The organism is Planotetraspora mira (genome assembly GCF_016863275.1).
Lineage (GTDB): Bacteria > Actinomycetota > Actinomycetes > Streptosporangiales > Streptosporangiaceae > Planotetraspora > Planotetraspora mira.
Genome location: NZ_BOOO01000013.1, coordinates 55808 through 111062 on the forward strand (window position 1 = coordinate 55808; position 55255 = coordinate 111062).

Sequence of the window (55255 nt, forward strand, 5' to 3'; positions counted from 1 at the left end):
ATTCTCGGCGTGTCGGCTCACGTCCCCTCTCCGGAAAAGGCGGCCGGCCAGCTCGTCAGCGGCATGGGAAGCGGCGGTGTGAAGGTCACCAACGTGAAGTCGGTCCAGCCGGGACCGCTGGGCGGCGCGGCCAACTGCGGCGACGCCACCATCGAGAACATCCCGACCGGTGTGTGCACCTGGGCCGACGGCAACACCATGGGGATGATCGTCATCTACTTCAAGTCCGGCGATCAGACCGGGACCGAGCTCGTGAAGCTTCGCAGTGAGATCGAGCAGCGCGACTGACTCCACCTTTCTTGAATCCCCCTCCGGCGGCGTCGGGCGTCAACAGCGCCAGCTGATCTCCTGATCGGGCTGGTAGCGGCACGCGGCGCCGGTGGAGACGGTGGCGCGGAGATGGGCAGCGAGCTCGGGGTGGAGCCGGTCGAGCTTCCGCAGGACGTCGCGGATCCGGGCGGTGACCGTTTTGCGGGCCCGCTCGGCCTCGTCGCCGAGCCGGCGGTCACGCCCGCCGAGCCCGGCGGCGGAGCGCAGTTCCGCGAGCAGCGCCTCCCGCTCCCTGTCGAAGTCCGCCGCCCTCCGGTCGTCGCCGAGCCCGGCCGCGCGGTCGATCTCCTCGTCGAGCTGGGCGAGGCGGCGCCGGTACCGGGCCTTGGCCTCCTCGTCGAGGATCGGGTCGCCGCCCATCCGCCGGGCCGCGACGACGAGCGGGCCGCCTTCGGGGTCGAGGAGCTCCACGGCGGACACGTCCGTCCCCGGACGGCTCAGCAGGCGGTGGAGATCGCGCAGACCCTTGGCGTCGGGCAGGTGGACGGTGCGGCCGGCGAATCCGAGTGACCAGACCTCGCCGTCCCGCAGGAACGTGTCGCCCCGGGCGGGCACGTGGACGGCCTCGGGCGGGCGCGGATGCACCTGCAGCCGCTGAACGCTCTCGGCGATGTGTGTCATGCCGATCTGAGCCGCTTCGGTCTCGACGTCGTCGAGAAGTCTTCCGGCAGCCTCCGCGTCCCCGGTCCTGTTCCGCGCGAGCAACGTCTCGGCAAGATGGACTCTCGCCTCGATCGACCAGGGGCGCGCCTGCAGGCGGTCGGCGGAGTGCCACGCGGCGGTGAACCCGTCGATCGCGTCGTCCCAGCGCTCCTGGGCCGCGTCGACGAGAGCCAGCCACAAGACCATCGGGCCGCCGATGTCCCATCCGTGCATGGCCACCGCCCAGGTGCCGATGTGCGGCTCGAGGTCGGCCCGTGCCTTCTCGCACAGCTCGGGGTCACGCGAGGCCGCGGCGACCATGGCCTGGAAACGCAGCCACAGGGGCTGCACCGAGCGCTCGCGCGGCTCGCCCTTGGCGGTGGCCTCGGCCAGGTAGCGCCGTGCCGGCTCGACGTCTCCCCTGCGCAGCTCGGTCATGGCCTGAAGAAGGCCGGGGCAGGGGTGCCGGCTCCTGAGGAGGACGCGGTGCACGTCCTCCAGATCCTCGAACCTGCCCTGGAGCAGCCGCACCGCCCAGCGATGATGATCGAGCATGTAGGCGAAGTGGTCGTGCCCGAGGCGTCCGTTGACCTCGACGACCTCGTTCAGGTGGCTCTCCGCCTCGTCGAAGCGGCCCAGGAGCGCGGAGACGATGCTGAGGTCGGAAGACGTGGCCAGGCCGAGGCGGGGAGTGTCGTCACGCCGGCCCAACTCGATGTACGCGTCGAACTGGTCGAGGTAACGGGGATCGCCCTGCTCCAGCAGGGCCACCCAGCGCAGGGCGGCGGCGTAGCTCTCCATCTCCACGTCGGCGGTGCGGCGGGCCAGGGTCAGGATCTCGTCGGTGAGCGCCACCCTCTCCGGCGCGGTGCCGGGACCCCAGATGCTGTCGTGCCGGGCCCACAGGCCGAAGACCAGGGCCTCGTCGTCATCGTCGCGTCTGGCCAGCACGGCGACCTGGACGGCCAGGTCCTGGGCGACGCGGTCGAGGGGCAACGCCTCGGGCGAATCCCGGCGGACGAGCCTGCGGTGTGCCTCTCTCAGCAGGCCGGCGCCCATCTGGCCGATGTGGTCGCGGCCGCAGGTTCCGTGGACGGACAACGCCACCCGGGCCAGCAACTCGGGGTCGTCCGCCTCCTGCGCCACAGCGGCGGCCTCTTCGAAGGCGTGCCACCCGACGTCGCTGTCACCCCAGTGATAGAGCTCGCGGCCGAAGTCGATCGCGATCATGACCCGCCGGCGCGGGCTGCCGTCCACGGCCAGATCGAGCGCCCTGCGGTAGTGGCCGGCCGCCTCCTCCGTCGCCAGACGCCGTACGGCATGGTGGGCCGCGCCGACCAGCAGTTCCACCGTGCGGGCCGTTCCGACGTGCTCGCCGGCGAGGTATGCGTGACGGGCGAGATCGGCGGGGACCGTCCGGACGGCGAGGTCCGGCGTCCGGTCGACGGCCCGGATGACCGCGGCGTGCCGGCGGGGTGCCTCGTCCTCGTCGAGAGACTCATAGAGCGTCTCGCGGACCAGGTCGTGCGCGAACGCGAACTTCGCTCCGCCTTTCGCCACGACGAGCCGGGCCGTCACCGCCTGGTCGAGCAGCCGGTCCACGTGCGCGACCGGTGCCGCGGCCGTGGCGGCCAGCACCTGGCGATGGAAGTCGCGCCCGAGCACCGCGGCCGTGGTGAGCAGTTCCACGACCGGCCGGGGGAGCAGGGAAAGCCGGCGCAACAGGGTGTCGCGGACACCGGGGGCGATCGCGGTGACCGACCCGCCGCTGCGCCACAACCGTGCCGTCTGCTCCACGAAGAAGGGGTTGCCCCCGGTGCGCCTGTGCACCTCCGCGACCAGATCGGGGGCCGGTTCGTGGCCGGCGGTGCGGGCCATCAGCGCCCCGACCCCGTCGCGGTCGAGTCCCGTCAGCGTGATCGTCGTCGCCCTCGACGCCAGCGGCAGCAGGAACGGCCGAAGCGGGTGGTCGGCGTGTTCCACCTCGACGTCCCGATAGGTGCCCACGAGCAGCAGTCGCTCGAACCAGGTGTGCTGGGCCGCGAACTCGAGCAGCTTCAGCGACGCGGCGTCCGCCCAGTGCAGGTCGTCGAGGACGACCACGACGGGGCGGCTCTGCGAGATCGACACCAGGGCGCTCGTCACCGCGTCGTACAGATGGAATCCGTCGACGACGTCGGAGTTCGGCGACTCGCCGAGCAGGGCGGCCAGACCGCCCCGCGCGGCGTCCTCGGCCGCCGACCACTCGCCGGGCGTGACGCTCCGCCGTACACCCCGCAGGACCTGCACCCACGGCCAGTAGCCCGGCGCGTTGTCGGAATCCCAGCACGATCCGCCGAGGACCAGGGCGCCCAGCCGTCTGGCCGCGTCGGCCGCGTCGGTGACGAGCGTCGTCTTGCCGATGCCCGCCTCGCCGGTGACCAGGACCAGGCCGCCGTGGCTCTCCGCGGCCCGGCCGATCTCGGCGCGCAGCATCGCGGCGGGATGGTCCCTGCCGATGAGCCCGCGAGTCACGTCGTCAATCCGCATCTCTATAGGAAGGTAGCCGTCCGTCCCGTCCGTGGTCCGGCGCTCACGGCGTTCGCCGGTGACGACGTGGATGTTCGGCGGTGGGCGAGTTCTCGGATTCCAGGAGTTGCCGTGGGGTTCCGGTGAAACCGGTCGACGATGACCGCAGCGGTGAGGTTCTCGATCGCACCGGTCCTGGCTTCTCCTCGGCGACGCTCATGGGGGTCCTTTCTCCCGAATGCTTAACGTGGAGCAAGTAATTCGGCACGCACGATGACGCCCGCCGGAAATGCCATATTAAGATTTCTGTCGTTTCTTCGCGCAGGCCGATCTTCGTGCTCGGCGGGCACGCCGACGCATCGCCCGCGCGCAGGCTAATCGGAAAGCAACATATCCGCGAATATATGCCGCTTAATAGCGACAAATGCCGTCAGTTGGTGGACGTCTTCACGTTCCGTGTGGCCACCTGAACAGCGAGCATCCCCTGCGCCGCGCCGGGCAGATCGTCGCTCGGAAAGTGGGCCTCCGGGCGGTGCCGTACGGCCTGCAGGCCGCACGGCACCGATCATTCGGGAGGACGGGATCTAGGCGGGATGGTGGAGGAACACACGCTCCTGGACGACGGGATAGCCGGCGCGTGCGAACGCGGCAGCCATCGGAACGTTGCCGACGTCGGTGTCCGCCCCGATCTCGGCGGCTCCGGCGTCCGCCAGGATGTGGGTGGCCTCGACGAGCAGGTCGTACCCGTAGCCGTGGCCACGCTGTCCGGGGACGACGCCGACGTACCCGATGATCGGGCGCGTGTGGTTCCTGCCGGGGACGGCGAGGCCGGCCAGGTCTCCCTCCCGGGTGTAGGCCAGGCGCCACCATTCGCGCGGCGACGGCATCCAATGCAGGAACTCCAGCTCGTCCCTTGCCGAGGCGTCGACGCCTCCACGCGCCATCTCGGCCCGGGCGTGCGCGTCGAGCGTGCTGTGATGCGTGCGGCGGATGACATCGAGGATCACCTCGTCGTCGGGTTCCGGCCGGAACTCCAGCCGACCCGGCCGCCGGGGAAGACCCGCGTCCGGAGTCCACAGGTAATTGAGACGCTCGACCAGTGGCTCCATGCCGGCCTGCTCCGCCGCCGAGATCCGGACCTCGGCCTCCGCGCGGACCGCGGGGTCGTCCCGCCATCGCGGCGGCAGGACGAGGCAGTATTCGGCGGTGAACGGAGCGGCTCGGAGCAGCGCCGCGCCGATCTCGACGTCGGATCCGAAGTCGAACCAGTCGAGGGCCGCGGGTCGCCGGTCGTCCGGGCCGCCCCACCAGGCGGCCCTGCCGACGACCTCGCCGTCGCGCAGCGCCACCCAGGTCCACTCGGGGCGGTACTGCGCGGCCGCGGCGACCTCCAGATAGTCGCGGCCGGCCCACGCCATTCCGACGGACGCCGGGGCGGACAGGGAAAGGAAAAGGTGTTCTTCGCCCGCGGTGAGCGGGCGGATGACCAGATCGGTCATGGGGAGCAGTCCTCCAGGAAGATGGGCGCTCCCCGGTCAGACCCGCGTGAACGCCCGAGCGGGAAGGGAGCGCATGAACGGTCGCGTCGACATGGCTCTCACCTCCTTGGTGCTCGAGGGCGTGATCCCACCCAAACACATGCGCACGCGCCTGCTCAACTCATTTGTGATCGGAAAAGCGATCGCCTCTCCGCCTGGGATCGCCGGCAGACCTGATGTACCGTACGGCCCGGCCTTCGCGCCATCGCGGAGGCCGGCGCGCGGAAAACGGCGTGAACTCCTGCCCGGACATGTCGAGAAGCCGCCGGCGGCTCCGACTTTCTCGTAGAAGGGCGTCCGCCGCGGGCGCCTGACGACGATCACAAGGAGTCGGTGATGAGGAACATCTTCCTTTTCATGATGACGAGTCTCGACGGCTACTACGCCGGTCCGAACGGGGAGATCGACTGGCACAACGTCGACGAGGAGTTCAACCAGTTCGCGGCCGACCAGTTGGCGGAGGTCGACACGCTCCTGTTCGGCCGGGTCACCTATCAGGGCATGGCGTCGTGGTGGCCGACGCCCATGGCGAAGGAGTCCGACCCCGTCATCGCCGAGCGGATGAACGGCATCGCCAAGCTCGTCGTCTCGACGACCCTGGACTCGGCGGACTGGGCGAACACCCGGCTCATCAAGGACGACGTGGAGGGCGAGATCGCGCGGCTGAAGCGGCGGCCCGGCAAGGACATCGCGATCTTCGGCAGCTCCGAGTTGACGGTGAGCCTCCTGCGGTCGGGGCTCGTCGACGAGTTGCGGATCATGGTGGCCCCCGTGGTGCTCGGAGGCGGCAGATCCCTCTTCGCGACGGTGGAGGACAGGGTCGGCGTGGAACTGCTGAAGACGAGGTCGTTCCGTTCCGGCAACGTCCTGCTCCACTACCGGCCCGACGGGCGCCGGGCCGTCTGATCCGCCGGTCGGACGGTGATCCGGCTACCGCCCGAGCCGGGTCCTGACCACGAGGGTGTGCAGCACCTCATGCGCCGAGCCCACATCGGGGAGCGCGGACGCGTCCCTGGCTCCCTCCAGGTCGGCGGTGAGGCGCTCCACGTCGCGGCCGAGCCGTACGAGATCGGGGGCGTCGCCGGGCAGTGCGCCGTGCTCCGCGGACCTCTTCGCCTCGACCAGGTCCGGCAGGTAGGGCGGTGTCCAGCGCCCGGCGTCGCCGTACAGGCGGGTCAGGTCGGCGACGACCTCCCCGGTGCGCATCAGGTGGGCGCCGGTGAGCAGCGTCCTGAAGGTGTAAAGCAGAGGCTTGAGCTCACCGGACTTCTCGAACAGCCGCCACTGCGTCCGGGCGAAGCCCAGGTAGTGGTGCGCGTGGTGGCGGGTGACGCACGCGGGGGCGGCCGCGACGAGTTCCTCGTGGACCGGCGACGTGGCGACGACGAGCGGTGAGAGCAGTTGCTCCAGGACGTAGCCGTTGCGGCCCAGCAACATGCGGCAGAACTTGGCCAGGTCATGCGTGACGAGGTCGACCTCCACGCCGTCCCGGTCCCACATGCGGGTGACGGTCTCCTCGCCGTGGCGGAGCCCGACGACCTCCTCGACCGGCAGCACGTGGACGCCGCGCAGGTCGAGGTCGGAGTCGTCGGAGGGGAAGCCGTACAGGTGGGCCCCGCTGACGGTGGCGAAGGCCAGTGGGTGGGTCTGCTCGCGCGGAATCTCGGCGAGCCACGACGGCAGAGTGGCGGTCATCGTGCCTCGGAGACGCGTGCGGGGAGGGGGGTCACAGAGCGCCGCTCTCGATCGCTTCCTTGAGGCCTTCCTGGGTCTCCTCGTGGGAGGAGACGCCGTTCGTCACCGTGAAGTCGATGAGCAGGACGCTCGCCTCGAAGGTGAGGTGCTCGGTGACGCGGGTCCCGCCGTCGCCGAGGTCCTCGAAGACGATCTTCTGGTGGGTGACCACGTTGGGCAGCGACCAGCTGTCGGTCTCGTAGAAGAAGCCGTCGGGGTGGATCCGCTGTTGTGCGTGGGTCTTGCTCGTGACCGGGATCCCGGCGACGACGGGGATGTCCTCGATGGCCGTGAAGTCGATGTAGTGCGTGCCGGCCTCGGTCCAGTCCTTGTGGGTGACCACGCGCTTCAGGAACGAGTGCAGGCCGAGGTGATTGTTGACGTTCGAGTACGCCGCGAAGACGTGCTCGATGGGCGCGTCGATGTCGATGGAGATGTCACGTTTCACCTGGCTCCGCCCCGTCAACGGCAGGGGTGCGGTCGCGCACTCGTAGAACTTGTAGAAGTCCCACGCGGCCTGCCATTCGGCGGCGAGCTGGGCGTCGGTCTCGAAGGTCTCGGCGTGGACGGGATTCGAGAACGCGCCGAGCGCGACTGCGGCCGTGAACAGCTGGATCACGAGAAGTCGAAGGAGCTTCTTCACGGAACCTCACCGAGTTATGACGAAAGTGGCGAATGCCCTTATATCGCACTTGATCAACGTTTATGAAGATGTTTTCGGTGGAGCGCCGTGAGACGCACACTGTTCGGCTCAGTTCTGAGGGAGTTAGGCAACAGAATCGAAACGATAGGTTCACATGCCGGAATCCGTGCCATATCGTAGAGGTGGGAGCGCTCCCATAGATTGGAGTGAAGCCGTGACCCCCCACCCGCGCACCGCCGAGTGCCTGTTGCCCGCCGTCGGCGCGAGCGTGTCCCAGGCCCGCGCGCTGGTGCGCCGGGAGCTGGACCGCTGGGGGATCCCGTCCCTGATCGACGACTGCACGCTCATCGTCAGCGAGCTCGTGACCAATGCCGTACGGCACGGCGGCAGCGCCCTCGCCCTCAGGCTCGTCGGTGGCCGCGGCTGGGTGTACGGCGAGATATACGACCCAGGCGACGGCGTGCCCCGCCCGCGCGAGGCGGGCGCCGACGCCACGGACGGCCGGGGACTGCTGATCGTGGCGACGCTGGCCGGTGACTGGGGGGTCGCTCACCCCTCGCGCGGCGGCAAGACCGTCTGGTTCGTGGCCGGAGAGGGAGCCCCTGCCTGCCGGGCGTCCACGGCGCCCGTCGGGGCCGATTCCCTCACCTCGGTGTGCTGACTCACGGGTCAGGTCGAGCGGACATGCGTGGAATGTGACGGTTTGATCACCCACTGCCGCGAAGGTGTGATTCTTGAGATCATCGCCGGATGATCCCCTTATCGATCGCGGTGGCGACCGAGCCGCATCCTTACCCGCTGATCCGCGGAGGCGGCCTTTTCCTGATCTTCGTGGGGCTCGGGTTCCTGCTCGGATGGACCTTCCCGAAGGTGTGGATTCCCTTCGCCATCGGCGGCGGGGCCGTCGGACTCACCGCCAGCGGCCTGAGCGCGCTGCTGCCCTCGCTCGGAACGCCGTCGTTCATCCAGATCGCCGCCCTCGTCTTCTCCTTCCTCGTCGAACTGGGGCTGATCGCCCTCGTCCTCAACAGGTACAAGAACGCCGACCAGCGGACGCAGATCCTCATGATCCTGCTCGTGGTGGGCCTGCATTTCATCATCATGGGCGTCGCCCACGGCCCGCTGATGGCGCTCCTGGGAGTCGTGAGCGTCGCCAACGCCCTGCTGGGCCTGCGGACCAGGGCGTTGCCGATCTGGACCTTCGGCGTGGCGGACGGCCTGCTCAAGTTCGGCTTCGGACTGGTGATGCTGCTCCTGTATCCGGCCCTCACCTACACCTGACCGGGACCGGGGCCGCGGGGATCTCGGCTCCGGGTGGCGGGAACCCGCCAGGCTAAGGTCGGAGACAGCGAAGAACACGACCGGCAGGCACCTGGGGGGAGCGCCGATGGCGACGATGAAGGCGATTCGGCAGCATGAGTTCGGCGGGCCCGAGGTCCTCCGGTATGAGGACGTGCCCCGTCCCGAACCCATCGGCACCGAGATCCGCGTGAGAGTCCAGGCCACCAGCGTGAATCCGGTGGACTTCAAGACCAGGTCAGGGAAGGGCCCGCTGCGCACTCCGCCGTTCACGGTCGGCTGGGACGTGGCCGGCGTCGTCGACGCGCTCGGCGGCGGCGTCACGCGGTTCGCCGTGGGCGACGAGGTGCTGGGCATGCCGTGGTTCCCACGCGAGGCCGCCGCCTACGCCGAGTACGTCACCGCGCCGTCCCGCCAGTTCGTGCGCAAGCCGGCCTCGATGAGCGTCGCCGAGGCCGCGGCGCTGCCGTTGGCCGGGCTCACCGCCTGGCAGGCGCTCGTCGACACCGCCGGTCTCGAAGACGGGCAGCGGGTTCTGATCCACGCGGCGGCCGGCGGCGTGGGACACCTCGCCGTGCAGATCGCCAAGGCGCGCGGCGCCCACGTCATCGGAACCGCGAGCCCGCGCAACCACGAGACCCTCACGGAGTTGGGCGCCGACGAGCTCATCGACTACCGCACGACCCGTTTCGAGGACGCCGTGAGCGACGTGGACGTCGTCTTCGACCTGATCGGCGGTGAGACCGGGCTCAGGTCGCTGGGAGTGCTGAGGCCGGGCGGGCTGCTCATCGAGGTGCCCTCCGGTGCGAGCGCCGAGGTGCTGGCCGCCGCGGAGAAGGACGGCGTCCGTGCCACCGGCTTCCTCGTCGAACCCGACCCGGCCGGCCTCGCGGGTCTCGTCGGGCTCTACGAAAGCGGCCGGTTGAAGGTGCTCGTCAGCAAGCGGTTCCCGCTTTCCGAGGCCGCCGCCGCGCATGAGGCCGCCGAGCACGACCACTCGATGGGCAAGATCGTCATCACCGTCTGACGTATCCGCGGCAGAGAGAGGGCCCGCCCCCCAGACAGGGGAGGCGGGCCCTTCCGTTCGTCGCCGGTCAGCCGCCCATCTTGCTGATGTCGAACACCTTGCCGATCGGCGGTGCCTTCAGCGTGGCCTTCTTGTCGTAGTCGAGGAAGTCGAGGTGCTGCGAGTCGTCGGTGGGGCTGCTGATGCGGAGGAGGTAGGGCTCGCCCTCCGTCGCCACGTAGGCCTTGCTCCCGTCAGCACCCTGCAGGGTGATGGCCGGGATGCCGTTGATCTCCGTGGGAACGGTCACCGTGGTGTTGGATGTGTCCGAGAAGATCGCATCGAACATCTTGTCGAACTGCACCAGTCCGACGAGATCGTCGAAGCCCTTTTGTGCTGCGGACATCTTGAGGTAGTTCCCGCCCAGCATCTTCGCGGCGTCCTTGCCCACCGTCGACGTGTAGAACGCCTTGTCGCCCTTGACATAGGCGGCCTTGCCGATCACCGTCAGATCTATGCTCTGGCCGCCGAAGGCGATGTGGCCGGTGCCACCCTTCCCGCGCACCATGGTGGTGTCGAGCTCCATGGCGTCGCCGTCTTCGGTGAAGGTGCCGCGGAGGTGGACGGAGTCGGCGGAGACCGACGCCTCGCGCGCCTGCTTGAAGATCTCGGCGGCGGAAAGCGCCGCCAGGCCGGTGCTCGACGGGGAGGGGGCCGGGGTCGCGCCGGTCGCCGGGCTCGTGCTGACCGCGGCCGGAGTCGTGCTGGTGGCGGAAGCCGCTGAGTCGGCTTCCTGACATCCGGAGAGCAGGCCGATGGCCAGCACACCGGAGGCCGCCGCCAGGAGAGAGTGGCGACGGGGGCGCGTCCTGCTCATCGGGTCATGAGAGAACGCGCGATATAGATCTATAGCCATGTCCACTTTGACGTCTATGTGCGTTTCTGGTTGGCCGCCTGTATGAGACCGTGTCAAAAGCGTCATCATTCTGTGAAAACCTCATTGAGCAGCCCTGATTCGTTCGCCCTCCGCAGGGAGGATCTTCATCTGGTGTTCAGGTGCGGGACGGATGAGATGGATGAGGCGGTCGCGGTCGGCACCACCGGCGCCCTCGTGACGGGCGGGAACACCGGCCACACCTGGGGCGGCTCGGAGCGCGGGCCGCGGCCGGAGGTACGGCGGGGCCGGCGCTATGCTCGCCGCGTGGAGCTCCAGGACGGCGCGGTGGACGCGCAGGCGAACGATCCGCACGACCCGCCCGCGCCGGAGTACGAGGTGTGGCGGACCACCGCCGCCGACCCCGCCTTCAGCGAATGGCTGCGCTCGGCGAGCGAGCCGGACTGGACCGCCGTGGTCACCCACCCGTTCGCGGCCGCGATCATCAGGGGCGAGGCGGACATGCGCCGCTACCTCGTCCAGGACTTCCAGTTCGTCGACGCCTTCACGGCGTTGCTCGGCGCCGCGGTCGCCGGTGCCGACCGCTTCGAGTCGCGGGTGCCGTTCGGCCGGTTCCTCGGGCAGATCGTCACCGACACCGAGAGAAGCTACTTCCACCGCGCGCTGGCAGCCCTCGGCGTCGACGCGGACGATGTCACCTCGCCGGAGCTGGAGCCGGTCACCGTGCGTTTCCGGGCGCTCATGGACGAGGCCCGGGTGAGCCAGGAGTACCCGGTGGTCCTCGCCGTGTTGTGCCTGGCGGAGTGGATCTATCTCGGCTGGGCGAGCCGAGCGGCCGAGCCGTTGCCGGAGGAGTTCCTCTACCGCGAGTGGATCGATCTCCACAGCGGGCCGGACTTCGAGGCATGGGTGGGGTTCCTCCGCGGAGAGCTCGACCGGCTCGGCCCCTCCCTCGGGGAGGAAGGCCAGGCCCGGGTGCTCGGGTTCTTCCGGGAGGCGGCCAGGTTGGAGCGGGGCTTCTTCGACATGGCCCAGGGCTGAGAGCCCGCGTCAGGCCGGCGCAGAGCTCGGCCAGGCGGCGCTGAGCCCGCGTCAGGCGGCGCTGAGCTCGGCCAGGCGGCGCAACGACCGCTTGAGGAAGACGGCGCCGACCGGTTTGGCGAGGTTCCAGCCGAACCGTCCCGCCGAGCCGAAGGGCAACTCCAGGTCCTCCTCCCAGAGGATCGTGCTGCCCCCGCCCAGACGGGGCAGGACGCGGAAGAACCCCGTGCCCCGCAGCGGCCAGCCGGTGTGGCGGACCGAGACCCCGTGGGGCGGATCCCAGTCGGTGATCTCCATCGTGTCCAGGAAGCCGATCGGCCCGACTCCGGTGAAGGCGGCCAGGGCGCTGCCCGCGCTGTGACCGTCGCCGGCGACGACCCGCGCGCTGGTCAGCGACATCCACTCGTGGTGGCGGTCCCAGTCGGTCAACACGTTGAAGACCCGCTCGGGGCTCGCCTCCGCGTCGACGGTCACCGCAAGATGCGCCATGTCTGTCCCTTCGTGCCGCCTGCCCGGTCCGGATGCCGCGGCCGCGTTTCCGGTGGACGCGGACGCCGTCGCCGGGAGGGCCGCTGTTAGCGTTGGCAGCCGTCGCACCGAAACGTCTCCGGAGGGACGCAGCACGATGTCGGCCGGTTCCACTCTTCCTTCTTCCCTGTCCCGCGTGCTGTCGCGGCCCGTCGCCCCCGGCGATCTGTCCGGCATCAGGCACGTGGTGTTCGTCATGCAGGAGAACAGGTCGTTCGACCACTACTTCGGGCACCTGCGCGGCGTGCGCGGGTACGGCGACCGCAACGCGGTGCCGGGCCGGACGCTGAGGCCGGTCTTCGAGCAGGACGGGGTGCTGCCCTTCTCCGTCCGTGAGGCGGCCAGGCTCGCGGGAGCCGACCCCATGCTGCTCGACTCCCACGACCACAGTTGGCTCGGCACCCACAACGCGTGGGCGATGGGCTGGAACGACGCGTGGACGCCCAACAAGGGGCCCTCGTCCCTGTCCTATTACGACCGCGGCGATCTGCCCTTCTATTACGAGCTCGCGGACACCTTCACGATCTGTGACGCCTACCACAGCTCGGCGCTGACCTCCACGACGCCCAACCGCAACTACCACGTCTCGGGCCACACCGGCTTCGAGCCCGGCACGGGGCAGCGGGCTGTCGACAACGACGCGTGCGAGGAGGACGGGCACGCCGGATACTCGTGGATCACCGTGCCCGAACTGCTGACCCAGGCCGGGCACTCCTGGCAGGTCTACCAGGAGTGGGACAACTACCAGTGCAACAACCTGGAGTTCTTCGCCACGTTCAAGACCGTGATGGCCAAGCTCGGCCAGACCAGCATGCACTCCTTCTACCAGGCGGTCCGCGCGGCCGGCGATCCCACGCCGCTGCTCGCCGAGTTGGAGGAGCGGGTGGCCGGGCTCGACCCCGCCGACCGGGAGCTGTACGACCGGGCGCTGCGCCGTACCCGGACGGGCGGGCTGGGGGAGTGGTTCTCCGCCGACGTGGCCGCCGGGCGCCTTCCCGCCGTTTCCTACGTGGTGACCTCCCTCGCCGACTCCGAACATCCGGAAGGGTCGTCGGCCGTCGAGAGCGGCAAGGTCATCTACCAGGTCCTGGACGCGCTCGCCTCGCATCCCGACGTGTGGGCGAGCACGGCGGTCTTCATCACCTACGACGAGAACGACGGCTTCTTCGACCACGTCCCGCCGCCCGTGCCGCCTGACGGAACGCCGGGGGAGTTCGTCAACGGACGGCCCATCGGCCTCGGCATGCGGGTCCCGATGATCGTGGTGTCGCCCTGGAGCGTGGGCGGTCACGTCTGCTCCGAGACGTTCGACCACAGCTCGACCGTGCGATTCCTGGAGACCTGGCTGGGCATCAAGGCGCCCGACATCAGCCCGTGGCGCCGCCAGGTCGTGGGTGACCTGACCTCGGCCTTCGACTTCGCCGCCCCTTCCGTGCCGGTCGTCGCCTCCGGCACGTCGCCGAGCCTCGCCCCCGGTACGTCGCCGAGCCTCGGCGGCGGCACCGCGCCGGCTCGGGAGGAGACCGCCGCCGGCCGGTGGTACCCCGTGGCGCCCGCCGAGCAGCGGATGCCCGTCCAGGAACCCGGGACCAAGCCCGCGCGGGCCCTGCCGTACCAGCCGGACGCCCACGCCAGGGCACGCGGGCGCGCCGTGGAGATCACCATGGCCAACCGCGGTGTGGCGAGCGCCCACCTCGCGCTCTACGGCTACATGGGCGAGCTCGTCCGGCCGCAGCACTTCGACGTCGTCGACGACCTGCGGGAGGCGGTCTACTTCCCGACCGACTCCTACGACCTCCTCCTGACCGGCCCGAACGGCTTCCGCAGGCACTTCCGCGGCGGGCTGGGCGACCGGGTCGAGGTCACGACGGAGATCGATCCCGCCTCGCGGAGCGTGCTCATCGACGTCGTCAACACCGCCGGCTCTCCCGCCGACGTCAGCGTCACCCCCCTCGCCTACGGCGGGGAGCCGCGGGTCCTGCGCCTGCCCTCCGGAGGCGCGGTCCAAGTCGAGTGGCCGGCCGCGACCGGGTGGTACGACCTCGCGGTGACCGTCGAGGGAGACGCCGGCTGGCTGCGCCGTCTCATGGGCCACATCGAGAACGGCAGGCCCAGCGTCACCGGCTGAGCCGCGAGGCCGGTTCACCGGGAGGACACCGGGTAGGGGGCCCGGTAGGCAGGTGACCGCGATGCCGGCGACTCTCGCGCTGGCGGGGGACACGATGCTCGGGCGCGGCGTGGCCGAACGCGTCGCCCAGTCGGTGGATCCCGCTCATTTCTTCTCGGCGGATCTCCTCGAGGTGCTCGGGGAGGCGGACTTCCTCCTGCTCAACCTCGAGTGTTGCGTCTCCGGCCGGGGCCGGAGGTGGGACGCCCCGGGCAAGCCGTTCCACTTCCGCGCGCCTCCCCAGGCCGCCGAACTGCTCGCCCGGCTGGGCGTGGGATGTGTGACGCTGGCCAACAACCACGCGCTCGACTACGGCGAGGACGCGCTGCTCGACACGCGTGAATGGCTGAGCCGGTCCGGAATCCGCTGTGTGGGGGCGGGAGCAGACCAGGAGGAGGCCAGGCGGCCGGAGGTCGTCACGGTGGGCGGCCTTCGGGTCGGGGTGCTCGGCGTGAGCGACCACCCGGCCGACTTCGCGGCCACGGCCGTACGGCCGGGCGTCTCCTACGCCGACCTGATGACCGGCGTGCCGCCGTGGCTGGTCGCGGACGTCCAGGAGTTACGTGCGCGAACCGACGTCGTGGTCGTGACGCCGCACTGGGGGCCGAACATGACCGGCCAGCCGAGGGCGTACGTCCGTTCAGCCGCCCGGACCCTCGTCTCGTCGGGGGCGGGGCTCGTCGCCGGGCACTCGGCGCACGTGTTCCACGGCGTCGACCCGCCCGTCCTCTACGACCTCGGCGACTTCATCGACGACTACATCGTGGACGCCCGGCTCCGCAACGACCTGGGCCTGATCTTCCTCGTCACGATGGACGAACACGGGCCCCTCCGGCTGTACGGCGTCCCGATCGAGTTGCGGCACTGCCGTACGCGGCTCGCGCACGACGACGAATGGCGGTGGATCCGCGACCGGTTCACCGCGGCCTGCGCCGGGCTCGGCGCCCCCGGTCCCGGCAGCCCTGTCACCGAGGAGGACGGCCGGCTCGTGGTCGAGATGAGATGAGCCGCACCGCCGCCCCCGGAACAGGCGCGTGATCAGGCGTGGATGAGCGGGGTGTCGACGAGATGCTCGGCCAGGAACCAGGCCTGCAGCTCACCTGTACGGATGACATCGGAGACCAGCAGGTCGTTGGTCCCGTCGTCGCCCTTCTGGTCAGCGGTCGCTGCGGCGTCGTGCGCGGCGACGAGGATCATCTCGTGCGCCTCCAGCAGGCGCGACAACATGGCCGGAACCTCTTCCACGCCGTCCGGCGGCCGCTTGATCACGGTGATCTCCGCGACGTGCCGGGGGTCGCCCACGGCGACGCCTCCGAGGGTCTGGACCCGCTCGGCGAGCTTGTCGACCAGTTCGAGCTGTTCCTCGGCGTGTTTGTCGAGGAGCAGGTGGAGTTGGTAGAAGGTCGGGCCGCGCATCAGCCAGTGGCACTTCTTGTAGAGGCTGTAGAGGATCTGGGTGTCGGCCAGGATCTGGTTGAGCCGCTGGCACGAGTGCATCCGGGTCTCCATGGCGAGACCGACGGGGAACTGCCGCACGGTCCCGAACTCCTGGATCTCCATACCCTTCTGATGCAGCCAGGGCTGGCTGCCGCCACCGGAACGGGCTTTGGCGGAAGGTTTGACACTCAAGGTCGTTCTCCTCCCTTTCAGGGCTTCTTTTCAAAGTGTTCCGGCTGTCACGTATGAGGAGTCTCGTGCGATATCCCGAAATTTCCTCTTATTGGGTAAAGACGTGGCGGTGAACCGGGACCGCGGATCCCGCGTACCTCGAAGGTGATGAGAATTTCACGCCCAAGGGCGCGCGCCGTCCGACGCGCCACCCCCGCCCTGCTGATCGTCCCCGCCCTGCTGCTGGCCGTCGCCTGTACGGCGGAGCAGGCCCCCCCGGCCGCGGAGCAGGCGCCTCCGCCCACGGTGGAGTTGCTCGCCGCCGAGGCCGGATGCACCCCGAAGATCCAGATCGACGCCAAGGAGTTGCGCCAGGGTTACTGCACGACCTCCATCGGCCAGTTCTTCATCACGACGTTCGCGACCCAGAAGGGGAAGGACGACTGGATGGACCAGGCCCCCGAGTACAGCCCCCACCTGGTCGGGAACCTGTGGACCGCGCTGGCCCCCCGGCCCGTGCTCGACAAACTTCGGCAGCAGATCGGCGGGGACCTCCACCTGATGGACCACCGGAAGAGTCCCACTCCGGCGGGGTGACGACCGGGTACGCTCGACATCCCCGAGACCGGCGGAGCCGCGGCGAGGAGGTCGAACGTGGGACACAGGTCAGGACACGGAGCCGGACGCCCGTCCAGGGTCGCGTGCGTGTTCGCGGCGGCCGTCGCCCTCGTCCTCGTCGCCTCGGGATGCGGCGGGCAGGAGAAGCAGACGCTGACGGTGTTCGCGGCGGCGTCGCTGAGCGGTCCCTTCACCACGCTCGGCCGTGCCTTCGAGGCCTCACATCCCGGGGAGTCCGTGCGGTTCGGCTTCGGGGACAGCCAGGCGCTGGCCCAGCGGATCGCCCAGGGCACGACCGCAGACGTGTTCGCGGCCTCGGGCGAGCCGGCGATGCGACGGTCGGGAGCACCGACATCGAGGGTGTTCGCCCGCGACGGGTCCGGCGACTACCTGATCGGGGCGGCGCCCGAGACCGCACACCTGGTCCTCGCGCGCGAGTTCATCGATCTCGTCCTGTCCGACGAGGGCCGCCGTGCCCTGGCGGGTGCGGGCCTCACGCCTGTCTAGACCCCGCGGGGATCCGAGACGCCGACCCGCCGGGCCCGTCCTCGCCGGCCCGCCGGATCTCCGCCACGATCCGGTCGAGAGCGGCCAGGTCGCCCGGTTCGAGCGACAGCAGGGGAGCCGGCGGCTCGCCGAGGATCCGTTCGGCCAGCGCGGCGGCCTCCGCACCCGCGGCGGTGATCGTCACGATCTTCGCCCGCCGGTCGCCGGGATGCGTCGTCCGTTCCACCATCCCGCGCCGCTCCAGGTCGGCGACCACCACACTGGTGTACGGGGCGTCGGTGGCCAGTCGCTCGGCCAGGTCGCGCAGGGTCAGCGGGCCGGTGAGGAGGCGGCGCAGCGCCTTGGCCCGGATGAAGCTCATGCCGAGGGCCTCGCAGACCTCCTTGCGCCGGTCGTGAGCGTCCAGGACCAGCGATCGGATGCCCTGCCAGGCTCTCGCCGCCGTCTCCTCGTGCCCGTTCATGAGATGGTCACCGCCTCCATGGTCTTGAGACGCTCAGCCGTACGGGCCGCTGTGCCTCTCGCCCAGCGGCCGGTGGTCAGGAGGGCGAAGCCCAGGATGAGCGCGCCGTACCCCGCAATGATCCACCAACCCAGGTGGGCGGCCGGCATGAAACCCGCGCCCTGGCCGGCCGTGGCCACGACGGATCCGGCGATCGCCACGCCCAGGGACTGACCGACCTGACGGCTGGTCGAGGCGACGGCGGCGGCCACCCCGGCCTGCTCGAGAGGCATCCCCGACACGGCGGTGTTGGTGATCGGCGGGTTCAGCATGCCGAACCCGAGGCCGAACACCGCGTAGACGGCCAGCAGCAGGGGCAGCGGCGTGTCGAGCGCGACCTGCGCGAGCAGGAGTCCCGTCGCGGTGATGAAGACGCCGGAGATCAGGAGGGACGGTCTCGGCCCGCGGGTTCCCACGAGCCGGCCGGACAGGGGCCCGAAGACCATCGCCATCAGGGCGATCGGCAGCGTGCAGAGCCCCGCGTCGAGGGCGGAGAGCCCGCGATGGCTCTGCAGGTAGAGCGTGTTGAGGAACAGGAAGGAGCCGAGGCCGGCGAAGCCGCACACCGCGATGGCCGCCGCACCGGAGAAGGGTGCGCTCCGGAAGAACCGCACGTCGATGAGTGGTTCCTCCCTGCGGTACTCGTAGACGATCAGGCTCACGAGGGCGGCGACGGTGACGGCGAAGCAGCCGAGGATCAGCGGGGAGGTCCAGCCCGCACCCGGGCCTTCGATGATCCCGTAGGTCAGCGAGGCCAGCAGCGCGATCACGAGCACCTGCCCGACGGGGTCGATCCTGCGTGCCTTCTTCGCCTTGGACTCGGGGACGAACTTCCACGTCAGCAGCACCGCGACGACGCCGATCGGCACGTTGATCCAGAAAATGGCCCGCCAGCCGACGGTGTCGGTGAGCAGGCCGCCGATGACGGGCCCGAGCGCCATGCTGATCCCGACCACGCCGCCCCACACGCCGATCGCCTGCGCCCGCTCACGGCGGTCGGTGAAGGTGTTGGTGATGATCGACATCGCGACGGGGTTGAGCATCGAGCCGCCCACCGCCTGGACGACGCGGAAGGCGACGAGCCAGGTGAGGCTTGGCGCGATGCTGCACAACAACGACCCGACGGTGAAGGCGACCAGGCCGGCCTGGAACGTCCGCCGGCGGCCGATCCTGTCCGCCGTCGATCCCGACAACATGAGAAGGCTCGCGAGCGTCAGCGTGTACGCGTCGATCGTCCACTGCAGACCGGAGACGGGGGCGCGTAACTCATGGCCGAGCGACGGCAGCGCCACGTTCACGATCGTGTTGTCGAGAGCGACGATGAGCAGGCTCATGCAGCAGATCAGCAGGACGAGAATCCGCCTTCGGCGGGACATTCGGTGACCTTTCATTAGTTGTACTAACACAACATTACAGGCCGCTCCGATGTGCTTGCCGGAGGGGTGAACAGAATGGAATTCTGCTCGCATGCATGCGACGGCTAACGGGATCGAGATCTGCTACGAGACCTTCGGCGAGCCCGGAGGGAGGCCACTGCTCCTGGTCATGGGGCTCGGGATGCAGATGATCGGCTGGGATGAGGACTTCATCGGTCTGCTGGTCGACAACGGCCATCACGTCGTCAGGTTCGACAACCGCGACGTGGGCCTGTCGTCGCACATGCCGGAGGCGCCCGATCTCATGGCGGCACTCGGCGGAGACACCTCAGGCGCAGGTTATCTGCTGGCGGACATGGCCGATGACGCGGCCGGGCTGCTGGACGTCCTCGGCTGGGCGAGTGCGCACGTGGTCGGCGCCTCCATGGGCGGCATGATCGCCCAGTCCCTCGCCATTCGGCACCCGGGCCGCGTCCGGACGCTGACGTCCATCATGTCGACGACCGGCCCGGGAGTCGGGCAGCCGACCGAGGCGGCCATGGCGGCGCTCCTGACGCCGCCGTCCCCCAACCGTGAGGCCGCCGCGGAACGCGCCCTCGCGTCCTGGCGCGTGATCGGCTCACCGGGATACGCGATGGACACCGAGCGCGTCGCCCGGGTGGCGCGGGAGAGCTACGACCGGGCGTACGACCCCCAGGGCGTGGCCCGCCAGCTCACGGCGATCCTCGCCTCCCCCGACCGGGCCGAAGGCCTGCGCGGCCTCACGATCCCCGCGCTGGTGATCCACGGCGAGGACGATCCGCTGGTGACGCCGCCCGGCGGAGCCGCCACCGCCGACGCGATCCCGGGCGCCAAGCTGCTGACCTTCCCGGGGATGGGCCACGACATGCCGCGGGAGTTGTGGCCGGTGTTCGTCGAGGCCATCACCGAGCTGACGGGCAGGTCGTGACGGGCGGATCGTGACGGGCGGATCGTGACGGGCGGGGAGGCCGTCGGGTGACGGCCTCCCGGGGATTGCGCCCGCGTTCACACTTCGAGCTTGTCCTCGATCGTGCGGAGCTGGTGCCGGGCCATCGCGAGGTTGGCTCGGCTGCGGTCCAGGGCCAGGTAGAGGAACAGGCCCTTGCCGCCGCGGCCCGCGAGCGGGCGGATGATGTGGTACTGACCGCCCAGTGTGATGAGGATGTCCTCGATGGTGTCCTGGAGCTGGAGGGCGTCCATGGCCCGCAGTTTCGCCTTGACGACCTCGGTGTTGGCCGCCGCCGCGACCTGGAGGTCGAGGTCCTTGGAACCGCCGAGGGTGCCGAGCGCCATGCCGCTCCCGTAGTCGACGACCGCCGCGCCGACCGCTCCGTCGACGGCCATCATCTCTTTGAGTGAAATGTCCATGTTCGCCATGCGCTTTTTCTCCTGTTCGGATTATTCGGGTAATTCGTGGATTCATTCGCGTTCGACGATGGCGGCGAGTTTTTCCGCCGTTTTACGGCCCTCCCTCCGGAGCAGGCCGAGATTGGCCCCCGGGCCCGTGAGAACGGTGAGGACGAGCTTGGCTCCCGCGGCGTAGCACGCGGCGTGCCCCTCCGTGCCGGACACCAGGGTCTCTTCGAGCCGCCCGACCTTGGCGAGCTCGGTCATCCGGCGGCTGAGTGACAGCAGCGCCGACGTGAGCGCCGCCGTCTGCTCGGTCTCCGTGGGCAGGTCCGTCGTCACGAGCATGCCGTCCACGGTGCAGGTGAGCGCTCCGGTGATCTCCGGCGCGCGACTCCTGAGCAGGACGATCTCCTCGTGTATGTCGCGGCGCAGATCCATCGGGACACCCTTTCCGGCCCGCTTGAGCCACGAGCGCGTGATCACTACAGCGCCTCCAGGGCGTCACGCAGTCTGATGAGCAGGTTCACATCGGTCGCGTCCGCCTCCGGTGGGCGCGGCAGGGACGGCGCGTTCCCGGCGGACTTGGCGGGGGTCCGCTTCGGCAGGGCCGGCTCGGTCGTCTCCGCCTGTGTGGCGAGAAGCCCCGCCGCGGCGAGTTCCCGTACGGCGAGCAGGGTCGAGTAGGCCGGACGCCCGAGACGGCGGGCCAGGTCGGCCGCGGTGGCCGTGGCGTCCGCGGCGAGCACCAGCTCCCACTGCGGCGCGGTGAGGAGCACATGCCCGCCGTTGAGGCGCCCCACGGGGACGACGGGCCGGCCGTCGAGCTCGTCGGACGGCCAGGCCCGCTCGAGCCGGGCCCTCCTCCGGTCGCACTCGCGGAACAGGCCGGAGACGTCGAAATACCAGTGCGGGCCGAGCCAGTGGGTGTCCCCCTCCTTGAACCTGGACCTGGACGTCCCCGACCTGAGCAGGAAGAACGACGCGTCCAGGGTCGCTCCCAGGACGCAGAACTCCAGCTCGCCGCGACTGACCACGCCCTTGCGGACCAGGAGGTCGCCGCCGTCGGCCTCGGGGCCCGAGGCCTGCCGTACACCGCGCACCCCGCCGGCGCTGATGCGGCCGGAGGCGGTGAGCAGTTCCTCGACTCCCGGCGTGGCCGCGCACTCGACGTACGACACACGCCCGCGGGTGAGGTAGACGGTGCCGTCCTTGCCCACGCGGAGGGAGCCGGTGGCCTTGTCGTCCGCGAGGCCGGTCAGGACGGCGTCAAGAGTGGGAGGGGCCATGACTCACTTGGCCATCAGCTGGTCCGCGATGGTGCCCAGCCGCCGCCGCGCGAGGGCGAGGTTCGAGCGCTCGAGATCCAGCCGGAGGCAGATCAGGAGCGGGCCGTCGAACACCATCTCTATCGGCCTGATGAGATGGTGGCTCGTCTCCGTGGTGATGATCATGTCGCCTATCCGCACGGTGCCCTCCGGAGAGGCCAGCGCGATCCCCTCGAGGGCCGCCCGGAAGGTCTCGGTCAGCCCGGCCGCCGATCTCGCGGAGTCGGGCAGTCCTTCCGCGAGGATCGCCATGCCGCTGATGGGTTCCACCAGGATCGCGTCGAGTGCGCCGGGAATCGACATCACCTCCGAAAGGCAGTCCTCGATCCCGATCACGTCGACTCCTCGCCGTGTAGCCCGATGCAGCGCGGCCCACATTAGAGAAGCCGGCGGGCGTCACTCCGGTGCCGTGGGGGAGTCATAAAGAGATGAGATAAACGATTAGTCACCAGGAATAAGGATTGTCCTCCTAGGTGAGAAACATAGATTTTTCGTGAGGTTTATTCATTTTCCGGGTTTGCGACATCAGGGGAATGCCCTGACAAATCGCCGGGTTCCATGGTCGATGGTTCCGGGCCCCTGTCGCCGTCCTCGTCAGGCGCGGAGGCGTCAGCGGGTGCGCCCGGCCTTCCGGTGTCCGGTCATGTACGGCCGTGCCCCGCGGCCGACGGGGTCCTGCTGAGTCCGAGGGCGAGGGCGGGACACATCTCGGCGGCCCGTAGAGCGTCCCGCAGGTGCCCCGGGGGAACGGCGGCATCGGTGAGCACCGGATAACCGAAGAGGTCCAACTGGACGAGGTCGGGGACGATGTGACCGCAAAGGCCGTGGCCCGCGCAGCGAGACCAGTCGACGGTCAGCCGCAGGCCCGTTTCCTGGACCTCCTCGCCGGGCACCGGCAGCAGTCCGCGGACGGGCCGCCCGCACCCGCGTCCCGCCACATGTGCTGTGACGTCGTCGGAGAAGACCTCGAGAGCCGAGAGCAGGAACCTGGTCGCGCCGTCTGGATGGTGGCAGGCCCCTCTTCCGCGGACGACGGCGCTGGCCTGTTCGACCGCCGAGAGCGCGTCGGCCCCCTGTCTGCCCGCCGCCAGTGAGGAGAAGGAACGGGCGATGGCCGGCAGTCCGAGCCTGCAGGGCCCGCACTGGCCCGCGGATTCGGCTCCGAGATAGTCGGCGACCCGGGCGACCTCGCCCAGCGGGCACGTCCCCTCCTCCAACGGCACGATGATGCCGGCGCCCAGCGCGGCGCCGGCCGCGGTCATGGACGCCCGTGACACCGTGACCGTGCCGGCCGCGCCCGGGGAGAGCCACGCGCCGTGGTAGCCGCCGACCATCACGCCCTGGCCCGCGGAGACGCCGCACCGGCGGAGGACCTCCGAAAGCGGCACGCCGGTCGGGGTCTCCACCACGACCCGCCCATGGCCCGGGGAGGTCACCGTGAGCAGGACGGTGCCCGGCTCGTCTCCGGTTCCGGCCGTTCGGTAGCCCTCAGGCCCGAGTTCGGACAGAACGGCCAACTGGGCGAAGGTCTCCGCATTGGACAACAATGTCGGCAGGCCGTCCACGCCGCTTTCCGCGGCCCGGACCTTACGGCCGGGCGGGATGGGCGTCTCGCCGTTCACCCCGCGGACCAGGGCCCCGCCCTCTCCGGTGATGAACCGCTCCGGGAGACGGACGACCCTGACCGAACCGGACAGGTTCGCCTCCTTGATCGCGGTTCGGAGGGAGCGTTCGGGGACTCCGCCGTCCGTGACACCTACGACGATCTCGCGCGCGCTCAAGGCGCGTGCCGTGAGCACGGCCCCGTCCAGGACGAGGTGCGGTACCCGGGCGATGAGCGCCTTGTCCTTGGCGCTGGCCGGTTCACCCTCCGTCGCGTTGACGAGCACGACGGGCCGGGTTCCCCGGCGCTCGGCCGCCTGGCCGACCGCTGTGAGCTTGCGCGCGAAGGGGAAGGCTGCGCCGCCGCGGCCGCGCAGGTCCACCTCCCCGGCCAGCGCGACGAGGTCACGCAGGGAGAGCCGGGACGGCGGCCTGTGGATGCGGCGGTGTGCGGCCAGGTCCAGTCGCTGCAGGCGGTCGAGGCCGTGGAACAGCCGGGCCGCGCCGATGGTGAGGAAATCCGGGGCGCGGCTCATTTGCGGCCACCCGTCCACGACGCCGCCTCGGCCTTGAGTTCGGCCCAGAACTGCTCGTCGGGAATGCTCTGAGTCTCGGTGCCCGCAGGCCGGTCGCCCCCGCGGCCCGGTGCCTGTGGTCGCCGGCGTGTAGTCCTGCGCCGTTGCGCCCAGGACATGAACCTCGCGAGGGCCGCGACGGCGACCAGCCCCAAACAGGCCGCATAGCTGAGCGTCACCCAGTCCTTCGCCGCCCTGCCGGCGTTCAGCCCGTGCAGGATGGCGATCGGCCAGCAGAGATACGCGGTGATGTGGATGACCCGCCATGTCCAGGGGCGGCCCTTGCCGATGAATCTGCCGCGTGCCACTCCGGTGGCGAAAACGAAGATCATCATGTCGCTCGCGATCGTACCGAGTCCGATCCAGACGGCGCGTGCCTGCCCGCCGCCGAACGGCACGGCGACGTCCAGTGCCGACGCGTGGCCCTGAAGAATCTTGAGAAGCACGTGCGCGACCAGGAAACTCACCGACATCACGGCCGTGGCCCGGTGTGCTGCCTGGGCGAGGACGCGGAGCCGGATCGGCACGAAGCGCTCGGAGGCCGCCAGCCCCGCCACCACCGCCGCGCTGAGGGCGACCAGTGCGAAGACGCCGGAATAGAACTCGAGGAACGCGCGCATGCGGATCACGAAGGCGGCGCCGCGCTCAGTGGATCCGGCGGCCACGACTGCGCCCAGCGCGGCGCAGAGCAGCAAGACGCGCAATGTCTTCCCGCCGCGCCGTGTGCGGGTGATCTGCCTGGCCAGTTCGCGATGTTGCGCCATGTACGTCCTCAGTGCGTATCAGTCGACCGGGGGGACGGCGAGGCGGAAGGCGTCCTCGAGGCCGGTGAAGGGGAGACGCGGGGGATCCCGAAGTTGAGCAGGGGATTGCCCACGCTCACCTGAAGGCCGGAACGATCGGCCCAGACGCGGTCCCCCGCGGCGTGCAGGGTCCACCCGCCGATCTGGATGCCCTCCAGCGGCAGTGGGCCGGCGCCGTCGAAGAGCGCGAAGTCCACCGCCGGAGGGCCGGACGCCGGCACGGAATCGCCGCAGGGCCGGTCGGTGCCCGTACGCCCCAGATAGGAGCCCTCCTGCACGAGGGCGCCCTCAGCGACGCCGGCGACGTCGGCCATCTGGTAGTACTCGGAGGCCAGACCACTGGCGTGGATCAGCAGCAGCATGCTCTGCCCCTCCGTCCGTGTGCAGAAGCGGTACACGCGGCCCGCGGCGGGAGCGAGGACGCGGCCGTCGCCACCGCTGAACTGGAGTGTGTCGACTCCGGTGGCCGGCCGCATCGTCCACGACTGACCCGTGCCCCAGGGAAGCGTCATCCCGGTGGCCACTCCATGCCCGGCCGACGCGGCCTGGGAGTATCGCTCCAGGAAAGGCCGCTCGTCCGCCGGTATCACCGTTGCGGGCGCCTGCCGTACCAAGGCGACGAAGCCCTCCGCGCCGGCCAGTGCGACCCGCCAGGTCGCCCCGGATCTCCGGGCGAGGAACAACGACGGCTCGGGCGCGGCGGCCATGCCCGCGGGCGGGGGGATGGCCGAGGTTCCGAACGCCCAGCCCTTGGCGTCGTCGATCCGGGTGAAGTGCACATCGGGCTGGGGGAGGTCCCGGACGCCGAAGGCCCTGCGCGCCGCCTCGCCTTGCTCCTTCAACACGGTCGCCCGCACCTGGGCGAGGGGCGTCGTCGCCGTCGTGTCCGTCCGGGTGGCCTTCGCAGTGGGCCGCGGCGTGGGGTGGCTCGCCGCCTTGCTCGCACTCGGCACCTTCGGCACGCGGTGCTGCGCCGTCCTGGCGATGATCTCCTGCTGGAGGATCGCGCACAGCGCCAGAGCGACCACCACGGCGGTGAGACCGCCGATCCCTGCGATTCGGTTGGCCGTCGGCAGAATCGAACGGTATCCGGATGAGGATTTCCGCATCAACGCGCCTGGCCGCCACAGACTCGCGTGGTGAGGGTCTCCATCGGGAGGAGCACCGTTGCCACATGCCGCGTCACCGTTCGTGATCGCGCACGCGCTGCATTCGGGAGTGACGACGTCTCACGTACATGACCAGTCACTGTCGAGGTCCTGCTTATGGCGATAAAGGGGATATTGATCAGGTCAGAGTACGCCAATCCATCGCGGCGGCAGGGTGAAAGCAGGGTCGTCCGATCGACGGGCGGGGTCGAGGTGGCGGTGCGGCTTGTACAGAATGGGGGGCATGGAGCGGATCCTGGTCAGCGCGTGCCTGCTCGGCAGCCGGGTGCGGTTCGACGGCGGCGCGAAGACCAGCGACGACGAACTGCTCGCCGCCTGGAGGGCGGAGGGGCGGCTCGTGCCGTTCTGCCCGGAGGTCGAGGGCGGGCTGCCCGTTCCCCGACCGCCCGCCGAGATCGAGGGCGGCGTGGGCGGCGCCGCCGTGCTGGCCGGGGCGGCCCGGATCCTGACACCGGGCGGCGACGACGTGACGAACGCCTTCCTGTCCGGCGCGCAGCAGGCACTGGCGGTCGCGCAGTCGTTCGGCGTCCGCATGGCGATCCTCAAGGAGGGCAGCCCGTCGTGCGGCCCCCTCCGGATCCACGACGGCACCTTCCGCGGAAGGGTGACCCCGGGCCAGGGTGTGACCGCGGCGCTCCTGGAGCTGAACGGCATCCGCGTCTTCGGCGAGGACCGCCTCCCCGACGCCGCCCTCCACCTGGCCGATCTGCTCAGGGAGACAGCGGATCGGGAGCGGTGAGCAGGTCGGAAGGCGTGATGATGGCCTTCTCGTCGGGCTTGAACACCAGGACGTTGTCGACGTAGGACCGCACCGCGGCGTCGAGTCCCACGTCCTTGCCCGCGGCCTCGGACATGTACCAGCGGTGGTCGAGCACCTCGTGGAAGAGCTGGGCGGGCTCCAGCTTGCGCCGCAGTTCGGCGGGGATGGCACCGACCACGGGCTGGAAGACCTCGGCCAGCCACCGATGGGCGACGATGGCCTCGTCCTCGTGCCGCAGGCCGTTCGAGACACGGAACGAGTCGAGATCGTTGAGCAGCCTTCTGGCCTGGTTCTCCTCGACGTCCAGGCCGGTCAGCCTGAGCAGGCGCCGCTGGTGGTGCCCGGCGTCCACGACCTTGGGCCGCACGATCAGCCGCGACGTGCCGGCCTTGCGACGGATCATCATCTCGGCGACGTCGAAGCCGAGCGAGTTGAGCCGGCGGATCCGCTGGTCGACGCGGTGCCAGTCGACCTCCTCGATGATCTCGTCCTGGGTCAGCTCGTTCCAGAGCCGCTCGTAGCGCTCGACGAGCTGCTCGGAGAACGCCAGCGGATCGATCGTGGGATGCAGGAGCCCGCCGGCCTCCAGGTCGAGCATCTCGCCGAAGATGTTGACGTGCGCGACCTCGATGTCGTGCGACCGCTGGCCCTCGGTGAGCGTGGGGTGGAGCTCGCCGGTCTCGGCGTCGACCAGATAGGCGGCGAACGCCCCCGCGTCCCTCCGGAACAGGGCGTTGGACAGCGAGCAGTCCCCCCAGTAGAACCCGTTCAGGTGGAGCCGTACGAGCAGGACGGCGAGCGCGTCGAGCAGGCGGGTCAGCGTGTCCGGCCGGATCGAGCCCGACAACACGGCCCGGTAGGGGAGCGAGAACTGCAGGTGCCGGGTGACCAGGGCGGAGTCGAGCTCGGAGCCGTCCTGCGCGGTCCTGCCCGTCACCACGGCGACGGGCTCGACCGCGGGGGTGTCGAGACGGGCCAGGTCCCACAGCAGCTTGTACTCCCGCTTGGCGTACCGGGCGCTGATCTCCTTGATCGCGTAGACCCGGCCGGCGAGCCGCGCGAAGCGGACGACGTGGCGGGAGATGCCGCGCGGCAGCGACACCAGATGGTGGGCCGGCCAGTCTTCGAGTGGGAGGTCCCACGGCAGCCGGATCAGCTCGGGATCGCTGGGCGCGCCGATCATCTGGAGGGGCACTACTGCTCCTTTTTCGGGGTCTTCATCACCAGTGTCCCGGATAGAGTCGGGCGGTATGACACTGCTGGACGACTTTCTCGACTGGTACCTGGCCGAGCATCCGATCAGCGCGACGCTTCTCGGCGCAGACGGCCACGACCGCACTCTGGGCGACTTCACCGAGGCGGGGTTCACGGCCAGGGAGCGCGCCGAGGAGGGCTGGCTCCGGCGGCTGGCGGACTACGCCCCCTCCTCCCTCGACGACGAGATCGACCGTGACCTCGTGCTCTCGCACCTGCGCGGCGTCGTCGCGGAGGCCCGCTGGCCGGAGTGGCGGCGCGATCCGGCGCCGTACCTCGGGGCGATCTTCGGTTCGATGTTCGCGCCGTTCCAGCAGCGGCTCAAGCCGGAGGCCGACCTCGTCGACGCGGCCGTAGCGCGGCTCGCCGACGTCCCCGCCGTCCTGGCCGCCTGCCGGGAGAACCTCGATCCCGGCCTCGCGTCCGAGCTGCTCGTCCGGCGTGGTCTAGATCAGGCTCGTACGGCACGGCCGTTCCTGACCTCGACCCTTCCGGCGGGGGTGGCGGACGAGGGCCTGCGGGCCCGGCTGATCCGGGCCGCCGAGCCCGCGGCCGAGGCGTTCGACGAGCTCGTCACGTTCCTGGAGGGCTTCAAGGCCGGCGGGACCTGGCGGATGGGCGAGGAGCTGTACTCGACCCTGCTGCGGGAGCGGGAACTGCTCGGGTACGGCGCCTCGGAGTTGCACGAGAAGGGCCTCAAGGCCTGGGACGAGCTGGACGTGCGGATGCGCGAGGTCGCCAGGCGGCTGGGCGCCACCGAGTGGCGGGCCGCCATGGAGTCGCTCATGGACGACCACCCGCCGACGCTGGAGGCGATGCGCGCCGAGTACGAGGCCGAGACGTTCCGCGCACGCGACTTCGCCCGCGACCGCGGCCTGGTCACCTTCCCGGAGGGCGAGGACTGCCGGGTCCTGCCGTCCCCGGAGTTCCAGCGCCCCCTGATCGCGGTGGCCAACTACCTCGCCCCGCCGCCGCTCTCGACGTCGCGGGCAGGCGTCTTCTTCGTTCCGTTCACGCCGGACGGCTACACCGACGAGCAGGTACGGCAGCGCCTCAGGACCAACTCCCGGGCCCAGATGCCGTCGATCGCCGTCCACGAGGCGTATCCCGGTCACCACTGGCACCTCGCGTGGATGGCCGGCAGCCCGAGGAAGGCGCGCAAGATCTTCCGCACGCCGTACTTCGTGGAGGGCTGGGCGCTCTACGTCGAGAAGGTGATGCACGAGCAGGGGTACTTCGACACGCCCCAGACCGAGCTCGCGCACCTGGACTGCCGGATCTTCCGCGCCGCGCGGATCGTCGTGGACACGGCCCTGCACTGCGGCGACATGACGATCCCGCAGGCCGAGGAGTTCATGGCCACCAAGGCGTCGCTCTCGCCCGGCACGGCGGCGGCGGAGGTCGGCCGGTACTGCGCGTGGCCGACCCAGGCTCCCTCGTACCTGACGGGCGCTCTGGAGATCGAGCGGATCAGGGACGACTACCGGGGCGACCTGCGGTCGTTCCACGACGCGATCGCGGGGTCGGGCGGTCTTCCGCTCGGGCTGGCCAGGAAGGCGGTCATCCCGGCGTAGCGGCCGCGCATGATCACGGGCGGTGTCGGCGCAGGTAGGGCGCGGTTTCGCCGAACCTGTGCATGATCACGGCTTGCGTTCGCGCAGGTCGGGCGAGGTTTCACCGAACCTGTGCATGATCACGGCCGACGTCCGCGCAGGTCGGGTGTGGTCTCACCGAACCTGTGCATGATCACGGCGAAGGGGGGGTGGGGGGTGGGGTGAAGGCTCGGATGATGACGTCGGCGAGTTGTTCCTCGGTCAGGACGGTGGGCGTGCCGATGCCGAGGGCGCGGACGTACACCTCGCAGAGCCACTCGAGCAGGCGTGTGGCCTCGAAGGCCTTCTCCAGGCCGGCTCCGATCGTGACGCCGCCGTGGTTGGCCATCAGCGCCGCCTGCTTGCCCGTGAGCGCCTCCTGGACCTTCGCGGCGAGTTCGGGCGTGCCGTACGTCGCGTACTCGGCCACGCGGACGCTGCCGCCCAGCAGCAGGGAGTTGTAGTGGATCGGGGGCAACTCCGTCATGGTGGTCGCCACCACGGCACCGAAGACCGAATGGGTGTGCACGACCGCGGTCGTCCCCGTCGCGGCGTAGACGGCCAGGTGCATGGGGGTCTCCGAGGACGGAGGCAGGTCGCCCTCCACCACGGTGCCGTCGAGCCGGATGATCGGGCAGTCCTCGGGGCGCAGACGGTCGAGCGCGACGCCGGAGGGCGTGACCGTCACGAGGTCGCCGTCCCTGGCGCTGAGGTTGCCCGATGTGCCGATGACCAGGCCGAGCTCCGCGGCCCGCCTGCCGTAGTCGCACAGCTGACGACGAAGCTCCTCCATGCCGGCGAATCTAGACGATCGCCCGAAATAACGGCAACCTGGTCTATACCAGTCCGCTACCAGGGCATCTGTCGTTACCTACTCTTATTGGGTCATAGGACCTTTGTTTAACTTCTGTTTAACCTGCACAAACGGCTATATAGTCTGTGAATGTCGGCGCGGATTCATCCCAGTCGGGTTACGGGTTGGTCTAGACCGACGACAACATCTTGACGCTGCCGTGGGCTGGCCGTACGTTCCAGCAAACGTTTAGGAAACTTTCCTAATTGACCCCGCCACGGGAGAGTTGATGACTAGTACCCCCCGCGAGATCACGCGCCGGCAGATGATGCGGCGCGTGGGCCTCACCGCCCTCGTCGCCGTTCCCGCCGCCGGCCTGCTCAGCTCCTGCGCCACCTCCGGCGAAACGGCCGCCCCGTCCACGGCTCCGAGTGCCGCCGCGACATCGGCCACCAACCCGTTCGGCGTCAAGGCCGACGCGCCCCTCGAGGTCGTGATCTTCAAGGGTGGTTACAGCGACGAGTACGCGACCCAGTCGCACGAGCCGCTGTACAAGGCCGAGTTCCCGAAGGCGACGATCAAGCACCAGGGCATCCAGACGATCAGCCAGACCCTGACCCCGCGTTTCGCGAGCGGCGACGTCCCCGACGTCGTGAACAACTCCGGCACGGACAACCTGGACGCCGGTGCGCTGATCGGTGCGGGCCAGTTGCTCGACCTCACCCCGCTGTTCGAGGCGCCGTCGATCGACGACCCGAGCAAGAAGGTCAAGGACACCCTCGTCCCCGGCACCATCGAGTCGGGCTTCGGCGGCGACCCGGCCAAGCCGTACACGCTGAACTACGTCTACACCGCCTACGGCCTGTGGTACGACGCGAAGCTGTTCGAGAAGAACGGCTGGACCGCGCCGAAGACGTTCGAGGAGTTCAAGGCCTTCGCCGAGGCCGCCAAGGCCAAGAACATCGTCCCGTTCGCGTACGCCGGCAAGAACGCCTCGTACTACGCGTACTGGATGATCCTGATCTCGGCCGCCAAGATCGGCGGCAACGAGGTCCTGGTCAACATCGACAACCTCGCCGACAACGCCTGGAACCACGACGCGGTCAAGCAGGCCGCCGCCGCGTGGGCCGAGATCGGCAAGTACATGGACAAGTCCTACGAGGGCCTGATCCACACCGAGGTCCAGACCCAGCAGAACCAGGGCAAGATCGCCCTCTACCCGTCGGGCTCCTGGCTGGAGTCGGAGCAGTCCAAGGACACCCCCGCCGGCTTCGAGTACGCCATCGCGCCGACCCCGTCGGTGACGGCGGCCGACCAGCTGCCCTACGAGGCGATCCGCGCCGCCGCCGGTGAGGGCTACGTCGTGCCGTCCAAGGGCAAGAACGCGACCGGTGGTCTCGAGTACCTGCGTGTGATGTTGTCCAAGCCGGCGGCCAAGGCCTTCACCGAGAAGACCAAGAGCCTCACGGTCGTCGTCGGCGCCACCGAGGGCCTCACGCTCTCGCCCGGCCTCACGAGCGTCGTCGCCGCCCAGAACGCGGCCGGCCAGAACGTGGTCACCTACTCGCTGTTCGAGACCTGGTACAAGGAGCTCGAGACCGAGCTCCGCAAGCAGACGAACGCGCTCATGTTCGGCCGGATCAGCGCCGACGAGTTCGCCTCCAAGATGCAGGCGGCCGCGGACAAGACCAAGGCCGACTCCTCCATCTCCAAGCAGTCCCGGAGCGTGTGATCCGATGCGGCATGGCAAGTTGTCACCGGTCCTGCTGCGGAAGTACGGCTTCATCGCCTCCTTCCTCGCGGTGCCGTTGATCCTCTACGTGGTCTTCGTGATCTGGCAGTACATCCAGGCGTTCCAGATCTCGTTCACGAACTCCAGAGGAATCTCGCCCAACTTCGACTACGTCGGCTTCGACAACTTCACCCGGTTGTTCGACGACGAGGTCTTCTGGGCGGCTGTGCGGCACCATGTGGTGCTCCTGCTTGCCATGCCGCTGATCACCGTCGCGATAGCCCTGTTCTTCTCCTTCATGCTCAACCTGGGCGGCGGGCAGAAGAACGGGAAGATGACCGGCGTCCCCGGCTCGGCCTTCTACAAGATCGTGTTCTTCTTCCCGCAGGTCCTGGCGGTCGCCATCGTCGGCGTGTTGTTCCAGGCGATCCTGCGGCCGGACAAGTCCGGCGTCATCAACAGCGCCCTCCATGCCGTCGGAGTCGATCCGGTCGGATGGCTGATCAGTCCCAGCCTGGCGCTGTGGACGATCATCGGGGTCATGGTCTGGCAGGCCGTCGGCTTCTACGTCGTGCTCTTCTCGGCCGGCATGTCGTCGATCCCCAGGGACGTCTTCGAGGCGGCCGCGCTGGACGGGGCCGGGCGGTTCGTACTGTTCTTCCGGATCACCCTTCCGCTGTTGTGGGACACCCTCCAGGTCGGCTGGGTCTATCTCGGCATCGCCGCCTTCGACGGGTTCGCGCTGGTCCAGGTGCTGTCGGTGGACCGTGGCGGCCCCGACAACGCGACGACCGTGCTGCCCCTCGAGATCTGGCGCACCGCCTTCACCTACTCCAAATACGGCGTCGCGTCCGCCATGGGTGTCGCGCTGTTCTTCATGACGCTGACGTTCGCGGTGCTCACCCTCCGGGTGACCCGGCGCGAGAGGATCGAGTTCTAGCGTGGCGACCGATGTGATGCCCGTGGCCTCCGCCGAGGCCTCGACCAGCCGCAAGCAGGGGCGTGGGCGCTCGGTCAACGTCTTCGGCGGGCTCTCCCATGTGGCCCTGCTGATCTGGGCGATCCTGGTGATCTTCCCGATCGTGTGGACCTTCCTCGCGTCCTTCAAGACCAACACCGAACTCTTCGGCGACACCCCGCTGGCGTTGCCCCACCAGTTCCACTGGGACGCCTGGGGCCGTGCGTGGGCGAAGGCCCACATCGGGCTCTACCTGGTGAACACCATCAAGGTCGTGGCGATCTCCACGTTCCTCACGATGTTGTTCGGCTCGATGGCGGCCTACGTGCTCGCCCGGTACACCTTCTTCGGCAACAAGGCCATCTACCTGCTGTTCGTCTCCGGCCTTTCGTTCCCGGTGTTCCTCGCTCTCGCCCCGCTGTGGCTGACGATGAAGAACCTCGGGTTGCTCGGCACGCACACCGGCGTGGTCCTCGTGTACGTGGCCTACTCGCTGCCGTTCACGGTGTTCTTCCTCACGGCCTTCTTCAGAACCCTGCCGACCTCGGTCGGGGAGGCGGCGATGATGGACGGCTGCTCGCACACCCGCACGTTCTTCCAGATCATGATGCCGATGGCCAAGCCCGGCCTGGTCAGCATCACGATCTTCAACGTGATCGGGCAGTGGAACCAGTACCTGCTGCCGATCGTCCTGCTGCCGGGCGACGCCCAGGACAAGTGGCTGATCACCCAGGGAATCGCCAACATCTCGACCAACGCGGGGTACGAGGCCGACTGGGCCGGGCTGTTCGCCGCGCTGAGCATGGCGATCATCCCCGTCCTGATCGTCTACATCATCTTCCAGCGTCAGATCCAGTCGGGCCTGACCACGGGAGCGCTCAAGTAGCCCCCGGTGTGGCGTGGTTCCGCCTTCTGGTGATTCGTGATGTCCTGGGGGCATGTACGAGGCTTCCGAATGGGCCCGCAACGGGGACACCATCCACCGCACCGTGGTCGCACCCGACTTCCGTACGGCCATCGCGATCGTGAACGACATCGCCGAGCAGGCCGAGGCCCTGAACCACCATCCCGACATCGACATCCGCTGGCGGACCCTGCATCTGGCCCTCACCACGCACGACGCGGGCGGCCTCACCGACCTCGACTACAAGCTGGCGGCCCGGATCGACGGCATCGTCGCCGACCACCAGGCCTAGGCGGGCCCGCCCCGTTGTCAGCCGAAGACCGCCGGGGGCGGGACCGGCGCGAGGACCGCGTCGCCGTCGTGGATGGGACGAGCCCCCGCGACGAACTTCGACAGGTCCTCGCCCCACATGCACCGGGCCTGGGTGAGGCCGCCTGCCGTCCTCCTCGTCAGGGGGCCGACCGGCAACTCCGCGGTGGAGGCGGCGATCACCAGGTTGCCGAAGCGCCGGCCCCGCAGGATGCCCGGCTCGCCGAGCAGCGCGACATGCCGGAAGACCCCGGCGACCGTGGAGACCACCCGCTTGGCGAAGGCCAGTCCGCTCCCGTCGGCCACGTTGATCACCAGCGTTCCGGCAGGCCGCAGGATCCGGGAGACCTCCGCCATGTACTCGGTCGTGGCGAGCTCCACCGGCATCGTCGCGCCCGAGAACGCGTCGAGCACGAACAGGTCCGCGGAGCCGTCGGAAAGCCCTGTGACGGCCGTACGGCCGTCGAGCATCCGGACCTTCAGCCGGGGCACGGACTTCAGCCTGAGCTGGTCACGGACCAGCTGGACGAGCTTCTCGTCGGGCTCCACCACGATGTGCCGCGAGCCCGGCCGGGACGCGGAGACGTAGCGGGGGAAGGTGCAGGCGCCGCCGCCGACGTGGACGGCGTCGACCGGCCCGTCCGGCAGGCAGTCGACGACCGTGGCCATCAGTTGGACGTAGGAGAACTCGAGATAGGAAGGGTCGCTGAGATCGACGTAGGATTGGGGCACCCCGCCGACGCTGAGCATCCATCCGTCCGGGCGGTCGAGATCGCGTAAGAGCTCCACCTCGCCGAAGGTCACCGGATACCGGCCCGGAAGCGGCTGCTTCTCCCTCGCCACCTCGATCTCCTTCAGCGTGATGTAAGGCACTCGTCCCCCCGCGAGAGGCCCGGACTGCATGTCAAACCGTACGCGAACACGAGCGCTGCTCGTTCTCTTCACCATCGCGGGCGCCATCGTGGTCACCGGGGTGCTCGGACTGTTCACGTCCGGCCGACCGGCGCCGGCCGCAGCGCCGACGACGGCGACGCCGACGGTCACACCGCAGCCGGAGGGTACTCCGGAGCGGACGGCCGCGATCTATCTGCGGGCGTGGGAGGCGGCGGACTACGGCAGGATGCGGGAGCTGACCGACGACCCGCCCGCCGACTTCGCCACCCAGCACGCACGGTTCGAAGAGGCTCTGGCGGCGGAGTCACTGCGGCTGACGGCGGGCCAGACCGTCATGACCGGGGAGGACACCGCGGAGGTGCCCATCACCGAGGCCCGCGAGCTCCCGGGCTACGGCCCGTGGTCCTATCGCTCGACGTTGCGGCTCGGGATCAGGGACCAGACCTGGAAGGTCCTGTGGGCGCCCGCCGTCATGCACCCCGACCTCGCACCGGGGGGCGGGCTCCGCAGGTCCTCCGACGCCACCGGCGTCACGGCCGGACGGCTCGTCACCCAAGAGGGGCGCGACTTCCCCGCGGACAGCGACGCCGAGGCGTACCTCGAGCGGCTGACGACGGCGATCCCCGTACCGCAGGGGGGCACGCCCGTGGGCTGGCGGGTCGAGGTGGACAACCCAGGAGAGCCGGGGGAGCCGCTCGTCGAGTACACGCCCGAGCCGCCGAAGGGCACCAAGACCACCATCGAGTGGGCGGCGCAGGCGTCGGCCGCCCGTGCGCTCGACGGGGTGCGGAACCCGGCCGCCATCGTGGCGGTGCGGCCGTCGACGGGCGAGGTCCTCGCGGTCGCCGACCGCCTGGGCGGGCGGAAGGCGTTCGAGCAGAAATACGCCCCCGGCTCCACGTTCAAGACCGTCACGGCGGCGGCTCTGCTCAACGCGGGGATGTCCACGGAGACCGTCGTCGACTGCCCGGCCGCCTACACGATCCCGGGCGGGCGCTCGATCGACAACTACCGGGGAGAGGCGCACGGAACGGTCACGCTGCGCCAGGCGTACGCGCTGTCCTGCAACACCACCTTCGCCCGGCTGGCGGTCGAGCGGCTGACTCCCGACACCCTGGTCGAGCAGGCGCGGGCGTTCGGCTTCGGGGTCCCCCTGTCGACCGGGGTCGGCGGGACCTGCGGCAGCCTGCGGCGGCCGGAGAACGATGACGCGCTCGCCGAGGACTCCTTCGGCCAGGGGACGGTCGAGGCGAGCCCCCTGTGCATGGCGCTGGTCGCGGCGGCGGTGCAGAGCGGTGAGTGGCGGCCGCCCCGGCTGATGCCCTCGGCGGACGCCGCCGGCCGGTCGCAGAGCGTGCCGCTGCCCTCCGGAGTGGCCGCGGGGCTTCGCACGCTGATGAACGCGGTGACCGCCGACGGCACCGCGGCCGACGCCGGGCTGCCCGACGGCGTGGCAGGCAAGACCGGCACCGCCGAGGACTGGCAGGGCGGCGCGGACCACGCCTGGTTCATCGGATACTGGGGCGATCTGGCGTTCGCCGTGTTCGTCGAGCACGGAGGCACGGGCCGCGACGCGGCCGTCCCGATCGCCGCCCGTTTTCTCAAGGCTTTGTAACGTACGTCACAACCTACGGTAGCGTAACTTACGCTAACGTAGGTTACGTGACGACGATCTCTATGGAGCGGGTGGGCAAGCCGAAGCTCCGCGGCTGGCTGCACGCGGGCGCCGTGCCCGCGACGCTGGTGGGCGGGTTCGTGCTGGTGGCCCTCGGGCCCACGTTGCAGGCCAGGCTGGCCGCGGTGATCTACGCGATCACATCCGGCCTGCTGTTCGGCGTCTCCGCGACCTATCACCGGGGCAGGCTCTCCCCGGGTGTCACGGAGGTGCTGCGCCGGTTCGACCACGCCAACATCTATCTCGTGATCGCGGGCACCTACACCCCCTTCGCGGTGCTGGCCCTGGACGGGATCGCCCGGGTGGCCGTGTTGTCGGTCATCTGGGTGGGCGCGACCGTCGGAGTGCTGTTCCGCGTGTTGTGGCTGCGGGCCCCCCGCTGGCTCTACACGGCGCTCTACATCGGGCTGGGCTGGACGGCGATGTTCGTCATGCCGCAGTTGTTCGCGGGGGCGGGTGTCGCCGCGGGGATCCTGGTCCTCGCCGGCGGCCTCCTCTACTCGGCGGGGGCGGTCGTGTACGGCCTGCGCCGCCCCGACCCCTCGCCCCGGTGGTTCGGCTTCCACGAGGTCTTCCACGCCTTCACGATCGCCGCCTACGTCGTCCAGTACGTGGCGGTCTCCCTGGTCGTGTACGCCGCCGTCTGATCTGCGCCCCGTGATCTACGCCCCCGTGATCCACGCCCCGTGATCTACGCCCCGTGATCCATGCCGCCTGATCACGGGGCAGGTCTTGCCTCGGACGCGCCTGCTGGCGAAAAATGTTCTCCTAAGGGGATAGTTTTGTGGAAACTGTTCACAGCTACCACCCGGTATGAGGGAATTGTGTTGGTCCCGACGTAATGCGGAGGCGGCATGGATCCCAGCGCTGTACACGACGGCCTCGCCCGGCACCTGCTCGTCGACGGTTACCGGCTGGTGCTCGACCTCGACAGGAGTGCGGGGTCGTGGCTGGTCGACGTCCGTGACGGCAGAAGGTATCTGGACTTCTACACGTTCTTCGCGTCGTCCCCCCTGGGGATGAACCCCTTCGCCGCCGACCCCGAGTTCCTGGCGCTGCTCGGACGTGTGGCCGCCAACAAGCCGGCCAACTCCGACCTCTACACCGTCCATCTCGCCGAGTTCGTGGAGACCTTCCAGCGGGTGCTGGGCGATCCCGAGTTGCCCCACCTGTTCTTCGTCGAGGGCGGCGCGCTGGCCGTGGAGAACGCCCTCAAGTGCGCCTTCGACTGGAAGAGCCGGTGGAACGAGGCCAACGGCCGCCACCCCGGTCTGGGCACCAAGGTCCTCCACCTGACCCGTGCCTTCCACGGGCGCAGCGGCTACACGCTCTCGCTGACCAACACCGACCCGGTGAAGACCGACCGGTTCCCCAAGTTCGGCTGGCCCAGGATCGACGTGCCCGCGATCCATTTCGGCGACGTCGAGAACGCCGAGGAACGGGCCCTGTCCCAGGCGCGTGAGGCGTTCGACCGGTTCCGCCACGACATCGCCTGCTTCATCGCCGAGCCGATCCAGGGCGAGGGCGGGGACAACCACATGCGTCCCGAGTTCCTGCAGGCGATGCAGGCGCTGTGCCACGAGAACGAGGCGCTCTTCGTCCTCGACGAGGTGCAGACCGGTGTCGGTCTCACCGGCACTCCGTGGGCCTACCAGCAGCTCGGCCTGGCCCCGGACATCGTGGCGTTCGCGAAGAAGGTCCAGGTGGGCGGCATCATGGCCGGCCGCAGGGTCGATCTCGTCCCCGACAACGTCTTCGCGGTGAGCGGGAGGATCAACTCGACGTGGGGCGGCGGGCTCGTGGACATGGTCCGCTCACGCGGGATGCTGGAGATCATCGAACGCGACGGGCTGATCCCGCGGGCGGCGATCCTGGGGGAGAAACTACTCGGCGCGCTGCGCGGGCTCGAGGCCGAGGGGCTCGTGACGAACGCCCGGGGACGCGGTCTGATGTGCGCGTTCGACATCCCCGACCCCGGCGGGCTGGTCGACCGGCTCCGGGAGGACGAGGCGATCCTCGTGTTGTCCTGTGGGGACAGTTCCGTCCGGCTGCGCCCTGCCCTGTCCGTCCAGCCCGAGGAGCTGGAGTACGGGCTGGCGGGCCTGCGCAACGCCCTGACCCGCGTCTCAGTCGCTCCCTGACCCCGGTGCGGTGACCACCGGGACGAGGGGGTGACGGGGGGCTCTCATGCCCCAGGGTCGGTTCCGCCGAGCCAGCGCCCGATCGCCGTGACGCGCGATGCGACGCCGAGCTTGGCGTAGATGCGGTTGACGTGGTTCTTGACGGTCTTTTCGCTGAGGAACAGGCGCTGGGCGATCTCGCCGTTGGAATGACCGGTGGCGATCAGGTCCATGACCTCGGTCTCCCGTTTGCTCAGTCCCATTCCCGTGCGGTCGTCGACTCTCATCCGGCCTCCGAGTCAAAGATCGCCGAGGCCCCCCGCCCATCCGGCGTTGCGGTCGTCAGGTGAGCATAACTCGCAATATCTACCTTTGGGGGCAATGTTCGCTGACTTGCTCGCGTCAGCCGCATGATCTGCCGCAAGCGCGCAAAACGGGAACGGCCGGTCCCTGAGGACCGGCCGTTCCCGTACTGGGGTGAGTGATGGGACTTGAACCCACGACATCCAGGACCACAACCTGGCGCTCTGCCAGCTGAGCTACACCCACCATGTCCGCCGTCACGGCGTACGAGAAAAGTGTAGCGGTATTCGGGAGCGTCGCGCTCCATCCCGCGATCAGGTCGTGGTCACGTCGCGGAGATCGCCTCGGCCACCTCGCGCGCGGTCGCCGAGTCGGGGCCGGGCTGCGGCACGAACACGGCGGCGCGGTAGTAGCGCAGCTCACGGATGCTCTCGACGATGTCCGCCAGCGCCCGGTGCCCGCCTTGCTTCTCAGGCGAGGCGAAGTAGACCCGGGGGTACCACCGCCGGGCCAGTTCCTTGATCGAGGAGACGTCGATCATCCGGTAGTGGAGGAAGGAGTCCACGCCCGGCATGTCCCGCGCGATGAACGAACGGTCCGTCGCGATGGAGTTGCCGCACAGCGGCGCCTTCTTGGGGTCGGCGATGTGGCCGCGAATGTAGTCGAGCACGATCGACTCGGCCTCGGCGAGCGTCACGCCGCCGGCGAGCGCCTGGAGGAGCCCCGAGGCGGTGTGCATCTCCCGGACGACGTCCGACATCTGCCCCAGCGACTCCGGCGGGGGCTTGATGACGACATCGACACCCTCGTCCAGCTGGTTCAGCTCGCCGTCGGTCACCACACAGGCCACCTCGACGAGCGCGTCACGGCCGAGGTCGAGCCCGGTCATCTCACAGTCGATCCAGACCAGCAGGTCAGTCATGGAACCAGCGTAGTAGTGCGGTCACCGGGCTTCGAGCGAGTCCAGCACCCGGTTGAGCACCGATTGGTCGAGATTGTCCGGGACGGACATGTAGAGCATGGACGGACGCCGGCCCTGACCCCGGTCCACCAGCACGAACGCGCCCTTCTCCGTCTTCCACTTCCAGCCGTTGGCCGCGGACTCCTTCGAGAAGTCCATTTCGAACTCGGTCACCCAGGCCTTGTGCCCGCTGACCTCCAGGGCCTCGTCGCGGAGGATCTTCCGCTCGTGCTGGGGCGCGTAGAACAGGGGCTCATAGCCCACGACCATCGCGGTGACCGTGGTGCGAAGATCCTTAGGCCCGCCGTACGGAAGGACCTGCGGCAGTTGTGCCGCGTAGATCGAGCCGACCCAGTCGCCGCCGCTGCCGTCGTAGTTCTGCTGGGACAGGGCGCTGTAGCCGCTCGTCCAGAGCGGGACCTGCGGATTCTCCGGGTTGTTGATCTCGGCGGACTTGGGCACGCTCCACGGTTCGCCGGGGAAGGCGTAGGACAGCCCCGTCGTCGGGTCGCTGATCCGGTCTCCCGACGGCTGGGGGAGTTCCGTGAGGGGCGCCGCCGGGGACGGGCTCGGGGGGACGATCGAGTCGAGCGGCGCGCTCGGGACCACCTCGTCGGGCCGGGACGCCGTGATGCCGGAGCGGTTGTTCACGAAGATCACCACCGCGCTGATCGCGACGACGACCGCCACCAGGGCGGCGATTCCCCCGACGATCCACGGCCAGACCGGCGCGGGCTTCGGCTGCCGCCCGAAGGCGGGCGCGGGAAGGGGAGGCTGCCCCAGGTGCCCCCATGCCGGTTGCTCCGTACGCAGCGGCGCTCTCAGCGGCGCGGTCTGGGCCGGCTGGTCAGGAGGCGGCGCGGCCTCCTGCGTGTAGGTGTCCCGAGGATGCGTCGCATCCGTCCACTGGGAGCCGTCCCACCAACGCAGTTGGGGAGATCCGTATGGGTCGGGATACCAACCGGCGGGGGTCGTCGTCATATGGCCACACTAGTGAACTTGGCATTTGTACAGAAAACTGGCTTTACCCTGTAGGGCCTTCCCCGAGGCGGTGGGGGACAGGACACGGAGGGTGGCGGTGCCCTTGAAGTTCGACGACTCCCCGCTGACCTTCCAGTGCAGGGGGAGCTCGACCGAGGTGGAGCCGGAGAGCACGCGCAGCTGCTGCTCGGCCAGCTTCTGCCCGTCGCTGCGGAGCCAGACGTAACGGATCGAGCCCTCGCCGCCGTTGGTGGTCACCACACCCACGATGTTGGCCGTGCCGTCGCACGACAGGGCCTTCTTCGGGCCGCGGACGTCCACCTTCTCGACCGCGACGGCCAGTCCCGGCGACTGGCGCAGCCACAGGATGCCGGCCGCGATGAGGACCGCGAGCAGGATCGTCCCCGCCCACGCCGTCGCCCGCCGCCGGCCGCGCGGCGTCCTGCGTGATCCCTTCTGCCCGTGCAGCGTGGCCAGCTGATCCTGTCCGGAGCGCCAGATCCGCTCCGCCGTGTTCCCCGGGTTCTCCGGGTCCTCCGTGGGAACCCCCGGCCCGAAGCGCATCATCACGTCGCTCTCCGGCGCGGGCCGCGCCGGCGGTGCCGTACGGGCGGTGCCGGCGCGGTCGGCGTGCAGCAGCGTGACGATCTGGCCGGGATCGGGCGCGGGGGGCGCGGGAGAGGTCGGGACGTCGGCCGCGGACCACCGGTGCAAGGTCTCCACGAGCCGGTCGCGTGTCGTGAAACCCGGCGGCAGGACGTCGCGGCCGGCCAGGAGGGTGTCGCGCGCGGAGGCCAGCCCGCCCGCCGAGGCCGCCGCGGCGGCCCGGTCGAAGAGCCGTGCCGCGTCGCCGCCCGCCCAGCTCGCCGACAGCGTGCGGGCGAGCGCCGCCCAGGCGGCGATGTCACGCTCCACAGGTGGCGACTCTCCGCGCACCGCCGCCAGCAGGCCGCGCTCCGCGAGCATCGCCGAGCCGTCCTCGGCGATCACCACCGTGCCGGGGTGCAGGGCGCCGTGGGTGAGTCCCGCGGCGTGCAGGGACAGCAGGGCCTGGGCGATCTCGACGAGGATCGTTCCCGCGCTGCCGGAGTCCGGCCCCCCGCCGCCGGCGAGGAGGTCGGCGACCGTCGGCATCGCTCTGCGGGAGGTGATCAGCCAGACCTCGCCCCGCGCGGTGACGAGATCGGCGACGGGAAGGAGCGAGGACAGGCCGCTCCGCAGGAGCCGCCGGTCGGCGCTCACCGCGGAGACGAGCCGCTCTCTGGCGTCCGGCGCGGCCACCGCCCGGGGGTCGAGCCTCAGGACCCCGGACGGCACGCCGTCAGGTGAGATCGCGTCGTTCCAGGTGCCGAGCTCGCTGATCCGCGTCCGGCCGGTGAGCCGGTACCCCGAGATGGTCGCGCCGTCGTGCATTTACCGCCGCCTCCGATGCCTTCCGGCAATCCCCTTCGCCGTCAGTGTGACGGAAACAGGCCGATTCTGATCAGGACTGCCGTGAGAACGCCTGTCGGCACATCGCGCGGATCCTGCGAAGGCGGCTCGTCGTTCCCCGGCGACTCTCCGGTCCTGGGCGGAGCCTCGGTGCCGGGCGTCTGCGGGATGCCTCCCGTCGTGTCCGTCGGCTTCGTGGGCTCGTCGGTTGTGGGCTTGGTGGGCTCCCCGGACGGCTCGTTCGTGCCTGGGCTTTCCGTGCCTGGGCTTTCCGTACCGGGGCTCTCCGTGCCGGGATCCGTGCCGGGATCCGTGCCGGGATCCGTGCCGGGATCTGTGCCTGGGTCCGTGCCTGGGTCCGTGCCTGGGTCCGTGCCTGGGTCCGTGCCCGGGTCTGTGCCTGGGTCCGTGCCCGGATCTGTGCCCGGGTCGGCAGGGGGATTGCCGGGGTTGCCACCCGGCGGGTTCACGGGTGGGTCACCCGGGTCGGCGGGTGGGTTGCCGGGGTTGCCACCCGGTGGGTTCGCAGGCGGGTTCGCGGGCGGGTTCGCCGGGTTCCCCGGCGGGTCGGCGGGGGGATTGCCCGGCGGGTTCGCGGGTGGGTTGACGCCCGGGTTGCCGGGAGGCTGCGGCACCACTCCGGGATCGGGGCTCGGCGTCTCCTCGGGCTCGTCTGTGACCGTCTCCTCGGGCGTGACGGGTTCGTCAGTGGTCTCGGTGCCGGCTCCGGGAGCGGCGGGCGACTCGGCCACCGCGCCCGCCTGAAGTTTCGTCCCGTTGGTGATGGATCCGACCAGCACCGCGCCGCCCGTGGCGACGACGACCGCGCCCGCCAGTGACAGGCCGACCTTCATGCCCGTCTTGCTCAGCAGGCTCTTGCCCCTGCCCAGCCTGGTCTCGGCGAGTGACGTGCCGACCTCGGGCGCCGCGTCGGTCAGCGGGAAGAACGGAAGCAGCAGCCCGGCGAGGACGGCCAGGCGCCGCCGGCCCTTCTCCTCCCATTCCGGGCCGTACGCGTCGTGCGCGACGAACTCGAGCTCGTTGACGAACGCCTCGGCGTTCTGGGGACGGTCGGCCGCGTGCTTGGCCATGCCGCGCTCGATGAGCCCGCGCAGCGGGGCCGGCACCTCCTCCACCGGGGGAGGCGTGATCCGGTGCTGACGGGCGAGGGCGGCCATGTTCTGCGCCCGGAAGGGGCGGGTGCCGGTGAGGCACTCGAAGAAGACGACGGTGGCGGCGTAGACGTCCGTCGCCGGGCTCGCCGGCGCGCCCGACCACTGCTCGGGCGCCATGTACGGAGGCGTGCCGCTCGTGGTCGTGCCCTCTCCGGCGCGTGCCGCGATGCCGAAGTCGACCAGCTTGCTCGTGCCGTCGGCCTCGATCATGATGTTCTCGGGCTTGTAGTCCCGGTGGACCATGTCGGCGGCGTGTACGGCGGCCAGCCCGAACAGGGAGCCCTTCAGGACGGCCAGTGCCGCCTCCGGGCCGGTGGGGCCCTGCGACCGGAGCATGACGCGCAGCGAGACGCCGTCGATCAGCTCCATGACGATGGCGGCGCCCTGTGGCGTCTCCAGGTACTCGTAGAAGCGGGCGGCGTGCGGGCTGGGCGGCATCGTCGCGAGCAGGCGCGCCTCGTGCCGGAACCTCGCGACGAAGTCGAGGTCGGTCAGGAGCGTGTCGGACAGGTACTTGATCGCTACTAGGATGTCGTTGGCATCGTGTCGTGCGAGCACGACTCGTCCGGTGGCCCCAGTGCCGAGCTCTCGCATCTCGGTGTAGCCGGGGACGAACCAGGTGCCCGTGTGGCCGTACATACGGTCTCCTCATCGCCCGGGCCCCCGCCGGAACCGAGCTTAATGACGGCCGTCATCAGTGATACGAAAAGTCATGAAACAGTCGTGGATGGCTGTCAAATAGTCTGAACGTTGCGTAACCGACTAATTACGCAACTGTTCAGTCGGTTCGAGAGTGCCGCGCGGGCGCCTTCCCGAAGCGGTTCCGCCTGACGGCCGCCGCCATGGTGCGCAGGACCCCCGGCGGCCGGTCGAGGGGCGGCCGGTTGAGCGGGAAGGTGGGGGCCAGCGGCGCGGCCAGGTCGGCCACCGCCCGCCTGCCCCGCTGCTCCCACGCCGCGCCGCACGCCGCGGACGCGACCTCGTCGAGTTCCGCGACGAACATCGCGGCGCTCGGGGGGCGCAGCTCGGGATCCCCGGCCAGCCCCCGCTCGACCAGATCGCGCAGCGGTACCGGGACCTGCCTGGACGCCGCGTGCGAACGCCGTCCGCCAGGGAGGCGGCCGGTGAGGCATTCGCGGAGCACGGCGGTCGCGGCATACATGTCGGAGGCGGCCGACGCCGGCTTTCCCGCCCGCACCTCGGGAGCGAGATAGGCGGGCGTCCCGGTGCGTACGGCCAGGCCGAAGCCGACGAGCTTGCTCGCCCCGTCGCCCTGGACGAGCACGTGCTCGGGCTTGTGGTCGCCGTGGACGACGCCCGCCTCGTGGGCCGCCGCGAGGCCGAGCAGCGAGTCCTTGAACAGCACCAGGGCGGCGCGCGGCGCGATCGGGGACTCCTCGCGGAGCACCGCCCGGAGCGAGGCCCCGTTGACCGGCTCCATGACGACCGCCGCGCCGTGCGGCCCGTCGGCGTACTCGTGCACCCGGGCCACGTGGGGGTCGTCGAGATCCGCCAGGAGCCGGAAGTCCGCGCGGAACCGTTCGGCGAAGCCGGGTTCCGTGCGCGTCTCCTCCGGCAGGTACCGGATGGCGACGTGGGAGCCCGACGTCTCCTCGACGGCCAGGACGACGCGGCCGTCATCCCCCGATCCGAGCGCGCGCACCTCGGCGTATCCGGGTACCCGCCACTCGCCGGGGACGGTCATGCGCACTCCTGCGGTGAGCGGGGCCGCCCATGGGGCGAGGCCCATCCGATCAAACGGGACGCCCAAAGTGTGACGAATTAGGGGGATCCCCGCTATCCCCTCTTCCAGATATGCCGCGGAACAGTCACGCCGGGAGTCAGGCGGGGGTCGGGCAGCGGCTCGCCCCAGGAGACGTTCAGCGGTAGCACGCCCGCCCATACCGGCAGGTCGTAGTCCTCCTCGTCGTCCACCGGCGGGCCCTGCCGCACCTTCACGGAGGCCTCCTCCAGAGACAGGGCGAGGACGGCGGTCGCCGCGAGTTCCTTCCTGGTGGGGAGGCGGACGACGTCCCACTGGCCGGGGGCGAGTTGCTCGGTGACGGCACGGAGGCCGTCGAGATGCTCGTCCGGGTCGTCCACGCGGCGGGGCCGGCCGTAGATCATCGCGGAGCGGTAGTTCACCGAATGGTGGAAGGCGGAACGGGCCAGCACGATGCCGTCGAGATGGGTGACGGTGACGCACACCGGCTCGGTGGTCCCCGCCCTGAGCGACGAGGCGCCGGTTGAGCCGTGCAGGTAGAGCGTGTCGCCGATCCGCCCGTAGCCGGTGGGGATCACCATCGGCGTCCCGTCGACGATCACGCCGAGATGGCAGATCAACCCGGCGTCGAGCACGGCGTACAGGTCGGCGCGGTCGGTCCGGGCGCGTTCCTTGCCCCGGTTCAGGGTCGTGCGGGCGGTGGTGGAGAGCATGCCCGTTAAGTTAGATGAAAGTGGACTGGTGAAACACATCCACTTCGAGCGACTTATGGGAGACCACTTTGCGCACCGACATCGACCTTCCGCTGGTCGTGGACCGGACCGCACCGGTGCCGCTCGTCGTGCAGATCGGCGATCAGTTGCGGGAGGCGATGCGGAGCGGGGCGCTGAAGTCGGGAGAGCGGCTGCCGTCGAGCCGCGCGCTCGCCGGCCTGCTCGGCGTGAGCCGTACCGTGGTCACCGACGCCTTCCAGCAGCTTTACGCGGAGGGCTGGCTCGACGGGCGGCACGGGTCGGGCACCTACGTGGCCGCTTCCGGGGACGGCTCTGCCATGGGACGAGAAGCCGCGGTCCAGGGGTGGACCGGGGGAGAGCGCGCACGGACGGAGGACGACCCGGTCGCGCGCGAACCCGTGCCCGATCGCGACGCGGCGGGGGTCGTGGATCTGCGGCCGGGACGACCGTGGGTCTTCGGATACGACCCGGCGGCGTGGCGGCGTGCCTGGCGCAGTGCGGGAGAGCTCGCGCCCACCGACAGGCCCGACCCCTACGGGCACGCCGAGCTGCGCGAACTGCTGGCCGAGCACCTCCGCCGGGCGAGGGCCGTGCCCACGGGCCCCAGGAACGTCATGGTCACCAGGGGGACGGGCAACGGGCTCGACCTCATCGCGGCCACGCTCGTCCGGCCGGGCGCAAGAGCGGGCGTGGAGGAGCCCGGTTACCGGGTCGCCCGCAACGTGTTCGCCGCGAGGGGAGCGGAGATCGTGCCGTGCCCGGTCGACGGCCAGGGGGTGGTCGTCGAGGCGCTGCCCGACGACCTGGAGGTGCTCTATACGACGCCCGCGCACCAGTATCCGGTGGGCGGCAGGCTGTCCATCCCGCGCAGAGAGCGGCTGCTCACATGGGCCCGCCGTACGGGGGCGATCGTCGTCGAGGACGACTACGACGCCGAGTTCCGCTACGACGTCGCCCCGTTGCCCGCGCTCCACGGCATGGACCCCGAGCGCGTCGTGCTCCTCGGAACGCTCTCGAAGTCGCTCAGTCCCGACGTCGGGCTCGGGTGGCTGGTCGCGTCCGAAGCGCTGCTGGCCGCCGTCGCCCGCCGCAGGGACGAGTTGGCCGACAGGACGCCCGGGCCCGTGCAGAAGGCCGTCGCGACCCTGCTGGAGCGGGGCGACCTCGACAGGCACCTGCGCAGGATGCGGCTCGAGTACGCCCGGCGCCGCGCGGCCATCGTCGAGGCGCTCGGCCCGCTCGTCCAGGGGGACACCGCGGGCCTGCACGTGATGATCGAGCTGCCGGAGGCGGTCGTGCCCGACCTCGTCAAGAGGGCGGAGGAGCGCGGCGTCCTCCTGGACACGACCGAACGGCATCACCACGGGCCGCCGCGGGTCCACGGCCTCGTTCTCGGGTACGGCTACGCGTCCCTCGCCGACGTGAAGCGCGGCTGTGCCGTGATCAGAGACCTGCTCTAGATCACGCGCTCCAGCACCCGGAAATCCTCGCGTGGGCGGGGAACCGAGAAATCGGGAGACTCGTCCCCGATGATCCGGGAGATGTCGATCGAGCCCGGGTCTCCCTCACTTGTCCCCGGCACCTGGGAGTGGCCGAAGTGTCCGCCGCGCGCCCAGATACGGCCGCTGCGGGCACTCACGAGTGACTGCGGGAACGCCTGGGGCGGGCCCGCAGGCCAGCGACGGGGGATGTCCCACGAGTCGAGCCACGCCAGGATCTCGTCGAGACCGTCCAGCTTCGTGTCGGTGAACGGCTCGTGCGCCGAGCCGATCACCCGGATCTGCACGCAGACCCGTCCGTTGCGTCCACGGTCGCCCGCCAGTCCACAGGCCGCCCTCGTGATCGGCAGGAGTTGCGCCGTCTCTCCTGTCACCGGGTTCCATACCAGGTGAGGGGGCCGTTTGAGCTGGATGAGCCGCTGGGCGACCGACCGTGCGGAGACCCCGTGAGGGTCGGCGGGCCAGATGAACCAGACAGCCCGGGGAGCTCCGCCGATCATCGGTCCGGAGTCCTCGGAGGAGGGATTCAGGCTGGCGCCAGGAAGCCATGCTTGGGCCACAATGCCCCCTAAGATCCTCGGTCGCGTGTTTCCTCCCCTTTCGCGCTCCGGCTGACACCTCGTGAATCGTGATTGTTACCGGCGGGGAGCCTTTGGCCGGATCCGGCCAAAGGCTGGCGTTATCCCTGGTGGTGATGGGTTTCGTGAGGCTTCAGATGAGCGCCGCGGAGGGCGGGGACGGGCTCACAGGGCGGAGGGATCGGGTGAGGGACTGGCCGGTGGTTCGGGCGGGGGACTGTCGGCCGTCCCGCTCCAGGAGACGCGACAGGTGGGGTTGCCGGCCGCAGAGCGGAAGGCGACGATGCCGCTGCCCGCCGAACCGGGGTCGACGATCGTCAGAGTGATCCGGACCGAGGCTTCCGCCTTGAGCCGGCCCTGTTCCGGGGTGATGGTCACACCCGGGGGAGCGGTCGCCGTCCAGTCGACGGCCGCGTTACGGGCCGCCAGGGTGATCGCGCCGCCCGTGGCCGCGCCGAGATCGCCGGGGCAGCCCATCTCCAGGACGGCAGGAGGAGGCTGCCGCGTCGTGGAGCGAGTGGGAGCCGGGGTCGGCCGTGCGGCGGGCGGCCGCGGCGCAGTGGTCACACGCGCCCGCGGGGAGGCGGAGGGTGTGGGTGACGGGGACGTGGGGGCCGGGCTGGTCTCCTCCGGTTCGTCCGTCTCGAGCAGATCCTCCTCCGGGGTCGGGACGGGCGCGTCGGGCGGCGCCGGTGCCGGGTTCATCGCCTCCAGACGGCGCTCGGGAGCCTGGCCGTAGATCAGGGTCGCGGCGCCGGCCGTGCCGAACACGAAGACCGCGGCCAGCAGGATGAAGGTCGTCCGGCTGCTGCGCCGGTCACGCGACCCCCGTCGCCGGCGGCTCCGCCTCCTGCCGGAGTGCCCCGCGGGCGCTAGGGGGAACCCCCTCTTGTCGAAGCGGTCCCCCTGCTCGAGGATCGCCGCTCTGTCCTCCTCACGCTCGGGGGCGACGCACGTGTCGATCACGTGACGGCGCAGCGACAGGGGCGGGAACGCGATGGGGATCGTGGTCAGCAGGGGATCGGCTGACACGTGCCGCTCGCGCCCCTCCACACAGACCTTGCAGCCGCTGATGTGCCGGCTCAGCCGCTTGCGGAGCGCCGTGCTCAGCGGTCCGTCCCGCCATGAGGCGCCCACGCCGGAGTCGACGAGCGCGGACAGGTCGGGGCAGTGGGCCCGTCCCGTGCGGGCGAGCACGATGGCGGCGGCCGAGTTCTCCACGTGGCCGCGCGCTTTGGAGAGGTGTCCCGCCGCCTGCCGGGAGGTGACGCCCAGCACCGCTCCGATCTCCGCGGTGGACAGCTCATGCCGTACGGACAGGTCGAGGGCCTGGCGCTCGTGCCCTCCGAGCTCGCCGAGCGCCTCGTGGACGACGGCCGCGAGTTGCGGGTCGGCCGGCTCGTCCATGACGGCGGGCGAGGCCGCGCCGTGCGGCGGCGTCCTGCCGCCGGTGCGGGCAGCGCTCCGCGTGCGGGCCAGCGCGTACAGCCAGGCCCGCAGCCGGGCCGGCTCGGTCAGCCGGTCAACACACTCGTGGGCGATCACCAGGCTGTCGTGTACGGCTTCCGCGGCGAGGTCCTGGTCGTGGAGTAGGGAATGGGCGTAGTCGTTGAGTCGGTCGGCGTACGCGTCATAGAGACTGGCGGGCGCGTGCGCGTCCCCGCGCCGGAGCGCCTCCAGCAGTCGATGATCGTCGGTACGGCCGACGTCCGGCCATCCGGGCAACAGATGTTCCTCCCCGCGTGACGGAAACCAGAAGAGCCAGTCCCCACACGAGAAAGACGCCGCCGGAGCGGCCCTCGTTTACTGATCCGTAAGTCATGCCCAGCGGGCATGACCTGCGAAAACTGTGTTCAGAGCGAGCCTTGCGGCAAGAGTGAACGCCGGGTCCCAATGGGGCCCGGCGTTCAGGGAAGGAGCCGCCTGCGCGCTCCTTGTGAGCTCCTGCGCGCTACTTCCCGGTGTCTCCACAGTTCGGCGCGCAGAGGCGGCGGGCGATGCCCTTCAGGAAGATGTTGCGGATCTCCAGGACCGTCTGCGGGAAGTACGCCGTTCCGCCGGTGGCCTTCGCGATCGAGTTCATCTGCTTGCGGTTCTCGTCCTTCGTGGTGTTGAACGAGATGATCAGGATGCTGACCGGCTTCTTCGGGTCATAGGCCTGCTTGAGCTTCTGCAGGATCTCGGGGTTGGAGATGCCGCCGTTCGGGTCGTCGTTCCCGACGCCGTCGGTGAACAGGATGATCGTGTTGACCTTGTCCGGCTCGTAGTCCTTCGACATCTTCTGGTAGGCCGCCCACAGGGTGTCGTTGAGGCCGGTGTTGCCGGTCGGGATCGCCTGGGACGCCTGCAGGGCCTGCTCGATGAGGGTGCGCCGGGTGACCCCGTTGCTCTGCTGGGCGAGCGGGCCGATCGGCACGATCTGCTTCCAGTCGACGCCCTTGCCGCGGAGGTTGTCGGAGAAGGCCCAGATGCCGAGCTCGGCCTTGTCGGGGAAGAGCTTCAGCCCCTCGATTCCGACGCCCGAGATGGCCTGCATGCGGGTGGTGCCGGACTTGTCGGCCGGCAGGGCCATGGTGCCGGAGATGTCGATCAGAGCGAGGATCTTGGTCCCGAGCTTGATCTGCTGCCATGCCTGCGCGAGCTGGGTGATGGTCGCGGCGTTGGGAAGGGGCAGCTCGGCAGGCTTCTTCGCGTTCACGCCGTGCTCGGTCGTGAGCAGGCTGCCGCCCTTGCCGTCGGGCGTGCGGAAGCCGTATTCCTGCACGGTCTTGCGGCCCGCCGCGGAGGTGACCTGCGCGGAGAAGGCCTCGGCGGCCTTGCGCAGCCCGGCGTCCTTGGTCGTGATGATGATCGGGTAGTCCAGGCTGACCGTGCCCTCCGTCGGGTAGAGCGCGACGGCGGGGTTGCTCGGGGTCTTGTTGGTGTTGAACGCCCAGACCGCCTGCTCGGAGGCGATGCCGACGGGAACGCGGGCCGACGCCTTCGTCAGCGTGGCGAACATGCTGTCGGACGACGGCACCGTGGACTCCGACAACTGCCGGAGCACGCCGACGAGGACGTCCTCGCCGCCGCCCGCGGACTTCAGCACGTTCGCGCCGGCGAGCAGCGCGCCGAGGCCCGCCGCGTTCTGCGTCGGGTCGAGCGCGAGCACGCGGACCTTCTTGGCGAGACCGTCGGGGTTCGCGGCGTTGGCCGCGCTCAGCAGGCCCGTCCAGCTCGCCGGGCTGAAGGCCGACTTGAGCTTCGAGGCCCCGGCTTTCGACGCCGTCAGCACGACGGGGGAGTCCGCGGCGTTGCCGGACGGCTTCACCGCGGGGCCGCCCGACTTGGCGAGCCCGGCGAGCCACAGGCTGGAGTCGGGGATCCACACGGCGGGGTTCAGCTTGGCGCTGGTCGGGCCGGTGCCCGACATCGCGTTGGCGACGTCGGCCGAACTCGCCGCCGTCACGGTGACGGCCACGCATTGCCCGTCGACCGACGGCGGGGAGGTCTTCGCGATCTTCTCGACCGCCGGCTGGATGTCGGGGGACGCCACGACCGACAGGGCGATCTTGTCCCCGCCGCTGGTGCAGCCGGGACTCTTGTTCAGGAGTACGTACGCGGCCACGCCGCAGAGGACGGCCAACGCGACCGCGCCTGCCAGGGGGACGAACACCCTGCCCCGGCTGGCACGCCGGCGTGGTGGCGGATCGTTGTACGCGTCGAAGCCGCCATCGAGTTCGTCATTGCGGTGACGTCCGCCCATGGTGCCCTCTTTGGAGTCGATTGGCTCCCGACGGTACGCGTCTCTGCGGCACCATTTAGGGAGATTCACCTGAATGCTTACGGAACGATACTGGTTAGGCCAAGTCTGGCAAAACGCCAGTCTTGGTGCGGCGATTACGAAAAGTCATGGTAAAGACTCACCATGTAAAGTAACTTGCGATACATCTTGACCTGGGGCAAACGCGATGTATCGTGAGGCGCAGAGGGCTAGGGGGCGCAGGTGGCGGCGGTCATGGACGGCGAGGTCGGCGAAACGGTGAGCGCGGCGGCCCTCGCGCCGTCCCGCGAGTGGCCCGGAGACCTCGTTCTCATCGAGTTCGCCGAACCGGGTTGCCCCGCCGAAGTCAGGCGGCGACTGCGCGAGCTCACCTGCCTGCGGGGGATCGTGATGACGGGCCGGACCGGCCGGGCGTGGACCGATCCCGGCGGTGGACCGGCCCTGGCGCGGGCGTTCCGCTCTCTCGGGTTCGACCTCGCGGTCGTCACCCTCCAGTGGAGGCAGGACCGGCCGTTCCAGGCCGTCCGGCCCTCATGTACGGCCACCGCGGACAGCCCGGCCACGATCGTGTGCTCGGCCGGCACCGGAACCGGGATGCTGACCAAGATGATCGTCATGACGGCGGACCCCGGCGCGTCGGGCGCGGCTCGGCAGTCCTGATCCACCCACGTCGTGGGCCGCCGGCGGTGGAGAGCACGGCGGGTTCGGGCGGAAGCCGGCCGGTGGCGGAGGGCGCGGGTGGAGGCCGGCCGTCGGGGATCGCCCGCGGAGGGCGGGGACGTGTCGCGCACGCCGTACCCTTGGCGCGTGGTCATCCCGGTCGAAGACGCCGCCGATCCCCGTCTGGCGGACTACACGCGGCTACGCGACGTCGACCTGCGCAAGAGCCTTGAGGGCGCGCGGGGGCTGTTCCTCGCCGAGGGGGAGAAGGTCATCAGACGGGCGGTGGCCGCCGGGCATCCGGTGCGCTCGGTGCTGACCACCGCCAAGTGGCTCGGCCACCTCGCGGACGTGATCGAGGGCGTCACCGTCTACCTGGTCTCCGACGAGGTCATGGAGGGCGTCACCGGCTTCCAGGTCCATCGGGGCGCGCTCGCGTCGATGGAGCGCCTCACCCCGCCGTCGGTCGCCGATGTCATCTCCGGCCGCGGGCCTCGCGCCGTCGCCGGTGGGACGGAGCCGGAAGGCCCGGGCGGGACGCCCCGCCGGATCGTCGTGCTGGAGGACCTGGTCGACCACGGGAACGTCGGGGCCATCTTCCGCTGCGCCGCGGCCCTGGGGGTGGACGCCGTGGTCCTGTCGCCCCGCTGCGCCGACCCGCTCTACCGGAGGTCGGTGAAGGTGTCGATGGGCGCGGTGTTCGCCATCCCGTACGCCCGGATGGCCGACTGGCACGACGGGCTCGCCGAGATCCGCGCGGAGGGGTTCCAACTGCTGGCCCTGACGCCCGACCGGGCGGCCGTGCCGATGGACGACGTGCCGCTCGGCGACCGCGTAGCCCTCATGCTCGGCTCGGAGGGCGACGGCCTGTCCTCCCATTGGCTGCACGAGGCCGACCACCCCGTCCGCATCCCGATGAGCGAGACGGCGATGGACCTCGGGGTCGACTCGCTGAACGTCGTGGCCGCCGCCGCCATCGCCTGTCACAGCCTGGTGCGCTGACACACGGCTGACACACGACTGCCCGGGGAACGTTCCGCGTTCCCCGGGCAGTCGCCGTGGAGGCCTGCGGGCCTATGCCTTCTTGGCCGCCGCCACCTGTGCGCCGGCCCATTGGAGGAGCTTGCGGGCGGAGGTGAAGCGGGCCGCGTCGGACTTGTCGCCGAGGACGGCGCCGACGATCGTGTGGCCACTCTTCACCTGCGCGAACGCGAGGCAGTAGCCGGCCTTCGCCGTGTAGCCGGTCTTCAGGCCGATCGCGCCGTCGCTGAGCAGCTTGTTCGTGTTGGTCCACGTGTGCTTGCGGTGGACCTTCGTCGCCGGAGTCGTGTACTTCTTTACCTTGATGATCGTCGACAGGATCGGCGTCTTCAGAATGGTCTGCGCCAGCTTCGTCTGGTCGCGCGCCGTCGAGTACGACTTGGTCGACGTGAGGCCGTCCGCGTTGGCATAGCGGGTGTCCTTCAGCCCGAGCGCCTTGGCGGCGTCGTTCATCCTGGCGACGAACTTCGTCTTGCCCGGGCCGTACTTCACGGCCAGTGCGTTCGCCGCGTCGGCCGCAGAGGGGAGCATCAGGGCATAGAGCAGATCCCGGACGTACAGCCGCTCACCCGCCTTGAAGCCGCCTCCGGTCGCGCCGTGGGACGAGGCCCACTGGATGTCGGTCTTGGTGATCGTGACGATGTCGTTCAGCTTGGCCCGCTTCAGCACGACGTAGGCGGTCATGAGCTTGGTCACGCTGGCGATCTGCACGCGGGTGGCCGATGACTTGGAGACCAGGGCTTTGCCGGTGGTCGCGTCGATCACGTACGCCCGGAGGGCGGTGATCGAGGGAGGCGCCGCGACCGCGGCGGCTGCCGTCGCGGGAACCGCCGTCGCGGGGACTGCTACGGATACGGTCGCCGCGGTGGTGCTCACGGGCACGGTCGCCGCGGCCGCGGCCGTGCCCACCGATCCTGTGGCAAGAATGGCGGCTGTCAACGCGCCGATGATTCTTATACGCATCCGCACATGATCGCATGATTGGCAATCTTGAAAGGTTGCTATTTAAAGACGCTATGGAGTGAATCGTCAGGATGCTGTTGACATGTTTTTGCGCCGTCTCCATGTGAGAAAGGCCGCTGCGGCCGCGGCGAGGACCACGAGCACCCCGACGGCGAGGACCGGCGACGCGGCGACCAGTCGCACCCATGTCCAGATGAGCGAGTAGAGCCCGAACGTCGTCACGGGCACCCACGTCAGGCAGCCGAGCGCGCTGGCGACCAGGTACCACCGGTAGTCGACGCGCAGTGCTCCCGCGACCCAGGGCAGCGTGTGCCGCAGGCCGGGGATCCAGAAGCAGCCGTAGACGGCGAGCGCGCCCCACCTGCGCACGATTCCCTCGACCCGGGCGATCCGCTGCTGTCCGATCTTCCGGCCCATGCGTGACCGGTAGAGGGCCTCACCGAGTCTGTGGCCGATCCAGTAATAGGCCTGGAACGCGCCGAACAGGGCGACCGCGCCGATCGCGACGACGACCCACAGGGGAAGGCCGAGTATCGAGGCCCCCAGGGGGTCGGGGATCCGCACCGGCCACCACCGCCCTTTCTGAGGTCAGGCTTACCTTACCGCCGGGATCGGTCGCCCCTGCAAGCCGCCGTCAAGCGCCGGTCAACCGTTCCGCCTGAATG

At 69.9% G+C, this 55255-nt stretch carries 54 protein-coding genes and 1 tRNA gene (1 of these 55 only partly in view); 23 read left to right on the forward strand and 32 right to left on the reverse strand.

Going from position 1 to position 55255, the window contains the following annotated elements; genetic code table 11:
• A protein-coding gene (locus Pmi06nite_RS11475) for a hypothetical protein (protein WP_203952907.1) crosses the window boundary here: on the forward strand, positions 1–288 show its end. Its footprint begins 483 nt before the window's first position; 288 of the gene's 771 nt are visible here — the last part of the coding sequence; its start codon lies beyond the left edge, outside the window; the stop codon is at positions 286–288.
• 39 nt (positions 289–327) lie between these two features.
• Here Pmi06nite_RS11475 and Pmi06nite_RS11480 read toward each other — a convergent pair whose 3' ends face one another.
• Together Pmi06nite_RS11480 and Pmi06nite_RS11485 are read right to left on the reverse strand one after the other, a co-directional pair.
• Positions 328–3501: an AAA family ATPase gene (locus Pmi06nite_RS11480; protein WP_239113832.1), complete on the reverse strand. Its 3174-nt coding sequence runs from the start codon at positions 3499–3501 to the stop codon at positions 328–330.
• 563 nt (positions 3502–4064) lie between these two features.
• Positions 4065–4979, reverse strand: coding sequence for a GNAT family N-acetyltransferase (locus tag Pmi06nite_RS11485; protein WP_203952908.1), 915 nt, complete (start codon positions 4977–4979; stop codon positions 4065–4067).
• A 375-nt stretch (positions 4980–5354) separates the two neighbouring features.
• Between Pmi06nite_RS11485 and Pmi06nite_RS11490 the strand changes: the two genes are divergently transcribed.
• The gene (locus Pmi06nite_RS11490; RefSeq protein ID WP_203952909.1) at positions 5355–5924 is read left to right on the forward strand and encodes a dihydrofolate reductase family protein; all 570 of its coding nucleotides are present in this window, start codon (positions 5355–5357) and stop codon (positions 5922–5924) included.
• 24 nt (positions 5925–5948) lie between these two features.
• On the opposite strand, the gene Pmi06nite_RS11495 is transcribed toward Pmi06nite_RS11490, so the two are convergent.
• Positions 5949–6713, reverse strand: coding sequence for a nucleotidyltransferase domain-containing protein (locus Pmi06nite_RS11495; RefSeq protein WP_203952910.1), 765 nt, complete (start codon positions 6711–6713; stop codon positions 5949–5951).
• Positions 6714–6744: 31 nt separating this feature from the next.
• A complete protein-coding gene (locus Pmi06nite_RS11500) occupies positions 6745–7395 on the reverse strand; it encodes an SRPBCC family protein (RefSeq protein ID WP_203952911.1) in 651 nt (216 codons plus the stop codon).
• Positions 7396–7609: 214 nt separating this feature from the next.
• Here Pmi06nite_RS11500 and Pmi06nite_RS11505 point away from each other — a divergent pair, with 214 nt between their 5' ends.
• The 3 genes from Pmi06nite_RS11505 to Pmi06nite_RS11515 all read left to right on the forward strand — a co-directional run bounded on the left by Pmi06nite_RS11505 (position 7610) and on the right by Pmi06nite_RS11515 (position 9721).
• The gene (locus Pmi06nite_RS11505) at positions 7610–8056 is read left to right on the forward strand and encodes an ATP-binding protein (protein ID WP_203952912.1); all 447 of its coding nucleotides are present in this window, start codon (positions 7610–7612) and stop codon (positions 8054–8056) included.
• 89 nt (positions 8057–8145) lie between these two features.
• The gene (locus tag Pmi06nite_RS11510; RefSeq protein WP_203952913.1) at positions 8146–8676 is read left to right on the forward strand and encodes a DUF6609 family protein; all 531 of its coding nucleotides are present in this window, start codon (positions 8146–8148) and stop codon (positions 8674–8676) included.
• 106 nt (positions 8677–8782) lie between these two features.
• Entirely contained in the window at positions 8783–9721 is a 939-nt protein-coding gene (locus Pmi06nite_RS11515) for an NADP-dependent oxidoreductase (RefSeq protein WP_308442494.1), read from the forward strand.
• Positions 9722–9788: 67 nt separating this feature from the next.
• Here the strand turns inward: Pmi06nite_RS11515 and Pmi06nite_RS11520 are convergent, their stop codons facing one another.
• Positions 9789–10577 carry a hypothetical protein gene (locus tag Pmi06nite_RS11520; protein ID WP_203952914.1) on the reverse strand — a complete coding sequence of 263 codons (789 nt, stop codon included), beginning with the start codon at positions 10575–10577 and terminating at the stop codon, positions 9789–9791.
• A 195-nt stretch (positions 10578–10772) separates the two neighbouring features.
• On the opposite strand from Pmi06nite_RS11520, the gene Pmi06nite_RS11525 reads away from it, so the two are divergent.
• Entirely contained in the window at positions 10773–11636 is an 864-nt protein-coding gene (locus Pmi06nite_RS11525; protein WP_203952915.1) for a TenA family protein, read from the forward strand.
• 51 nt (positions 11637–11687) lie between these two features.
• Here Pmi06nite_RS11525 and Pmi06nite_RS11530 read toward each other — a convergent pair whose 3' ends face one another.
• The gene (locus tag Pmi06nite_RS11530; RefSeq protein WP_203952916.1) at positions 11688–12125 is read right to left on the reverse strand and encodes an SRPBCC family protein; all 438 of its coding nucleotides are present in this window, start codon (positions 12123–12125) and stop codon (positions 11688–11690) included.
• A 136-nt stretch (positions 12126–12261) separates the two neighbouring features.
• On the opposite strand from Pmi06nite_RS11530, the gene Pmi06nite_RS11535 reads away from it, so the two are divergent.
• Complete coding sequence (locus Pmi06nite_RS11535; protein WP_275409563.1) at positions 12262–14292, forward strand: phosphocholine-specific phospholipase C; 2031 nt, start codon at positions 12262–12264, stop codon at positions 14290–14292.
• A 61-nt stretch (positions 14293–14353) separates the two neighbouring features.
• Positions 14354–15337: a CapA family protein gene (locus Pmi06nite_RS11540; protein ID WP_203952918.1), complete on the forward strand. Its 984-nt coding sequence runs from the start codon at positions 14354–14356 to the stop codon at positions 15335–15337.
• Between the two features lie 32 nt (positions 15338–15369).
• Here Pmi06nite_RS11540 and Pmi06nite_RS11545 read toward each other — a convergent pair whose 3' ends face one another.
• Entirely contained in the window at positions 15370–15891 is a 522-nt protein-coding gene (locus tag Pmi06nite_RS11545; protein ID WP_203953226.1) for a Dps family protein, read from the reverse strand.
• Between the two features lie 216 nt (positions 15892–16107).
• Here Pmi06nite_RS11545 and Pmi06nite_RS11550 point away from each other — a divergent pair, with 216 nt between their 5' ends.
• Positions 16108–16536 (forward strand): hypothetical protein, encoded by a 429-nt coding sequence (locus tag Pmi06nite_RS11550; protein ID WP_203952919.1) that lies wholly within the window; start codon positions 16108–16110, stop codon positions 16534–16536.
• Positions 16537–16593: 57 nt separating this feature from the next.
• Complete coding sequence (locus Pmi06nite_RS11555) at positions 16594–17064, forward strand: substrate-binding domain-containing protein (RefSeq protein ID WP_239113834.1); 471 nt, start codon at positions 16594–16596, stop codon at positions 17062–17064.
• On the opposite strand, the gene Pmi06nite_RS11560 is transcribed toward Pmi06nite_RS11555, so the two are convergent.
• Positions 17051–17527 carry a MarR family winged helix-turn-helix transcriptional regulator gene (locus Pmi06nite_RS11560; RefSeq protein ID WP_203952920.1) on the reverse strand — a complete coding sequence of 159 codons (477 nt, stop codon included), beginning with the start codon at positions 17525–17527 and terminating at the stop codon, positions 17051–17053. The genes Pmi06nite_RS11555 and Pmi06nite_RS11560 overlap by 14 nt on opposite strands.
• Entirely contained in the window at positions 17524–18942 is a 1419-nt protein-coding gene (locus Pmi06nite_RS11565) for a DHA2 family efflux MFS transporter permease subunit (protein WP_203952921.1), read from the reverse strand. Before Pmi06nite_RS11565 ends, Pmi06nite_RS11560 begins: the two co-directional genes overlap by 4 nt.
• 91 nt (positions 18943–19033) lie before the next feature.
• On the opposite strand from Pmi06nite_RS11565, the gene Pmi06nite_RS11570 reads away from it, so the two are divergent.
• A complete protein-coding gene (locus tag Pmi06nite_RS11570) occupies positions 19034–19891 on the forward strand; it encodes an alpha/beta fold hydrolase (RefSeq protein ID WP_203952922.1) in 858 nt (285 codons plus the stop codon).
• A 77-nt stretch (positions 19892–19968) separates the two neighbouring features.
• Here Pmi06nite_RS11570 and Pmi06nite_RS11575 read toward each other — a convergent pair whose 3' ends face one another.
• The 7 genes from Pmi06nite_RS11575 to Pmi06nite_RS11605 form a co-directional block, all read right to left on the reverse strand.
• Positions 19969–20340, reverse strand: coding sequence for a hypothetical protein (locus Pmi06nite_RS11575; RefSeq protein ID WP_203952923.1), 372 nt, complete (start codon positions 20338–20340; stop codon positions 19969–19971).
• Between the two features lie 42 nt (positions 20341–20382).
• Entirely contained in the window at positions 20383–20796 is a 414-nt protein-coding gene (locus Pmi06nite_RS11580) for a roadblock/LC7 domain-containing protein (RefSeq protein WP_239113835.1), read from the reverse strand.
• Positions 20796–21599 (reverse strand): hypothetical protein, encoded by an 804-nt coding sequence (locus Pmi06nite_RS11585; RefSeq protein ID WP_203952924.1) that lies wholly within the window; start codon positions 21597–21599, stop codon positions 20796–20798. The genes Pmi06nite_RS11580 and Pmi06nite_RS11585 overlap by 1 nt, the downstream gene beginning before the upstream one ends.
• Before the next feature lie 3 nt (positions 21600–21602).
• Positions 21603–21974, reverse strand: a complete 372-nt coding sequence (locus Pmi06nite_RS11590) for a roadblock/LC7 domain-containing protein (protein WP_203952925.1) — start codon at positions 21972–21974, stop codon at positions 21603–21605.
• A gap of 305 nt (positions 21975–22279) precedes the next feature.
• Positions 22280–23776: an NADH-ubiquinone oxidoreductase-F iron-sulfur binding region domain-containing protein gene (locus Pmi06nite_RS11595; RefSeq protein ID WP_203952926.1), complete on the reverse strand. Its 1497-nt coding sequence runs from the start codon at positions 23774–23776 to the stop codon at positions 22280–22282.
• Complete coding sequence (locus tag Pmi06nite_RS11600) at positions 23773–24579, reverse strand: hypothetical protein (protein WP_203952927.1); 807 nt, start codon at positions 24577–24579, stop codon at positions 23773–23775. Before Pmi06nite_RS11600 ends, Pmi06nite_RS11595 begins: the two co-directional genes overlap by 4 nt.
• Positions 24580–24587: 8 nt before the next feature.
• Positions 24588–25727 (reverse strand): hypothetical protein, encoded by a 1140-nt coding sequence (locus Pmi06nite_RS11605; protein ID WP_203952928.1) that lies wholly within the window; start codon positions 25725–25727, stop codon positions 24588–24590.
• Between the two features lie 283 nt (positions 25728–26010).
• Between Pmi06nite_RS11605 and Pmi06nite_RS11610 the strand changes: the two genes are divergently transcribed.
• Complete coding sequence (locus tag Pmi06nite_RS11610) at positions 26011–26526, forward strand: 2-thiouracil desulfurase family protein (RefSeq protein WP_203952929.1); 516 nt, start codon at positions 26011–26013, stop codon at positions 26524–26526.
• Here the strand turns inward: Pmi06nite_RS11610 and Pmi06nite_RS11615 are convergent.
• Positions 26498–27742: a DUF4032 domain-containing protein gene (locus Pmi06nite_RS11615; RefSeq protein ID WP_203952930.1), complete on the reverse strand. Its 1245-nt coding sequence runs from the start codon at positions 27740–27742 to the stop codon at positions 26498–26500. The two genes, Pmi06nite_RS11610 and Pmi06nite_RS11615, sit on opposite strands and share 29 nt — an antisense overlap.
• A 55-nt stretch (positions 27743–27797) precedes the next feature.
• On the opposite strand from Pmi06nite_RS11615, the gene Pmi06nite_RS11620 reads away from it, so the two are divergent.
• Positions 27798–29375 (forward strand): DUF885 domain-containing protein, encoded by a 1578-nt coding sequence (locus Pmi06nite_RS11620; protein WP_239113836.1) that lies wholly within the window; start codon positions 27798–27800, stop codon positions 29373–29375.
• 172 nt (positions 29376–29547) lie between these two features.
• Here the strand turns inward: Pmi06nite_RS11620 and Pmi06nite_RS11625 are convergent, their stop codons facing one another.
• On the reverse strand, positions 29548–30186 hold the full coding sequence (locus Pmi06nite_RS11625; protein ID WP_203952931.1) for a class II aldolase/adducin family protein: 639 nt from the start codon (positions 30184–30186) through the stop codon (positions 29548–29550).
• A gap of 289 nt (positions 30187–30475) precedes the next feature.
• On the opposite strand from Pmi06nite_RS11625, the gene ngcE reads away from it, so the two are divergent.
• From ngcE to Pmi06nite_RS11645, 4 genes are read left to right on the forward strand one after another with little or no spacing between them, the layout of a single operon-like run.
• Complete coding sequence (gene ngcE / locus Pmi06nite_RS11630; RefSeq protein ID WP_203952932.1) at positions 30476–31918, forward strand: N-acetylglucosamine/diacetylchitobiose ABC transporter substrate-binding protein; 1443 nt, start codon at positions 30476–30478, stop codon at positions 31916–31918.
• A gap of 4 nt (positions 31919–31922) precedes the next feature.
• Positions 31923–32858 (forward strand): carbohydrate ABC transporter permease, encoded by a 936-nt coding sequence (locus Pmi06nite_RS11635; protein ID WP_203952933.1) that lies wholly within the window; start codon positions 31923–31925, stop codon positions 32856–32858.
• A gap of 1 nt (position 32859) precedes the next feature.
• Positions 32860–33762: a carbohydrate ABC transporter permease gene (locus Pmi06nite_RS11640; protein ID WP_239113837.1), complete on the forward strand. Its 903-nt coding sequence runs from the start codon at positions 32860–32862 to the stop codon at positions 33760–33762.
• A 52-nt stretch (positions 33763–33814) separates the two neighbouring features.
• Positions 33815–34072 (forward strand): 4a-hydroxytetrahydrobiopterin dehydratase, encoded by a 258-nt coding sequence (locus Pmi06nite_RS11645; protein WP_203952934.1) that lies wholly within the window; start codon positions 33815–33817, stop codon positions 34070–34072.
• 17 nt (positions 34073–34089) lie between these two features.
• On the opposite strand, the gene Pmi06nite_RS11650 is transcribed toward Pmi06nite_RS11645, so the two are convergent.
• Entirely contained in the window at positions 34090–34962 is an 873-nt protein-coding gene (locus tag Pmi06nite_RS11650) for a spermidine synthase (RefSeq protein ID WP_239113838.1), read from the reverse strand.
• 28 nt (positions 34963–34990) lie between these two features.
• On the opposite strand from Pmi06nite_RS11650, the gene Pmi06nite_RS11655 reads away from it, so the two are divergent.
• From Pmi06nite_RS11655 to lat, 3 genes are all read left to right on the forward strand, one after another.
• Positions 34991–36598 (forward strand): penicillin-binding transpeptidase domain-containing protein, encoded by a 1608-nt coding sequence (locus Pmi06nite_RS11655; RefSeq protein ID WP_203952936.1) that lies wholly within the window; start codon positions 34991–34993, stop codon positions 36596–36598.
• 62 nt (positions 36599–36660) lie between these two features.
• Entirely contained in the window at positions 36661–37305 is a 645-nt protein-coding gene (gene trhA / locus Pmi06nite_RS11660; RefSeq protein ID WP_203953231.1) for a PAQR family membrane homeostasis protein TrhA, read from the forward strand.
• Positions 37306–37512: 207 nt separating this feature from the next.
• Positions 37513–38799: an L-lysine 6-transaminase gene (gene lat / locus Pmi06nite_RS11665; protein ID WP_203952937.1), complete on the forward strand. Its 1287-nt coding sequence runs from the start codon at positions 37513–37515 to the stop codon at positions 38797–38799.
• Between the two features lie 44 nt (positions 38800–38843).
• On the opposite strand, the gene Pmi06nite_RS11670 is transcribed toward lat, so the two are convergent.
• The 8 genes from Pmi06nite_RS11670 to Pmi06nite_RS11705 all read right to left on the reverse strand — a co-directional run bounded on the left by Pmi06nite_RS11670 (position 38844) and on the right by Pmi06nite_RS11705 (position 46065).
• Entirely contained in the window at positions 38844–39065 is a 222-nt protein-coding gene (locus Pmi06nite_RS11670) for a helix-turn-helix domain-containing protein (protein WP_203952938.1), read from the reverse strand.
• A 186-nt stretch (positions 39066–39251) separates the two neighbouring features.
• A tRNA-His gene (locus tag Pmi06nite_RS11675) sits at positions 39252–39327 on the reverse strand.
• A gap of 79 nt (positions 39328–39406) precedes the next feature.
• Positions 39407–40003 (reverse strand): oligoribonuclease, encoded by a 597-nt coding sequence (orn, locus tag Pmi06nite_RS11680; protein ID WP_203881576.1) that lies wholly within the window; start codon positions 40001–40003, stop codon positions 39407–39409.
• Positions 40004–40024: 21 nt separating this feature from the next.
• Positions 40025–41023, reverse strand: a complete 999-nt coding sequence (locus Pmi06nite_RS11685; protein ID WP_203952939.1) for a DUF2510 domain-containing protein — start codon at positions 41021–41023, stop codon at positions 40025–40027.
• A 9-nt stretch (positions 41024–41032) separates the two neighbouring features.
• On the reverse strand, positions 41033–42436 hold the full coding sequence (locus Pmi06nite_RS11690; protein WP_203952940.1) for a protein kinase family protein: 1404 nt from the start codon (positions 42434–42436) through the stop codon (positions 41033–41035).
• A 41-nt stretch (positions 42437–42477) separates the two neighbouring features.
• Positions 42478–44268, reverse strand: coding sequence for a serine/threonine-protein kinase (locus Pmi06nite_RS11695; protein ID WP_203952941.1), 1791 nt, complete (start codon positions 44266–44268; stop codon positions 42478–42480).
• Between the two features lie 139 nt (positions 44269–44407).
• Entirely contained in the window at positions 44408–45334 is a 927-nt protein-coding gene (locus Pmi06nite_RS11700; protein ID WP_203952942.1) for a serine/threonine-protein kinase, read from the reverse strand.
• Between the two features lie 92 nt (positions 45335–45426).
• The gene (locus Pmi06nite_RS11705) at positions 45427–46065 is read right to left on the reverse strand and encodes a pyridoxamine 5'-phosphate oxidase family protein (protein ID WP_203952943.1); all 639 of its coding nucleotides are present in this window, start codon (positions 46063–46065) and stop codon (positions 45427–45429) included.
• A 68-nt stretch (positions 46066–46133) separates the two neighbouring features.
• Here Pmi06nite_RS11705 and pdxR point away from each other — a divergent pair, with 68 nt between their 5' ends.
• The gene (gene pdxR, locus Pmi06nite_RS11710) at positions 46134–47546 is read left to right on the forward strand and encodes a MocR-like pyridoxine biosynthesis transcription factor PdxR (protein ID WP_203952944.1); all 1413 of its coding nucleotides are present in this window, start codon (positions 46134–46136) and stop codon (positions 47544–47546) included.
• Here pdxR and Pmi06nite_RS11715 read toward each other — a convergent pair.
• The 3 genes from Pmi06nite_RS11715 to Pmi06nite_RS11725 form a co-directional block, all read right to left on the reverse strand.
• The gene (locus Pmi06nite_RS11715; protein ID WP_203952945.1) at positions 47543–48085 is read right to left on the reverse strand and encodes a hypothetical protein; all 543 of its coding nucleotides are present in this window, start codon (positions 48083–48085) and stop codon (positions 47543–47545) included. The genes pdxR and Pmi06nite_RS11715 overlap by 4 nt on opposite strands.
• Before the next feature lie 243 nt (positions 48086–48328).
• Positions 48329–49888, reverse strand: coding sequence for an RNA polymerase sigma factor (locus Pmi06nite_RS11720; protein ID WP_203952946.1), 1560 nt, complete (start codon positions 49886–49888; stop codon positions 48329–48331).
• A gap of 226 nt (positions 49889–50114) precedes the next feature.
• Complete coding sequence (locus Pmi06nite_RS11725) at positions 50115–51908, reverse strand: substrate-binding and VWA domain-containing protein (RefSeq protein ID WP_203952947.1); 1794 nt, start codon at positions 51906–51908, stop codon at positions 50115–50117.
• A gap of 240 nt (positions 51909–52148) precedes the next feature.
• Between Pmi06nite_RS11725 and Pmi06nite_RS11730 the strand changes: the two genes are divergently transcribed.
• A complete protein-coding gene (locus tag Pmi06nite_RS11730) occupies positions 52149–52586 on the forward strand; it encodes a hypothetical protein (protein WP_203952948.1) in 438 nt (145 codons plus the stop codon).
• Positions 52587–52733: 147 nt separating this feature from the next.
• Positions 52734–53588, forward strand: a complete 855-nt coding sequence (locus tag Pmi06nite_RS11735; protein ID WP_203952949.1) for a TrmH family RNA methyltransferase — start codon at positions 52734–52736, stop codon at positions 53586–53588.
• 72 nt (positions 53589–53660) lie between these two features.
• Here the strand turns inward: Pmi06nite_RS11735 and Pmi06nite_RS11740 are convergent, their stop codons facing one another.
• Together Pmi06nite_RS11740 and Pmi06nite_RS11745 are read right to left on the reverse strand one after the other, a co-directional pair.
• Complete coding sequence (locus Pmi06nite_RS11740; RefSeq protein WP_203952950.1) at positions 53661–54590, reverse strand: D-alanyl-D-alanine carboxypeptidase family protein; 930 nt, start codon at positions 54588–54590, stop codon at positions 53661–53663.
• Positions 54591–54656: 66 nt separating this feature from the next.
• Positions 54657–55154, reverse strand: a complete 498-nt coding sequence (locus tag Pmi06nite_RS11745) for a DedA family protein (protein WP_203952951.1) — start codon at positions 55152–55154, stop codon at positions 54657–54659.
• Positions 55155–55255 lie beyond the last annotated feature (101 nt).

Bases quoted from the DNA above. Each gene is read 5' to 3' on its own strand.
- Pmi06nite_RS11480 (WP_239113832.1), bottom strand. From the start codon at position 3,501: ATGCGGATTGACGACGTGACTCGCGGGCTCATCGGCAGGGACCATCCC.
- Pmi06nite_RS11485 (WP_203952908.1), bottom strand. From the start codon at position 4,979: ATGACCGATCTGGTCATCCGCCCGCTCACCGCGGGCGAAGAACACCTT.
- Pmi06nite_RS11490 (WP_203952909.1), top strand. From the start codon at position 5,355: ATGAGGAACATCTTCCTTTTCATGATGACGAGTCTCGACGGCTACTAC.
- Pmi06nite_RS11495 (WP_203952910.1), bottom strand. From the start codon at position 6,713: ATGACCGCCACTCTGCCGTCGTGGCTCGCCGAGATTCCGCGCGAGCAG.
- Pmi06nite_RS11510 (WP_203952913.1), top strand. From the start codon at position 8,146: ATGATCCCCTTATCGATCGCGGTGGCGACCGAGCCGCATCCTTACCCG.
- Pmi06nite_RS11515 (WP_308442494.1), top strand. From the start codon at position 8,783: ATGGCGACGATGAAGGCGATTCGGCAGCATGAGTTCGGCGGGCCCGAG.
- Pmi06nite_RS11520 (WP_203952914.1), bottom strand. From the start codon at position 10,577: ATGAGCAGGACGCGCCCCCGTCGCCACTCTCTCCTGGCGGCGGCCTCC.
- Pmi06nite_RS11525 (WP_203952915.1), top strand. From the start codon at position 10,773: ATGGATGAGGCGGTCGCGGTCGGCACCACCGGCGCCCTCGTGACGGGC.
- Pmi06nite_RS11530 (WP_203952916.1), bottom strand. From the start codon at position 12,125: ATGGCGCATCTTGCGGTGACCGTCGACGCGGAGGCGAGCCCCGAGCGG.
- Pmi06nite_RS11535 (WP_275409563.1), top strand. From the start codon at position 12,262: ATGTCGGCCGGTTCCACTCTTCCTTCTTCCCTGTCCCGCGTGCTGTCG.
- Pmi06nite_RS11540 (WP_203952918.1), top strand. From the start codon at position 14,354: ATGCCGGCGACTCTCGCGCTGGCGGGGGACACGATGCTCGGGCGCGGC.
- Pmi06nite_RS11545 (WP_203953226.1), bottom strand. From the start codon at position 15,891: ATGGAGATCCAGGAGTTCGGGACCGTGCGGCAGTTCCCCGTCGGTCTC.
- Pmi06nite_RS11550 (WP_203952919.1), top strand. From the start codon at position 16,108: ATGAGAATTTCACGCCCAAGGGCGCGCGCCGTCCGACGCGCCACCCCC.
- Pmi06nite_RS11560 (WP_203952920.1), bottom strand. From the start codon at position 17,527: ATGAACGGGCACGAGGAGACGGCGGCGAGAGCCTGGCAGGGCATCCGA.
- Pmi06nite_RS11565 (WP_203952921.1), bottom strand. From the start codon at position 18,942: ATGTCCCGCCGAAGGCGGATTCTCGTCCTGCTGATCTGCTGCATGAGC.
- Pmi06nite_RS11570 (WP_203952922.1), top strand. From the start codon at position 19,034: ATGCATGCGACGGCTAACGGGATCGAGATCTGCTACGAGACCTTCGGC.
- Pmi06nite_RS11575 (WP_203952923.1), bottom strand. From the start codon at position 20,340: ATGGCGAACATGGACATTTCACTCAAAGAGATGATGGCCGTCGACGGA.
- Pmi06nite_RS11585 (WP_203952924.1), bottom strand. From the start codon at position 21,599: ATGGCCCCTCCCACTCTTGACGCCGTCCTGACCGGCCTCGCGGACGAC.
- Pmi06nite_RS11595 (WP_203952926.1), bottom strand. From the start codon at position 23,776: ATGAGCCGCGCCCCGGATTTCCTCACCATCGGCGCGGCCCGGCTGTTC.
- Pmi06nite_RS11600 (WP_203952927.1), bottom strand. From the start codon at position 24,579: ATGGCGCAACATCGCGAACTGGCCAGGCAGATCACCCGCACACGGCGC.
- Pmi06nite_RS11605 (WP_203952928.1), bottom strand. From the start codon at position 25,727: ATGCGGAAATCCTCATCCGGATACCGTTCGATTCTGCCGACGGCCAAC.
- Pmi06nite_RS11610 (WP_203952929.1), top strand. From the start codon at position 26,011: ATGGAGCGGATCCTGGTCAGCGCGTGCCTGCTCGGCAGCCGGGTGCGG.
- Pmi06nite_RS11620 (WP_239113836.1), top strand. From the start codon at position 27,798: ATGACACTGCTGGACGACTTTCTCGACTGGTACCTGGCCGAGCATCCG.
- Pmi06nite_RS11625 (WP_203952931.1), bottom strand. From the start codon at position 30,186: ATGGAGGAGCTTCGTCGTCAGCTGTGCGACTACGGCAGGCGGGCCGCG.
- ngcE (WP_203952932.1), top strand. From the start codon at position 30,476: ATGACTAGTACCCCCCGCGAGATCACGCGCCGGCAGATGATGCGGCGC.
- Pmi06nite_RS11635 (WP_203952933.1), top strand. From the start codon at position 31,923: ATGCGGCATGGCAAGTTGTCACCGGTCCTGCTGCGGAAGTACGGCTTC.
- Pmi06nite_RS11645 (WP_203952934.1), top strand. From the start codon at position 33,815: ATGTACGAGGCTTCCGAATGGGCCCGCAACGGGGACACCATCCACCGC.
- Pmi06nite_RS11655 (WP_203952936.1), top strand. From the start codon at position 34,991: ATGTCAAACCGTACGCGAACACGAGCGCTGCTCGTTCTCTTCACCATC.
- trhA (WP_203953231.1), top strand. From the start codon at position 36,661: ATGGAGCGGGTGGGCAAGCCGAAGCTCCGCGGCTGGCTGCACGCGGGC.
- lat (WP_203952937.1), top strand. From the start codon at position 37,513: ATGGATCCCAGCGCTGTACACGACGGCCTCGCCCGGCACCTGCTCGTC.
- Pmi06nite_RS11670 (WP_203952938.1), bottom strand. From the start codon at position 39,065: ATGAGAGTCGACGACCGCACGGGAATGGGACTGAGCAAACGGGAGACC.
- orn (WP_203881576.1), bottom strand. From the start codon at position 40,003: ATGACTGACCTGCTGGTCTGGATCGACTGTGAGATGACCGGGCTCGAC.
- Pmi06nite_RS11685 (WP_203952939.1), bottom strand. From the start codon at position 41,023: ATGACGACGACCCCCGCCGGTTGGTATCCCGACCCATACGGATCTCCC.
- Pmi06nite_RS11690 (WP_203952940.1), bottom strand. From the start codon at position 42,436: ATGCACGACGGCGCGACCATCTCGGGGTACCGGCTCACCGGCCGGACG.
- Pmi06nite_RS11695 (WP_203952941.1), bottom strand. From the start codon at position 44,268: ATGTACGGCCACACGGGCACCTGGTTCGTCCCCGGCTACACCGAGATG.
- Pmi06nite_RS11700 (WP_203952942.1), bottom strand. From the start codon at position 45,334: ATGACCGTCCCCGGCGAGTGGCGGGTACCCGGATACGCCGAGGTGCGC.
- Pmi06nite_RS11705 (WP_203952943.1), bottom strand. From the start codon at position 46,065: ATGCTCTCCACCACCGCCCGCACGACCCTGAACCGGGGCAAGGAACGC.
- Pmi06nite_RS11715 (WP_203952945.1), bottom strand. From the start codon at position 48,085: ATGATCGGCGGAGCTCCCCGGGCTGTCTGGTTCATCTGGCCCGCCGAC.
- Pmi06nite_RS11725 (WP_203952947.1), bottom strand. From the start codon at position 51,908: ATGGGCGGACGTCACCGCAATGACGAACTCGATGGCGGCTTCGACGCG.
- Pmi06nite_RS11740 (WP_203952950.1), bottom strand. From the start codon at position 54,590: ATGCGTATAAGAATCATCGGCGCGTTGACAGCCGCCATTCTTGCCACA.